The sequence below is a fragment of the Mesorhizobium sp. M0051 genome (assembly GCF_040323235.1).
Taxonomy (GTDB): Bacteria; Pseudomonadota; Alphaproteobacteria; order Rhizobiales; family Rhizobiaceae; genus Mesorhizobium.
Window position 1 is genome coordinate 1 of sequence record NZ_JAMYUT010000006.1, and the last position, 57,671, is coordinate 57,671.

The 57,671-nt window shown below is 60.5% G+C and carries 43 protein-coding genes and 3 pseudogenes; 14 read left to right on the forward strand and 32 right to left on the reverse strand.

From position 1 onward, the window contains the following. Both NKJ90_RS08055 and NKJ90_RS08060 read left to right on the forward strand, forming a co-directional pair. Window positions 1–887 (forward strand): hypothetical protein (locus NKJ90_RS08055; RefSeq protein WP_352485870.1); only part of this gene is annotated, 887 nt, incomplete at its 5' end. Further along, a complete protein-coding gene (locus NKJ90_RS08060; RefSeq protein WP_352485871.1) occupies window positions 868–1,920 on the forward strand; it encodes a hypothetical protein in 1,053 nt (350 codons plus the stop codon). The genes NKJ90_RS08055 and NKJ90_RS08060, both read left to right, overlap by 20 nt. A gap of 122 nt (window positions 1,921–2,042) precedes the next feature. On the opposite strand, the gene NKJ90_RS08065 is transcribed toward NKJ90_RS08060, so the two are convergent. The 3 genes and pseudogenes from NKJ90_RS08065 to NKJ90_RS08075 form a co-directional block, all read right to left on the reverse strand. Beyond that, entirely contained in the window at window positions 2,043–2,618 is a 576-nt protein-coding gene (locus tag NKJ90_RS08065; protein WP_352485872.1) for a type III PLP-dependent enzyme domain-containing protein, read from the reverse strand. 314 nt (window positions 2,619–2,932) lie between these two features. Beyond that, window positions 2,933–3,055, reverse strand: a pseudogene (locus NKJ90_RS08070) (CopG family transcriptional regulator); the annotation flags it as partial. Between the two features lie 54 nt (window positions 3,056–3,109). Then, window positions 3,110–5,110, reverse strand: a complete 2,001-nt coding sequence (locus NKJ90_RS08075) for a conjugal transfer protein TraG (protein ID WP_352485873.1) — start codon at window positions 5,108–5,110, stop codon at window positions 3,110–3,112. A gap of 223 nt (window positions 5,111–5,333) precedes the next feature. Between NKJ90_RS08075 and NKJ90_RS08080 the strand changes: the two genes are divergently transcribed. After that, complete coding sequence (locus NKJ90_RS08080) at window positions 5,334–6,410, forward strand: DUF8611 domain-containing protein (protein WP_352485874.1); 1,077 nt, start codon at window positions 5,334–5,336, stop codon at window positions 6,408–6,410. A gap of 67 nt (window positions 6,411–6,477) precedes the next feature. On the opposite strand, the pseudogene NKJ90_RS08085 reads toward NKJ90_RS08080, so the two are convergent. The 10 genes and pseudogenes from NKJ90_RS08085 to NKJ90_RS08130 all read right to left on the reverse strand — a co-directional run bounded on the left by NKJ90_RS08085 (window position 6,478) and on the right by NKJ90_RS08130 (window position 13,783). Then, a pseudogene (locus NKJ90_RS08085) lies at window positions 6,478–8,212 on the reverse strand (relaxase/mobilization nuclease domain-containing protein). Between the two features lie 147 nt (window positions 8,213–8,359). Continuing rightward, window positions 8,360–9,502 carry a lytic transglycosylase domain-containing protein gene (locus NKJ90_RS08090; RefSeq protein WP_352485875.1) on the reverse strand — a complete coding sequence of 381 codons (1,143 nt, stop codon included), beginning with the start codon at window positions 9,500–9,502 and terminating at the stop codon, window positions 8,360–8,362. A 46-nt stretch (window positions 9,503–9,548) separates the two neighbouring features. Continuing rightward, window positions 9,549–9,875: a DUF736 domain-containing protein gene (locus NKJ90_RS08095; protein WP_352485876.1), complete on the reverse strand. Its 327-nt coding sequence runs from the start codon at window positions 9,873–9,875 to the stop codon at window positions 9,549–9,551. A gap of 45 nt (window positions 9,876–9,920) precedes the next feature. Beyond that, on the reverse strand, window positions 9,921–10,481 hold the full coding sequence (locus NKJ90_RS08100; RefSeq protein WP_352485877.1) for a S26 family signal peptidase: 561 nt from the start codon (window positions 10,479–10,481) through the stop codon (window positions 9,921–9,923). Next, a complete protein-coding gene (locus NKJ90_RS08105) occupies window positions 10,478–10,942 on the reverse strand; it encodes a DUF2840 domain-containing protein (RefSeq protein WP_352485878.1) in 465 nt (154 codons plus the stop codon). Before NKJ90_RS08105 ends, NKJ90_RS08100 begins: the two co-directional genes overlap by 4 nt. A gap of 319 nt (window positions 10,943–11,261) precedes the next feature. Beyond that, complete coding sequence (locus NKJ90_RS08110) at window positions 11,262–12,128, reverse strand: replication initiator protein A (RefSeq protein ID WP_502904888.1); 867 nt, start codon at window positions 12,126–12,128, stop codon at window positions 11,262–11,264. Between the two features lie 14 nt (window positions 12,129–12,142). Next, on the reverse strand, window positions 12,143–12,433 hold the full coding sequence (locus tag NKJ90_RS08115; protein WP_352485879.1) for a helix-turn-helix transcriptional regulator: 291 nt from the start codon (window positions 12,431–12,433) through the stop codon (window positions 12,143–12,145). Window positions 12,434–12,566: 133 nt separating this feature from the next. Further along, window positions 12,567–12,992 carry a DUF2285 domain-containing protein gene (locus NKJ90_RS08120; RefSeq protein ID WP_352485880.1) on the reverse strand — a complete coding sequence of 142 codons (426 nt, stop codon included), beginning with the start codon at window positions 12,990–12,992 and terminating at the stop codon, window positions 12,567–12,569. 165 nt (window positions 12,993–13,157) lie between these two features. Continuing rightward, complete coding sequence (locus NKJ90_RS08125; protein WP_352485881.1) at window positions 13,158–13,364, reverse strand: transcriptional regulator domain-containing protein; 207 nt, start codon at window positions 13,362–13,364, stop codon at window positions 13,158–13,160. A 140-nt stretch (window positions 13,365–13,504) separates the two neighbouring features. Continuing rightward, the gene (locus tag NKJ90_RS08130) at window positions 13,505–13,783 is read right to left on the reverse strand and encodes a DNA -binding domain-containing protein (RefSeq protein ID WP_352485882.1); all 279 of its coding nucleotides are present in this window, start codon (window positions 13,781–13,783) and stop codon (window positions 13,505–13,507) included. Between the two features lie 124 nt (window positions 13,784–13,907). Between NKJ90_RS08130 and NKJ90_RS08135 the strand changes: the two genes are divergently transcribed. Then, window positions 13,908–14,123: a helix-turn-helix domain-containing protein gene (locus tag NKJ90_RS08135; RefSeq protein ID WP_352485883.1), complete on the forward strand. Its 216-nt coding sequence runs from the start codon at window positions 13,908–13,910 to the stop codon at window positions 14,121–14,123. Window positions 14,124–14,379: 256 nt separating this feature from the next. Here NKJ90_RS08135 and NKJ90_RS08140 read toward each other — a convergent pair. Then, window positions 14,380–15,584, reverse strand: a pseudogene (locus NKJ90_RS08140) (DUF932 domain-containing protein). A 417-nt stretch (window positions 15,585–16,001) separates the two neighbouring features. On the opposite strand from NKJ90_RS08140, the gene NKJ90_RS08145 reads away from it, so the two are divergent. Continuing rightward, complete coding sequence (locus NKJ90_RS08145) at window positions 16,002–16,532, forward strand: Ros/MucR family transcriptional regulator (protein WP_352485925.1); 531 nt, start codon at window positions 16,002–16,004, stop codon at window positions 16,530–16,532. 88 nt (window positions 16,533–16,620) lie between these two features. Here NKJ90_RS08145 and NKJ90_RS08150 read toward each other — a convergent pair whose 3' ends face one another. The 10 genes from NKJ90_RS08150 to NKJ90_RS08195 all read right to left on the reverse strand — a co-directional run bounded on the left by NKJ90_RS08150 (window position 16,621) and on the right by NKJ90_RS08195 (window position 33,363). Further along, window positions 16,621–16,932 carry a DUF736 domain-containing protein gene (locus NKJ90_RS08150; protein WP_352485884.1) on the reverse strand — a complete coding sequence of 104 codons (312 nt, stop codon included), beginning with the start codon at window positions 16,930–16,932 and terminating at the stop codon, window positions 16,621–16,623. 990 nt (window positions 16,933–17,922) lie between these two features. Continuing rightward, window positions 17,923–20,016, reverse strand: coding sequence for a ParB/RepB/Spo0J family partition protein (locus NKJ90_RS08155; protein WP_352485885.1), 2,094 nt, complete (start codon window positions 20,014–20,016; stop codon window positions 17,923–17,925). Between the two features lie 299 nt (window positions 20,017–20,315). Next, window positions 20,316–23,084, reverse strand: coding sequence for a hypothetical protein (locus NKJ90_RS08160; protein ID WP_352485886.1), 2,769 nt, complete (start codon window positions 23,082–23,084; stop codon window positions 20,316–20,318). After that, window positions 23,081–23,641: a hypothetical protein gene (locus NKJ90_RS08165; protein WP_352485887.1), complete on the reverse strand. Its 561-nt coding sequence runs from the start codon at window positions 23,639–23,641 to the stop codon at window positions 23,081–23,083. Before NKJ90_RS08165 ends, NKJ90_RS08160 begins: the two co-directional genes overlap by 4 nt. A gap of 315 nt (window positions 23,642–23,956) precedes the next feature. Next, on the reverse strand, window positions 23,957–26,038 hold the full coding sequence (locus NKJ90_RS08170; protein ID WP_352485888.1) for an AIPR family protein: 2,082 nt from the start codon (window positions 26,036–26,038) through the stop codon (window positions 23,957–23,959). Further along, on the reverse strand, window positions 26,038–27,021 hold the full coding sequence (locus tag NKJ90_RS08175) for a PD-(D/E)XK motif protein (protein ID WP_352485889.1): 984 nt from the start codon (window positions 27,019–27,021) through the stop codon (window positions 26,038–26,040). The genes NKJ90_RS08170 and NKJ90_RS08175 overlap by 1 nt, the downstream gene beginning before the upstream one ends. After that, on the reverse strand, window positions 27,018–29,780 hold the full coding sequence (locus NKJ90_RS08180) for a Z1 domain-containing protein (RefSeq protein WP_352485890.1): 2,763 nt from the start codon (window positions 29,778–29,780) through the stop codon (window positions 27,018–27,020). The genes NKJ90_RS08175 and NKJ90_RS08180 overlap by 4 nt, the downstream gene beginning before the upstream one ends. Further along, entirely contained in the window at window positions 29,777–31,261 is a 1,485-nt protein-coding gene (locus tag NKJ90_RS08185) for an ATP-binding protein (RefSeq protein WP_352485891.1), read from the reverse strand. The genes NKJ90_RS08180 and NKJ90_RS08185 overlap by 4 nt, the downstream gene beginning before the upstream one ends. 204 nt (window positions 31,262–31,465) lie before the next feature. Continuing rightward, window positions 31,466–32,947 carry a DNA cytosine methyltransferase gene (locus NKJ90_RS08190; RefSeq protein ID WP_352485892.1) on the reverse strand — a complete coding sequence of 494 codons (1,482 nt, stop codon included), beginning with the start codon at window positions 32,945–32,947 and terminating at the stop codon, window positions 31,466–31,468. Continuing rightward, the gene (locus NKJ90_RS08195) at window positions 32,944–33,363 is read right to left on the reverse strand and encodes a very short patch repair endonuclease (RefSeq protein ID WP_352485893.1); all 420 of its coding nucleotides are present in this window, start codon (window positions 33,361–33,363) and stop codon (window positions 32,944–32,946) included. The genes NKJ90_RS08190 and NKJ90_RS08195 overlap by 4 nt, the downstream gene beginning before the upstream one ends. A 536-nt stretch (window positions 33,364–33,899) precedes the next feature. On the opposite strand from NKJ90_RS08195, the gene NKJ90_RS08200 reads away from it, so the two are divergent. After that, window positions 33,900–34,364 (forward strand): hypothetical protein, encoded by a 465-nt coding sequence (locus tag NKJ90_RS08200; protein ID WP_352485894.1) that lies wholly within the window; start codon window positions 33,900–33,902, stop codon window positions 34,362–34,364. A gap of 35 nt (window positions 34,365–34,399) precedes the next feature. Here NKJ90_RS08200 and NKJ90_RS08205 read toward each other — a convergent pair whose 3' ends face one another. The 3 genes from NKJ90_RS08205 to NKJ90_RS08215 all read right to left on the reverse strand — a co-directional run bounded on the left by NKJ90_RS08205 (window position 34,400) and on the right by NKJ90_RS08215 (window position 39,869). After that, window positions 34,400–35,746 (reverse strand): hypothetical protein, encoded by a 1,347-nt coding sequence (locus NKJ90_RS08205; RefSeq protein ID WP_352485895.1) that lies wholly within the window; start codon window positions 35,744–35,746, stop codon window positions 34,400–34,402. Window positions 35,747–35,760: 14 nt separating this feature from the next. Then, the gene (locus NKJ90_RS08210) at window positions 35,761–37,884 is read right to left on the reverse strand and encodes an ATP-binding protein (protein WP_352485896.1); all 2,124 of its coding nucleotides are present in this window, start codon (window positions 37,882–37,884) and stop codon (window positions 35,761–35,763) included. A gap of 332 nt (window positions 37,885–38,216) precedes the next feature. After that, a complete protein-coding gene (locus tag NKJ90_RS08215; RefSeq protein ID WP_352485897.1) occupies window positions 38,217–39,869 on the reverse strand; it encodes a hypothetical protein in 1,653 nt (550 codons plus the stop codon). Window positions 39,870–40,429: 560 nt separating this feature from the next. Here NKJ90_RS08215 and NKJ90_RS08220 point away from each other — a divergent pair. Further along, complete coding sequence (locus tag NKJ90_RS08220; protein ID WP_352485898.1) at window positions 40,430–40,720, forward strand: hypothetical protein; 291 nt, start codon at window positions 40,430–40,432, stop codon at window positions 40,718–40,720. A gap of 422 nt (window positions 40,721–41,142) precedes the next feature. Here the strand turns inward: NKJ90_RS08220 and NKJ90_RS08225 are convergent, their stop codons facing one another. Beyond that, window positions 41,143–41,508, reverse strand: coding sequence for a hypothetical protein (locus NKJ90_RS08225; protein WP_352485899.1), 366 nt, complete (start codon window positions 41,506–41,508; stop codon window positions 41,143–41,145). 254 nt (window positions 41,509–41,762) lie between these two features. Here NKJ90_RS08225 and NKJ90_RS08230 point away from each other — a divergent pair, with 254 nt between their 5' ends. The 4 genes from NKJ90_RS08230 to NKJ90_RS08245 all read left to right on the forward strand — a co-directional run bounded on the left by NKJ90_RS08230 (window position 41,763) and on the right by NKJ90_RS08245 (window position 46,661). After that, window positions 41,763–42,518, forward strand: coding sequence for a hypothetical protein (locus tag NKJ90_RS08230; RefSeq protein ID WP_352485900.1), 756 nt, complete (start codon window positions 41,763–41,765; stop codon window positions 42,516–42,518). 104 nt (window positions 42,519–42,622) lie between these two features. After that, window positions 42,623–42,850, forward strand: a complete 228-nt coding sequence (locus NKJ90_RS08235) for a hypothetical protein (RefSeq protein ID WP_352485901.1) — start codon at window positions 42,623–42,625, stop codon at window positions 42,848–42,850. Between the two features lie 224 nt (window positions 42,851–43,074). Next, complete coding sequence (locus tag NKJ90_RS08240) at window positions 43,075–45,630, forward strand: hypothetical protein (protein ID WP_352485902.1); 2,556 nt, start codon at window positions 43,075–43,077, stop codon at window positions 45,628–45,630. Continuing rightward, entirely contained in the window at window positions 45,627–46,661 is a 1,035-nt protein-coding gene (locus tag NKJ90_RS08245) for a hypothetical protein (protein ID WP_352485903.1), read from the forward strand. The genes NKJ90_RS08240 and NKJ90_RS08245 overlap by 4 nt, the downstream gene beginning before the upstream one ends. Before the next feature lie 319 nt (window positions 46,662–46,980). Here NKJ90_RS08245 and NKJ90_RS08250 read toward each other — a convergent pair whose 3' ends face one another. Beyond that, window positions 46,981–51,258, reverse strand: coding sequence for a protein NO VEIN domain-containing protein (locus NKJ90_RS08250; protein ID WP_352485904.1), 4,278 nt, complete (start codon window positions 51,256–51,258; stop codon window positions 46,981–46,983). Between the two features lie 183 nt (window positions 51,259–51,441). Between NKJ90_RS08250 and NKJ90_RS08255 the strand changes: the two genes are divergently transcribed. From NKJ90_RS08255 to NKJ90_RS08265, 3 genes are all read left to right on the forward strand, one after another. Beyond that, window positions 51,442–52,692: a GTP pyrophosphokinase gene (locus NKJ90_RS08255; protein ID WP_352485905.1), complete on the forward strand. Its 1,251-nt coding sequence runs from the start codon at window positions 51,442–51,444 to the stop codon at window positions 52,690–52,692. A 287-nt stretch (window positions 52,693–52,979) separates the two neighbouring features. Then, on the forward strand, window positions 52,980–53,555 hold the full coding sequence (locus NKJ90_RS08260) for a hypothetical protein (protein WP_352485906.1): 576 nt from the start codon (window positions 52,980–52,982) through the stop codon (window positions 53,553–53,555). A 105-nt stretch (window positions 53,556–53,660) separates the two neighbouring features. Then, on the forward strand, window positions 53,661–54,254 hold the full coding sequence (locus tag NKJ90_RS08265) for a hypothetical protein (RefSeq protein WP_352485907.1): 594 nt from the start codon (window positions 53,661–53,663) through the stop codon (window positions 54,252–54,254). A 374-nt stretch (window positions 54,255–54,628) separates the two neighbouring features. Here NKJ90_RS08265 and NKJ90_RS08270 read toward each other — a convergent pair whose 3' ends face one another. The 3 genes from NKJ90_RS08270 to NKJ90_RS08280 all read right to left on the reverse strand — a co-directional run bounded on the left by NKJ90_RS08270 (window position 54,629) and on the right by NKJ90_RS08280 (window position 56,148). Further along, window positions 54,629–55,225, reverse strand: coding sequence for a zinc metalloprotease (locus tag NKJ90_RS08270; protein ID WP_352485908.1), 597 nt, complete (start codon window positions 55,223–55,225; stop codon window positions 54,629–54,631). 66 nt (window positions 55,226–55,291) lie between these two features. Next, window positions 55,292–56,002, reverse strand: coding sequence for a hypothetical protein (locus NKJ90_RS08275; protein WP_352485909.1), 711 nt, complete (start codon window positions 56,000–56,002; stop codon window positions 55,292–55,294). Continuing rightward, window positions 56,002–56,148, reverse strand: a complete 147-nt coding sequence (locus NKJ90_RS08280; RefSeq protein WP_015314521.1) for a hypothetical protein — start codon at window positions 56,146–56,148, stop codon at window positions 56,002–56,004. The genes NKJ90_RS08275 and NKJ90_RS08280 overlap by 1 nt, the downstream gene beginning before the upstream one ends. Between the last annotated feature and the right edge of the window lie 1,523 nt (window positions 56,149–57,671).

Below are 57,671 nucleotides of genomic sequence, written 5' to 3' on the forward strand. Positions count from 1 at the left end.
CGGTCCAAAAGTTCCTTCTCAATAGCCATGCGATGATTCTCCTTTCCATCATCATGGCCTCATGCACAAAATTCCTGACAGTCCCCGGAATCTACGGGTTTCACCAATTTTTTGCGGCCTTTAATACTTTCTTCGAAGAGAGAACTCGGACCAAGTTTGGCGCTCAACCGAAGGCACTGTTCAATCTCGAGTGGCGGACCAGCCTGCCGCTGCTCAAGCCTTGGGGTCGGCTAATGGATGAGGCGTATGACAACAACACGGCGCTGCCGGGCACCATCTACAACGCGCCACACCAGACGGTACGAATCGAGCCAAGCAATTCGCTGTTTCCGGGTGCGAACGATCCATTCCGCGCCGCTATTGCCAACGCGGCTCTTTCCGTCGTTTGCTACAGGGCGGAAGTATTCGAACAGCTCCTTCAGACTCCGACTGAGGAACTGCCTCAGGCTGATCTCGACTTGCGCCTTCCGCTCGGCACGTTTGCCAACACTGCCAACGATGACGGACTCTCGCTCAGCTACCGCTGGCAGGGTCCGGCCAGTGACGCCGTAGTGCTCTTTTCAAACACGCCGCTTATCTACCGCCCCGGTATCGGACGATACCACCGGCACCCTGCAATTGAATTCATCGAAGACCTCTACGGCGGAGCTTGCCGTGTCAAACTGGAGGCAACCGATCCGGCTCAAGAAAGCGGAGTAGCACAACTAGATCGTGCGCTGCGTTTCAACGGCGCGTGCCTGCATCTATTCCTGACCGCAGACACTCATACCCCTGTATCGTTTACTGCCTACCTGCCGCTCGGCAGAGATCTGTCTGCCGGCGAACTCTGGGGCATCTTGCCTGATCTCGAACCGGGAGGAACCGTTGATGATCTGGCGTGTCAGTAGCCTGTTGTTGGGCGGCGCGGCAATCTCGGCGGTGGCAACGACGGCGTCCGACTCTGCTCAATTGTCAGCTGCCGATTGCAGAATGGGCGCGTACATCGACTACAAGAGCCTGGGTTATGAGAACGAAACCGAGCTCTACTCGGACTGTGTTCGCCAAGGATTGCCGCTGACGGGACGCACCGACTCGGACGGCGTCGTGAAACTCGAACTGGAAGGGAGCCAGACACTCCGCCTCGAGCCAGACATGCCCGACGGCTGGCTGATGCCCTACAGGATCGGCACGCAATGTGTCAGCCGCATGATCTACGACGAGCTCTGCAGTCGCAACACGAAGCTGTTCCAATCGGTCTATGGCGAACTCAATCGATGCCCGTTGCCTTCGTTCTATAGCGCCTCGGAGGCTGACGAGATCAGCATCTGGCTTCACCAGATGGGAGTTGGCGAGGTGTGCTCCAGCTACGCGACATCCGCATTGCTGGGGCCGCTACAGATCGGGCCCGGAAACTTGGGCCGCCTCGATCTCATGGATTCGACCTCTCGGCAGACCCCCCAACAAATTGTTGGTGATTTTGATATCACGGGTATCAACGGCGATCTCTATGACATTTCGGATTTGGTAGTGGATGGCTACCTGACCGTAAACAATTCGACCATTAAGTCGCTTTCGCTTTCCAACGTTGTCATTCTTGGACCCCTCACAATCTCATCGGTAACTGTGAACGAGCTGAGCTTGGAAGATGTCTACGTTATGGGTGATATTATTGTGGACGGTATTAGTCTCTCGGATGCGAATCTTCAGAAGGTTCGCGCTGCTGGCAAGTTGCAGTGGACAAACAACAGCTACCGGCCGAGCGCAGAGAAAAGTTTCTTCATTGTCGACGATCTCGACATCGAGAAGCTGCCGGTATTCGACGGAAACAGGACCGTCAGTGGCTCGAACCCAGCAGACAGTGGTCGCTACACGGACTTCATGAGCGCCTTAAAGAACGAGGTTCTGCGCGCCGAGAAGTACAGAGCTGAGGGGCAACCATAAGGTCCCATGCAGTTCTGGGACGTAAGCCCAGGAATAGGAGTCTAGTCGACAGTTAAACGCGCGCAGGATTCTCGTTCAGAGATTCAAAGCAGACTATCCAGTACAATCCACTCTTCCTGCCGTTATGAGGCGAGCAGCCCATCCACTTCCTCGCGGACGACCGCGGACGAGACGGGCTCCAGCTGGTCGTCGAGCGGTGTGCACGCCCAGTCGAAGATAGTGTGAAGACGGTCCTTGCCCTTCGACAGACCCGACACGCACGCAAGATAGGAACGCGTCATCTGCATCTGTGTACGGTAGCCGAGCAGCACCGTATCGCCGGGCCTGCAATTGGATCCAGGCTCGAGCACAGCATGATAGTCGATCACCTGCTCTATTTCGTGGAGATATTCGACGCCATTGCCTCTCGCCTCTTCCCATGTCGAACCCACAAGGGCGCCCGGGGATCCGGCCATATGCATATCGTGATAGATGCCACCCCCATAAGCGTAAGCCCGATTGCCGACGTGATGCGAGACCTCACTCACGTAGACATAGGCTGGCCGTTCAGGGAGATCATCACGCCAGGCGTGATTTGGAGTGGTGCCGGAGACGCCATTGCCTGGCTCGACGTGGGTCGCGCCATGACCGGCAAGGACGGGCATTGTGTCGGAAGCTGTATTCCCTGTTGTGTTGATCTGCCGGACCTCGATGCCCATGCCGCGGAGCGTCTCGGCGGCGCGCAGAATTGTGTAAAGGTTTGGCGTGGGCTCGGCTTTCTCCCGCGGTTGGGATTGTACCGGATGCAGGGGAAGGCAGTGACGCCGGCCAGCCGAACGTTTCTGAGCTTGCCGATCGCACCGGCGACCTGCGCCACTTCATGCTCCTGGAACCCACCTTCCTGCCCGTCGAAGAAAATGTCGCCGGGCGCGCTGACGCGGATCAGCAGATCCTGGACTACGCCCTGGTCGGCCGCTGCCTCGTCGATCCACCTGGCATGCTCGATAGTGCCGTTGCCATCGCGCGACCGATCTCGTACGGTCGCCGCTTCCTTTCGCTCGTCGGCATCCGGCGAAAGGAAGGAGGCGACCGCAGCCTCGGCGATCAGCGACAGTGAAACGTCGCGGCGCGCAGCATAGTCGGCCAGCGCGTGCATCACGTCCGGATCGAGATAGGCTGACAGCCGTTTTTTCTTTGCGTTCTTCACGGCTCAAAGCTCAATGCCGTCATTAGGGTCGAGCGCGGCCAGTCGCGACACCTGCCGCATTGTGCGGTCGAGAGAACGCCTACGGACAGCTTCATCGTCGGGCTCGTCAAGATCGAGTTCGAACTCGTCGTCTCGCTGTGCTGATCGCTCAGACGCGATGTCCTCGTGTTCAGGAAGCTCCGGCTGGCGGCGGATGCCACTATTGGCCGGATCCACAGCCTCATTCGGATCCGCAGATGGCTTCGATTGCTGGGCGTAACCTTCCAATGCATCGAGGAGCGTTGTGCCGGTCCAGTCGTCGGGCCGCGACGTTGCTTCGATCACTTCACGCTTCGGTGGCGGCAAGACACGCTCGGAAAGCCTAGGATCAGCAAAATAGCGCGCCTTCTTGGCTCGGATCGGAAACAGCCCCGAGACCATGACGATGGCATCGGTCGGTGGAAGCTGCATGATCTCGCCGGGCGTCATCAGTGCACGTGCCGTTTCCTGCCGCGATACCATCAGGTGTCCAAGCCAGGGCGAAAGTCTGTGTCCGGCATAGTTCTTCATCGCGCGCATCTCGGTTCCTGTTCCCAGCGAGTCGGAGACACGCTTCGCTGTGCGCTCGTCGTTGGTGGCAAAGCTGACACGCACATGGCAGTTGTCGAGAATGGAATTGTTCGGCCCGTAGGCCTTTTCGATCTGGTTGAGCGACTGAGCGATCAGGAACGACTTGATGCCGTAGCCCGCCATGAAGGCCAGTGCGCTTTCGAAGAAATCGAGACGGCCGAGAGCCGGGAACTCGTCGAGCATCATCAAGAGACGCTGCCGTCGATCCTTCGCATGGAGATCCTCAGTCAATCTGCGACCGATCTGGTTGAGCACGAGGCGGATGAGCGGCTTGGTGCGGCTGATGTCCGATGGTGGGACAACGAAGTAGAGTGTCGTCGGTCGCTCGCCCTCGACAAGGTCAGCGATGCGCCAATCGCAGCGAGACGTCACTTTGGCCACGACCGGATCGCGGTACAGCCCTAGAAAACTCATGGCGGTCGAGAGCACCCCGGAGCGTTCGTTCTCCGACTTGTTGAGCAGTTCGCGTGCGGCCGATGCTACGACCGGATGCGGACCGCCCACTCCCAGATGCCGCGTCAGCATCATGGTGCGCAGTGTCGTCTCGATCGGTCGTTGCGGATCAGAGAGGAAGTTGGCAACGCCGGCGAGCGTTTTTTCCCGTTCGGCATATAGGACATGCAGGATCGCGCCGACCAGCAGCGCATGGCTGGTCTTCTCCCAATGGTTCCTGCGTTCCAATGAGCCCTCTGGATCGACCAGCACGTCGGCCACGTTCTGCACGTCACGGACTTCCCACTCGCCGCGTCGCACTTCCAGCAGAGGATTGTAGGCGGCCGACGCTGCATTGGTCGGATCGAACAGCAGCACACAACCAAAACGCGACCGCCACCCGGCCGTCAGTTCCCAGTTCTCACCCTTGATGTCGTGGACGATCGCCGAGCCCGGCCAGGTGAGCAGTGACGGGACAACCAACCCGACACCCTTGCCACTCCGTGTCGGCGCGAAACACAGCACATGTTCCGGACCGTCGTGGCGCAGATAGTCGCGGTCGAGCTTACCGAGCACGACGCCATCAGGGCCGGTCATACCTTCGGCCGCAACTTCATCGCGCGTCGCCCAGCGTGCTGAGCCGTAGGTGGCCGCATTCTTCGCCTCCCGCGCCCGCCATACCGACATCGTGATCGCCACTGCCATCGCGATGAAACTGCCGCTTGCCGCGATCAGTGCGCCCTCGAGAAAGACCACGGGCGCATAAGCATCGTAGAAAAACCACCACCAGTAAAACGCAGGAGGCGGATAGATGGGTTGGCCGACAAACTCGAACCAGGGCGAACCGAGTTGCGGTTGAAAGCCGAGCCGCCATGCCGTCCACTGCGTCGCGCACCAGGTGGTGACGAGCACGATCAGAAGGACGGTTAGGACCTGGCCCCACAATATCCTGGTTGCCGGCACTTCTTGTCTCCTTTGGCTTCACGATCGGGAGCGAACAGAAAGTGTCGAGGTTCCAGATGTGCAAGGACAAAGGACCGGTCAAATCAGTACAGCGTAGCCGGACGTGGAGAGACTTGCTGGATGCGATTCAGGGTTTCCGCCGCCGCTAAAAAGAGCGTGGCCACAGACAATAGAGCAAAGCTGAAATCTGGGAGTAGAATGCGGTCCTCCGGGGGAATCGCTTATGCCACTTGTTCGTGACGCAAAAACGCTAAGCCTCAAGGCGATCAGTTCGCTGCGGATCGGGATGACTTCCTTCAACTCTTATGACGATGACGGGCGCGTGACATCCGTCCTCCTTCACCTCCAGCATGCCGGTGAGATGCTCATGAAGGGGATCCTTTGCCAGATGAAGGCCAAGGTGTTCGACAAGGACACCGGGAAATCGATCGGCTTCGAGAAGTGCCTCAGGCTATGCCAGTCGAACCACGGCATGAGCGATTCGGAGGCCGGCGTCTTTCGAGCTATCGACAAGCTACGGGATGCAGCACAGCATTGGTTCGTCTACGTCTCCGAGGACCTCCTTTACATGCACACCAGGGCGATGGTGACGGCATTCGATGCATACATGAAACGAACGCTGAACATGGATCTCCATTCTCACGTCCCGCCCCGGGTGCTGCCCGTGTCAACCAAACCGCCGGGGGATTTCGATTTCCTGGTCGATCGGGAATACAAGCTGATTGCCGAGCTTCTTCAGCCGGGCAAGCGTCGCCGCGACGAGGCTCGCGCCAGGATACGTTCTCTGCTCGCCATGGAGGCCATCGTTCATGACGGGGTAGAGATCTCGGAGAAAGACATCAATCGCATAGAGAAGGCCGTAAGAGACGGGAAGGCGTTCGAGGATGTTTTTCCACGACTCAACACCATCAGTACCGCGACGGCGGGCGAAGGCCCTACCTTTACCGTGCATTTCTCAAAGAAGCAGGGGGCTCCAGTTAAGTTTGTAGGTGGCGACGATCCTGAGGGCGCGGCGGCGGTGCGCGAGGTTGACCTCAGTAAGAAGTTTCATATGCGGCCGAGCGACTTGGCCAAAGCTCTAAAACTCAAGGAACCCCGATCGCTTGCTCTGCGCAGACATCTGGAGATCGACGACGACAAAACATGCTGTCACGTGTTCGAATTTGGGAAAACGAAAATCCCCTGCTTCTCTGATAACGCCAAGAACAAAATGAAGGGTGCGATAGACGGCGGCATCGACATGGATGACGTCTGGAAAAAACACCGTCCCGCGAACAAGAAGAAGGCTGCATCAGGATAGGAAGGCAGGTAGGCTTGTGTAGCGATCGGCCCGGTAGGTGTGAAATGACGCGGTGGTTGTGGACATTTCACAACCCGATTCCTCGCCTCCTTCCGAAACTCCAGTCCACTCTGTTATCGATGCGGGCAACTCCAGAAATGTGACTACCGAGTTGCTTGTCAATCGATGGCGACCAGGGAACGAGCTTGAAGCCGAGCCCGTCATCAATCATCGCGAAGCGGCCGGAGGCGAGCGAAAACCTCTGTCGATAGATGCCAGCTACTTGGTCGCCTTGCTTTCGCGAACGGCAGTCCGGTCTCGGCAGCGAGCCGAGCGCCAAGCGCGTTCACCTCGCGATCGCGTAGCGTGTCGATCAGGTTGCGAGCGAAGATGACGCGTTGACCGCCGAGCCGTGCCAGACCCTGCTCGACAAGATGATCGGTGCGATCCTGTAACGCCTGCTTCACTTCCCTGCCGAAGCCGCTCTCCCCAACTTCGACGGGTACACGCGCAACAAGCTGGCGGTCGAGCCAGGTCGCGCCATGAGCATGGATTTGTTCTTCGATCGAGGGGTCGGAGCGGAGGGCGAGTGCAACGCGGCTGTGGCCCTTCGCATCCTCGTAGCGACGGAGCTCGACGATCGAGCCCGGGGCGGAACCGCCGGTGGCGTCGATATCTTGAAACCGAATGTGATGGGCACGACCGTCGATGCCGTCGACGATGGCATAGGCCGAGCCGCGCAGTTCGTCATCGAGCCCACGCTCCAACAGCCGTCCAATAATAGGCTTGTCGATCTGCTCAGCCGCAAGGACATATTCGGCTGCGCCTTTGTCGATGCCATGGCCGGCGAGACTGCGGTGCATACGCTTGATGATGTCGCCGCGCTCGCCGAGCGCGCGCAAGGTCGTCTCAGCCTCCTCCGTGATGGTCCACTGGCCGGGACGGATTTCGTTGGCAAGGCCTAGGCTTTCAAGCCTGCGGAGCCGCCCGACCTTGAGCGTGAGAAACTCGTCCGGCTGGCTACCAGGATGCGGCGCGAGATCGATGATGCCATGGCGATCTGCTTCGCGAACAAGCTGGCGGTCGAGTTGCGTCCAACGCTCGGTGTCGATCTGCTGCTCGATGGTCCGACGGATGTCGTGGTCGGTGCGTAGCCCAAGTGTCTGGGTGAGGATGTCACTTGCGCGGTCGCGCATCCCTTGGCGGATGTAGTCGCGTGAGATGACGAGGTTCTCGCCATCGTTGGCGACACCGCGAACGAGGATATGGACATGCGGATGTTCGGTGTTCCAATGGTCGACGCCCACCCAATCGAGTTTTGTACCGAGATCGCGCTGCATGTCGACCATCAGGTCGCGGGCGAACCCTTTGAGGTCGCCCAACTCGTGAGCATCGTCCGGTGAGACGATGAAACGGAAATGATGCCGGTCGTCCTTGCATCGTTCGGCAAAGGCGTCGTGGTCGGCCTCGTCCGTGTCCGGACCAAACATCTTCGCCTGCTCGCCGTCACGCGTCACGCCCTCACGACGGAGGTATTTGAGATGAGCGGCGAGTTGCTTCGTTCCCGTGAACTGGCGCACCACGCGCGCCTTGACGACAGCGCTGCGAGAGCGGCCTGTGATGAGGCGGTTGGCCTGGATGCTGGCCGCCCGGCCGCGGCCAAAGGTCGAACTGCGTGCAGAGATGATCCGGCCTGTTCGCGAGATGTGGCCGCCAGAGCGCTGTGCGGCCGCGAGCGCCTGGAAGATGAAGGGTCGTGCGCGCTGGCCGGCGCGAGAGCGGATACGACCAGGCTGGACACGAAAGTCATCGTCACGGTTCATGGCTGCCGATCCTGCGATGTGCGTCTTCCTTTGAATGAATTGAGAAATTTGCGATGGCGCACATCGTGGATTTGCGGCCCACATCGCGAAAACGTTGTGCAAACCCTTGAAATCCAGCACCCCGACCGAGCTGCACATCGCCGCCCTTTATCCTGCCATCCCTTCTCGCACTCCCTGGAAACCAACGTTCTGGCCGCAATTCCCGCGACGCAACAGGCCAAAATGCGATTGACTAGGAATGGGCCGATCATTGTGATGTCTTGGACGAACCCTGCCCAAACGGGCTCTGGACAGCAGAGGGCGGAGACAAGCCACCTTCACTGCGCGACCCATCCGGTGGCGGTACCAGCGCGGTAAGATCGGTAACAGCTTTAACCACTGGCGATCGCAGGCTGGGTGAGCGGATCGCTGTGAACACAGTCTGGACGGGAACATTGGTCCCGCGATCGACCTGCGAAGCCGAGCTATTCCGTACGCGACGTGCGTGAAGATCGCCGCTTCGAGTGCGCTCGCCCTGCCCGCTCCTTGACGTGCGCGCAACGGAATGGGAACCGAACCATTGATCAGCGGGGCGAGTTTCCTGACATAGTCGACGGTCTCTCGCGGCAGCGGCCGGCCCGTCGCAAGATGATCTTGGTAGCGCCCGGGACCGGCATTGTAGGCAGCGAGAAAGCCGCTCCGACCGAAGCGGTCGAGCATCTCGCGGAGGTAAGCAGCACCGGCAAGAATGTTGTCGTGCGGTTGATAAGGATCGTCGCCAAGATGATGCTTGATCCGCAATTCTTCCCATGTCGCCGGCATGATCTGCATCAGGCCCATCGCGCCCTTGCTCGACAACGCATGAACATCGCCAACGCTCTCGACATGCATGACGGCGCGCAGCAGCCGCTCAGGAATAGCAAAGCGTTTCGCGGCTTCCCGGATATGAGCTGACCAGGGATCGGCGGACGAAGTCTTGGCGTTGGAGAGAGCCGGCCCCTCGCCATGAGAAAGAGGTTGTGCGTAAACCGCCGATGCAGAAGGAAGGAGCATGACGCATGCACACAGCATCGTCACGCCTCGCCGGATGACAGCGCATGCACCGCCGTCCAGACGCGCGAAAACCCTGCCACCGTGCTCGCTCCCGTCAAGGGCAAGGCTTCGCCGGCCGGACTTGCCTGCCGCAAATTGCTGGGCGATGAGCGTCCGCAGCGATTGGCGAGCGTCCGGCCGCCCTTGACCTTCGCTGCGCGCGGCAGCCGCCTGACAGGCGATCGGGTCGAAGGGTTTGAGCAGCGCCCGATCGATCAAGGGGTTTGACGCTTTAGGTTCGCTGAGGCGCGATCGGAGCATCCGATCAGCCTCGCTCGTCGCGCTTCGATGGGCGGCTCCAGTGCAGGCTCCAGACACTTCTCTCAGCATCAGACTGGAACAGATTGGCGCGGATCGGCTGCGTGAAGGATGGGTCGTCGATGGCGACGGAGAGATAGTTGCCAGCCTTCTCGCCGGTACGTTCCCACGCCGCGCCGATCTCCATGCCTTCGCAGAAGATGCGATGGTCCGGCGCATTCTCGGCATCCGATTTCTCTGCAGGCAGGATGGCGAGCTTCGCGTCGAGTGTCAGCGTTGAGACGTTGCCGAAGAAGCCGTCATCGTTGCGGGTGAAGGTGCCGATTTGGGCCATAGCGGTGCTCCTTTCATGAGCGTTTGGGGATGATTGGCGCGAGCCTCACGGCGCGCCGAGAACGGAATCTTTGGGAACATTCGGGGTTGGCGCGGTGCGGCCCGTCACCCAGACGGGAACCGCGCGACCGATGATCGAAGTGAGCGGCAGTGGCCCGAAATAGCGGCCATCAAAACTGTCGGCCGCATCCCGATTCATGAGAAAGACTTCACCGTCGGCGATCACGCGGCAGCCCTGCCATGCGGGCAACGGTCGGCCGCGACTATCGCGCTCGCGCGCAAGCCCTACGGTCACGCCATGGATGATGATAGCGGTGCCCTGGCGGCAGACTATGGTGCCTTTGAGTGCCCACACGCGCTTCAGAAGCGGCACGCCGTTCGGCAGATATTGGCGCTTAGCCAGGAAGCCGGCGAGCGGTTCGGGCGGCATGACGACGACGATTTCGGCAACAGCGATCCTGTCGACCGGCTCGACCCGATACAACCCGACGGGGACGCTCGCGGATACGTTCCAGATGAAGTGCGGTCGATGGTCCATCCACGCCGGAGCGACCGCGAGAACCGCGCAACCCAGCATCGTGACGATGATCGTTGCTCGCATGCTCATGGCTCAATCCTGCGGCGCAGGAGCCAAGCCTCATGGCGCTGGCGTGTGTAGGGCCTGGGCGTCTCGCGCGCGGCAAACCGGCTGTGGGCATGGCGCCAGTAGTCCGGCGGCACATCGACAAGGTCGATGCCAATCGCCTCGATGGCGTCGATGATCTTCAGCACTTTTTCGACGTTCCGCCATCCGATCGCTGTGAGCAGGATCTCGGCGCCGGGGCGCACATAGGCGACGGTCGAGCAGCGCCGACCGGCGGCGACTGCACGCAGTATGTCGATGCGGGACGCGACGGTGCCGAAGTCATTGCCCATCCACCGGACGAAAGCGAAGATGCTGCCAGGCGTGAAGGTGACGGCACGACGAGTGCGGTCGATGTTCCTGTTCGAAGCAACCTTGCCGAAGCGGATGTAGTTCTCGATCCGCTTCTTCAGCCACACCAGTTCGACGGCGGTGAGATCGCTCATGCCGACCTCCGTGACAGGAGGCCACGAGCAAGCGTGGCGAAGCGAGGAGCGGAAAAAGTGGCGTTGTTCCGGTAAGAGCAGTGGACGTCGATCGCTCCCGGCATGGCCGAAAGATCAGGGCTCGGCCTTCGTCCACAGCCTCGCCGATCTGCGCTTTGCGTTAGAAAGAATCCGAAGGATTCTCGGTTAGAAATGTTAGAGGCGCCGGTTTGGCAATCGCCGCAATGGCTTAGGGCCGATTCCGGTTCCTGATAGCACGAGGATCCGGTTCCCGATGGCACGGGAGTTGCGGTTCCTGATAGCACGGGCCTGTCCACAGTCATTTCACAGCCTTGGTCGTTCGAACGCGGGGCACCCGTTGTTTCGCGTGCGGTTCGGGCAGGTTGGGTTGGAAGGTCAAGCGAGATCTGCCATCAGGATCGATGGTGAGCGCCAGCCAATAGCCAGGCAGCGGTTGGCGACGGACGATCTCGCGCAGATCGAAGGTGAAGCGCTTGAACGGCGACAGGCCGCCTGACTTCAGGTGGAGATGGTGGAGATCAAAGCTCCAGCCATAGGTCTGGCGGCCACCATGCCTGCGTACCAGGCGATAAAGCCATCTCTCGAGGCCGCCCGTCAGGCCAAAATACTCTCGGTCAATGGTGAGGATCAGGGCATCGTCGAGGACGCCGGCATAGAACCAGTCGGGCAAGATGAGCTCGATGCCGAGCGGCCGCCCACTGGCGTCCATTCGCTCCTTCCACTCATTGATCCAGGAGAAGCGATGCCGCCGCCGTTCGGCCGGCTGTCGGATCGACGTGGCAACCGTGGTTGACTGCAGCCGATCCAGTGCAGCCTTCAGCCTGTCGTAACTGCGGGCGGAATCGCCGCGGCCGATGAAGGCGAGAATCTCGTAGGGCGTGGCCGCCATGAGACGCGACGTGCGAAGGCCGTTGTCTCGTGCGTCGACGATCTGGCTGGCGGCCCAGATCAGAATGTCGGCGTCCCAGATGGTCGCCATGCCGTGTTCGACCGTAGCCTCGACGCGGATCGACACCTCGCCCATACGAAAATCGATCGGTGTCAGGCGGCGGGATTTGGCGAGCGAGAAGAACGGCCACGACATGAGATCCTGTGCGTCGCGTGGCGTGATGACACTGGCGCGAGCGTGAAACAGATCAAGCTGGCCTTCGGAGCGGTACCGCACTGACGCCACGAGCGCTACGAGGCGCTACGGCGTCTGCCGGCATAGGCAGGTGCACGGGCGGCATGTGGCTTGGCCGGCGGAACAAAGGTCGCGTCCGCATCACTGGTGGACGTGCGCGCGCCGAGTTCGATCCAGGCGTGCAGGTCATCGATATCGTAGAGCACGCGCCCACCAACTTTCCGGTACTTTGGACCGGTGCCGTAGGTTCGGTGTTTTTCCAAGGTACGAGCACAGAGGCCAACGATCGGTGCTGCCTCCTTGGTTCGCAGGTATTTTTGCGGCGCGTCCGCGGGACCCTTCGACATCGCTCGATCTCCATTCGGTTTTGCTGTCATCCTGGCCTGCCGGGACGCGCGAAACGGACGATGGCCGAAATGAGAAGATGTGAGGGAGGGCAAAGATCGGGGAATGCGTTTTTGCTACCCGCGAAGAAGGGCTTCAGCGCTGGGATTTCTGGCTGCGGCTGTGGGGATAGAAGAGAAGATCGCGATAACCGCCGGCGACCAAGCGATCCGCTCTTCGCAGGATCGCGCGCACCTTGTGCCTGAGGTGATGGTCACGCCAATCCCGTGGCACGATCAGATCTCGTGACAGCAGCGCCTCCGCGATTATGCGGTAGGAGGCCGCTGCGCGGCGGGCGTCGTGAGCGCGCAGATTGAGGATATGCCTGGTCTTCGTCTGCTGGGGCAGCGCGCCATAGACTGGGCCGCCGGGCGATCGACCGTTCAGCGCCCGCCAGAACTGGCGTGCGGCGTCCAGTCTTGTTTCAAAGGCTTCGTCGAGCGGAGAATGATGGCATTGATGCCAAGTGAACCGTCGCAACTCTCGGCAATCAGGCGATGCGTTGCGGTCGATGCCGACCAAAGAGTCTCAAGGTCTTCGCCCTGCTCCCAAACGCCAGCGTTGCGGAGCTCGCGAGGAAGCACGCTCTTATGCCAAGAGTCGATAGAGGCAGGCATCCGCGTGGCCCGGAGAACGCGCGGCGAGGCCTGTTCCGTCCAGACGATGTTCTCGGCAGATGAAAGTCCGTCACCGGTGACAGTGAAATCGCGCGCCCCACCGTGCGGCGAAGTCAGTTTGTCCGAGCAGGTCTCCGGTATTTGCGCCCAGCGACGCAAGCTGACTGCACTCGGCGATGAAGGCGTCGTTCCGGATCAGGTATTCGGCAGCGAACTCCGGCGCTTCGTAGTCGCGCATATGCACATAGGCCGCTGGATTGGTCCAATCGCCTTGCAATTTGCCAGGTCCTCTCCCGATGCCAGCACCAGGCTGCGAGCTTCGGAATCAGCATCGGCGTCGATGCGCGTGCTGGGTAGTTGGAGAGTCAGCAAACCGCTGTGCTGATTCAGCAAAGCGTGGCGCATGGCAGGCTGCACCTAATGGGGCGCACCGCCCGCCAGAAGATACCGATAACCACTCGTCGTCATCCACCGCGCGCGGGCAAGATGGGTCTCCCAGGACTTGAACGCTCTCTCCGGTTCCTGCTCAGGATCGATGTGCAGGACGATCCTGGCCACCTCGCGCCAGTCCGCATCTTCTGCCGCCGCATCAAGAAGGCGGATGTAGGTGAGCAGTCGCTCCTCGTCATAGCCGGTCAGGATCGGCGCATCCGGCGCAACGTCGGCGACATCGGGATCGAGCAGAGGCTTAAGCACAGTAGTGATCGCTCATGTTTCGACTGCGGTCAGAAGGAACCTTCCTTTGGATTGAGTTCTCATCATAGCGAATAGGAACGATCATTCCTAGAACGATAGTTCCCTTTCTGGTCCCTAATCCGTCATGGATCTCAAGGAGATCATGGCGGTCAACATGCGTCGTCTGCGCCATGACCAGAACGTGACGCAGGAGGAATTGGCCGCTCGCTCAGGACTGAGCATGCGTTACGTCGGATCGATCGAACGCGCCCGGGTCTCGGCCAGCGTCAGTGTTCTTGGTCGGATCGCAAGTGCGCTAAATGTGGACCCGTGTGAGTTGATCAGAAAGTCGGGACGGTGAGTTGGCGCGGGAATCACAATCGAACTTTCGATGAGTGGCGAGATCACACGCGGGATTAGGTTGCTCCAGTCGCGACTATGACAGAAGTTGCATTGCGAGCCGGGCGGAGCCCGGCGAGCCGCGCCGTGCCTCATAGAGGCGCGCATGTCGATCCGGTTACTGGTCGACGGATGTTCTTATGATATGACAATCCGGTTGATGTGGCGGACCTGAAAGGCCGCGCGGCGAGACGTTCGCCGTGCGGCCTTTCATTCGTTCACGCCGCCTTTTCCAACAATGCCTTCGCCTTTCCTTCAAGCTCCAGCCGGCTATCCTGATGCGACTTGGCGCGGGCATGCGCTGTCATGCCTTGCACAAAATCGAAGATGCTTTCGGGTGGGTGACCTTCTTCCTGCAACACAGCCTCGATGATCTTGCCCGTTTCGCCCTTAGAAAAGCCGCGCTTGCGCAGGAAGCTTTCGCGGTCCTCGGCGGTGCGGGCTACAATCTTCTCACGCGCGGCCTTGATGCCGGCGATGAACGGCGCGGGGCTTGAGTTCGCAAAGCTCGTCAAAGCGGGCGCTGCCTCATGGGCAAAACGAAGTGCTGCAAACTTCGAATGCCGGATGCTGATTTCCTCAAACCCTTCCACGCCCCACAGATTGCGGTTCATGCAAACGGCGCGGAGATAGAAACTCGCAATGCCCAGCGTCTTGCTGCCGACCTCCGAATTCCAGCAATAGAAGCCTCGGAAATACAAATCCGGCTCGCCATTCGGTAGCCTTCCGGCTTCGATCGGGTGCGTGTCATCCACCAGAAACAGAAACACGTCGCGGTCGCTGGCGTAAAGCGTGGTGTTGTCCTTGGTGATGTCCACGAATGGGTTGTGAGTCATCGTCGCCCAATCCAGAACGCCCGGCACCTTCCACATGGTGTCACCGGTGCCATTGCCCGCGATCTTCATAACGGCGGCGACAAGCTCGTGATCCCAAATGCGGCCATAGTCCGGGCCGGTCACCGCGCGAAGTTCAGTGCGTCCGTCCTCAGTCTCAAGGGTCTTCATCAATTCTGCCCGAGGCTCAAAAGGCCGTGCTGCAAATTGATGCCTGCCAGCGGTGCGGGCAGCTGGCGCATGTAGGTGGCCGGTGCGCTGACAAGACTGCAAAGCTGGCCAAAACTCCAATGCGTCGGCGCGATTGGCTGCTCCTGTCCAGGGACGATAAGCGAAAGCCGCTCTGCATTGTCGCGGGTGGCTTCCACGCGCACCGCGCGACTCTCGACGGTGCGGGCGGTAGCGCGGTCCGCTCTTTGCTTCACGGCATCATAGAGCTCGGTAAGGCTCAGATAGCGCTCGTCATCGGGACGCGAAAACCATTCGGAGGAAACTCGTCCGATCCTCTCGCCGCGCGAGATATCCACGCGAAAGCCGCTGGAAATCGCCTGCTGCCGGGTGTTGCTCTCGCTGTTGATAATGGTGGTCATGTTCATTGTGCTCACTCCTTTTTCCGTCAATGCCGAAGGCATGCCCCTCGGCATGCCTTCCGGGGGCGCGAGAGCGCGCGGGAGTGATGGGGGCCAATGCCGGCGCGCGGAGCCGGGTTGCACGGTCGAGCGGAGCGGATGGAAATTGATGGCCACCGTTGCTGCTGTCGGCCGCTTTGCGAGCCTGCGGCCCTGCTCTGCACAGGTGGCGTTGGCGGGGAAGCGAGGGGAAGTTCCTCGCTTCCCATCGGGTCGACAAGGGTATCCGCAGTCGATCGGAACGATCAAAGCGAAGCTTACTCTTATAATGTTGTGCAAGAGATTTGGATTTTACAGAGAAACGTACTATTTGCCTCGGTGGCGGGACGGGGAAATCAAACGTCGCTCAATTCGTCTGACACAATAAGAGGAAGTTATATGACCACTGCTCTCGAACAAGACGGCCAACTGGATACCGTGTCGATAGCGGCCGACATCGTCGCCGCCTATGTGTCGAACAATCCATTGCCGGTCGGCGAGTTGCCGAAGTTGATCGGCGATATCCATGCCGCTCTGAAAGGCATCGGCACTGCGGCGATAGAACCTGTGATCAAGCAGGAACCGGCAGTATCGATCAGGAAGTCGGTGACGCCGGATTTCATCATCTGTCTGGAAGACGGGAAAAAATTCAAATCGCTCAAGCGGCATCTTCAGCATTTTAATCTGACCCCCGACGAATACCGGCAGAAATGGAATCTGCCCTCCGACTATCCGATGGTGGCGCCGAATTACACGGCCACCCGCTCGGCCCTGGCAAAATCAATAGGGCTCGGGCGCAAGGTGGTTGTGCCCACACCTGCCGTGGCAGAAAAACCGAAACGGCCTGCTCGTGCGGCAGCAGCGACGACGACTGCGGCTGCCATCAAGTCGCCGGTGAAGAAGACGCGCAAGGCATCAGCAAAAGCCTAGCGCGCTGCACCTGACAGACGTGCCAGGCTGTGTTGGACCTGAACATGGCAATGCCCCGCCTTGCGGCGGGGCTTCGTGTGAAGTCGGATCACTCTGCGGTGCGGCGGGACCAAATAAGCGAGAAGTCGCCCTCCGTGTCGGTCTCGACCAGGCTCGCATAGATCGGAGCGGGGAAGCTGGGATCGTCGAGCTTGACGGAGTGGTAGTCGCGTCCCTCGCGCGAGGTCTTCTTCCATGCCGCCCCGAACTCGGTGGCGCCGGCGAAGATGCGGAAGTCGGGACCCTTTTCATTTTCGCCATCCGCCGGAGCGAACGTCACTGTCTTGACATTGAGGTTGAGGGTCTTGACCGAGCCGGAGAAGCCGTTCGCGGTGCGGGAGAAAGTGCCGATCGTAGCCATTGTGGTGGTTCCTTCTGTTTTTCTCGGGCCGCGCCCATCGCGGCCTCGATGGTGGTCGTGAGACCGGGGACGATCGGTCCGCACCCCGAAGGGGCTGAAACGAAGTGGAAGACGATGGCGCGCGGCTTTCTTGAATCGCGAGGAATGGACGCGCAGCGGACAGGGGAAGAAAACGCAGCGCCGTCGTTGCGGGAAGACGATCGAGTCTGAGTGCAGCGAAGGCGGTCTTCGGTCAGACCCAATCCAGTCGAGGACGCCGTGGGCGTGGCTTGGAAAGAATACGCCGAAGGAACGCCACAGTGGCTAAGATCAGTCACGGCCATTGTCGCTTGCGCCGCTGCGCTTCTCTATTTCGGTCAAAGACGCTTCCTCACGCGCCAGCGCGGTGTTGGTCCTACTCCAACCAGTGAAGAAGGGACGTCCGATTTCCCTAATCTTTGGGCTGAATCGTCATCGCGTTCGGGGCAGCTCCGAAGCGGCCAATTGATTGCTGAGGGCAGCGGCTTCCAAGCCGCCAAATGCCGTGACGATTTCCTGTCTCAAGTCGACTGGATGCGAGCCCGGTTGAGATCGAAGTCGAGGAGATTTTCATCACACCCAGTCCGCCGCAGCAACGCCGAATGATCCCGCTACGCTAAGCTACTCGGCGCACGGCGAGGCATTGCCGGGAAAGGGATGCCTCCGCCCAAGACACTTGATGCAGAGGCATGGGCCACACGGCAGGGCGTCGTCGCGCCGGGACGATATTTGCCTCAGAGGACATCATCAGGATTTCAACGCTTCTAAAACGTCGTGCCGTCGAGGTGTCCGGGCGCCCCCCAAGGGGGGGGCCCAAAATAAAGAATATGACGCCCGCGCCCCCCGGGGGGGGCCGGCCCGGGGGGGGGGAGACGGGGGGGCCGGGGGGGGCGCCGGCCCCCCCCTTGGGCGGGCCCCTAAAATTCTCCAATCCCCGCCGGGCCCCGCAGGGGGGCCCCGGCCCGTTGCGGTTCACTCGGCGGCGACGTTGAAGGCCTCGGCTTCCTCGGCCGTATCCGTCTGAGCGGGTTTCGGCTCCAGTTCGGCAGGGTCCACCGATCTGGCATCTACTGTCTCGTCCTGCTGTTCAGCGGACATCGCAGGTTGCTCTGTCCGCAAGACCACAGGCAGCCATCCGGTTCCCGCGAGCAACTGCTCGGCAGCTTCCGCCATCGGCTGCTTTTTCAGGTCCGACAGCCTTTCGGCCGCCTCTTCGCTGGCAGCTTCGCGCACGGCATCGAGGATATGCGCCTTGGTGACGCGCCCGAGATAGGTCCGGACGGTCGGCCTCCAATGTGCGGTCATGTCGAGATTGACCGCTGTCGCCAGCCTGTTCGCAGTCTCGTGGGCGCGAGGCTTGCGCTCCCAAGGCTGCTTTACGGCATTGACGGTGAGCGAGGCGCAATGGGCGAACAACGCCATGACGCTGGCGTGGTCGAGTGAGGCGATGAAGCCCAACAGATCAGCCACATCGCGAGGCATGTCCGCAGCCCATTCCGCATGTCGATCTGCCAGTGCCTTGCCCGCCGCCGTATCCTCGATGCCGTCAGCGTGACCGGCGAGATAGACACTGGTTGGGCGGATTTCGAGACAGTGGGCTTCCGCACCCTGATAGAAGGTCTGCGCGGCAAGCGTATGGGTCACCGCGACAAGGGCGATGTCCGGCTGTTCGCCAAGCGCAAGGCGAAGCCCAAGCGTCCGATAAGCGGTCAAGTCGCGAATGAGAAGGTCCGACAACGGCTTGCCGTCGTCCTCCGCTTCTTCGTCGCTGCCCCCATCGGAATCCGAACCGCTGCCGTCTTCGATGATCTCGCCATCATCGTTGACGGCGTAGTCCTCGCCGTCTGACCGCGTTTCCGCTTCCGGTCCCGCCTGCTCATCCTCGGCGCGGATGAAGCCACGTTCGATGCGGGCCGTTCCGTCATGGGCAAGGACAACGAACACGCCACCACGCGCAACAACATCGGGATCGAAGGCGTGACGCAGGGCGTCGATGCGCTCGATCTCCGCTTCAAGCCTGCCAAAACGCTGATGGACATCGTCCGGCAGTTCCTCAGCGCTATCCCATTCTTCCGTGAGTCGGTTGAACTCGTCGGATGCCATTGCGAAGGCAGCTTTGTCTTCCTCTGACAAATCCACCGGTTGCGGGTAGGTGCGTCGCAAGCCGTTTGCGTGCGGGAAGTCGATATGGACATCTGCCCATTTCCAGCCTTCGGCCTGCCTGGCGGTTTCCGAGATGCCCTGCAGCTTCTCGATCACCAGGCGGTCGAGCAGTGCGGCATCCTCGTAGAACCCACCACGATCCTCGCTGAACAGATCGCGCAGGATGGCACCGCCCGCCTCCATGTAGGCTTCCGCGCCTATGAAGAGGGCGCGGCGATCGTTCGCCGCGACATGCGCCCGCGTCAGTTCGCGGCGAATGATGTAGGGCTCGCGATTGTAGGAGAGGTTTTCGAAAACCTGTTCCTGCCGGGCGTGATCGTCAGTGATGGCAAACGCCATCAACTGGTCGAGGCTCAGGTCGCCATCGCGGTAGACCTGTATCAGCCTGGGGCTGACCGCGCCGAGCCGCAGGCGCTGCCGCACGACATGCGCGGTAATGCCGAAGCGGGCGGCGATTTCCTCCGCACCCCATCCGCGTTCCTCGTGAAGCTCACGGAACGCCTCGAACTGATCTGCGGGGTGCATATCCTCGCGGGTGATGTTCTCGTCAAGGCTGATCTCGTGCGCATCGTTTACGGTGTCGATGACGCAGCGGATCGGTTCGGTCTTCTTGATCTGCTTGCGCTTCACGCGCAAAAGCTGCGCCAGCCTGCGGCCTTCGCCGATGCTGACGAGATAGAAGCCGGTTTCCGTCCCCTCTCCGTCAAGCTCCGGTTCCACCACAAGGTTTTGAAAGATGCCCTTGGCCGCGATGCTGGCCGCGTAGGCTTCGATGATCGCCTCGCTGTGCGGGGTTTTGCGCGCATTGCGGGGCGACTTCTTCAACTTGTTCAGTGGAATGAAAACCTCTGTGCCGCTTTCGCTGGCAGTTGCGGTCTTCGCACTCGTTTCAATGGTCGTCATGGTTATGCCGAAGGCATGCCCCTCGGCATGCCTTCCGGGGGCGCGTGAGCGCGCGGCAGAGAGGGGGGCGAATGCCGGCGAGCGGAGCTGGGCTGCGCGTCGAGCGGGGCGGATCGGATCAGTTCAGTTCAGAAGGCGATATTTATATACCGCCTTGCGAGCGGGCGGCCTCGCTCTGCGCAGGCGGCACTCGCGGGGGAGAGATGGCCAAGACCATCTCTTCCCTCTTCAGGCTCACTGAATCTGGGGCCAGTCAATGCGACAGGATCGGTATCGTTCTCGATGGTCTGAGCACGGGGTCACCCCTTCAGGTTCATCTCAAGCAGCCGTTCCAGAATGTCCAGATCAGACGCGTCACCTGAGAGGCCGACTGTCGACAGGAGAGCCGCATCCAGTTCGGCAATCAGTGGGTGTCCGACCCAGGACCCATCGTATTCCTGGTTTCGCAGTGACCGCACGCGATCGCCGAGGATCCGCGGGTCTCGGTCAAGCATTTCAACCATATCGTCGATCGGTCCGGCATTGGGCGCCAGCCGGAGCTGTGACGGGCTGTCGGCCTCCTGATGCAGTATCATGAACACTGGCGGCACTGGGACAGTCTCGAATGTCCTGGTGATCGAGAAGCGGGACGACCAGCTTGTCGACCTTGAGAGCGTCGCCCGCGCCCAGACGCTGAAAAGTCGGGACGTGAAAAATGCAGGTACCGACCCGTCACCGTCGATTATGAACAGACGTTGGGCGGGTACTTCGTCGACCGCAAGTTCAGCCAAAGATACTGGCAGCAGGCCGTCCTCCATCACGAAGCGTCTGGCTCCGTCCCGCGGTGTTGACCAGGCTGTGCGAAGGTCACTGATCCGTTTTGCCGCCTGATGTGCTGATGAGCGACGTTGGGTAACAAGGCCAGCAAGAGCCATGGCCGCCCTGTCGCCCTTGCGCGTTGCAGCGCTCAACGCCGCAGCTGGAACAACCATTTCGGCGACCAGACCGTTTTCCACGATGGAGGCACGATATCGGCGTGCCTCGGCAAGGAGCGGCGAATCGCCGGCAGAGGACCTCCAGGTCGCGAATCGATCCAGCGGAATCCGGACGACGTCCCGTGGGTCGATACCACGCGTAGCCAGGCCACGATTGCGTGCTCGACGCTGCAGGGTTGGAAGCCCGATTTCCTGGGGCAGAAAAGGCCACAGCACCCAGTCCTGCATGCCAAACAGGCCACGCAGCGACTCTCGTTCGGTATAACGCACGGCGGCCCAGCCAGATTGTGCGGCCGCCCGCAGCAACCGGACCGTTGGAGCCTCGGCGGTAACCACGACGCCAAACGGAGCCGACGATTTCCCAAATTGGAAGGCTGCAGCCAGGTCGGGGTGCCGAAGAGTCTGCGCCATCGAGGCAGGCACGACAGAGTGCCGGAGTCGGTCGTCAAGTTCGGGTATTGGCGCGTTCTCGATGTCCGCGACAACCGCACCTGCGAATCGGTCAAAGTTAAGCCTGTGGCGGCGGATCTCCCCGACGCCTTCTCCCAGCTGCAGACTTGGTCTGGCTTCTGAACGAACTCCGAAGTGGAACCTGAAGAGCGTCTCATCATCGTCATCCAGGCCACCCAGGCCTGCTGCTGTGACTTCGGAGGCCATTCCCAGCGGCAACTGCCGTCCTTCATGCGTTTTCAACGTGAAGGACAGGACAACTGGCTCGTAGCGAGGGGTTTCGCTGTTCAGATAGGGTAGAAGCAGATCGTTTCCTGCACAGAGCACTGCTGCGCCCGTAACAATGTCGGCGATCCGCCGGTCAATCGACCGTCGCGGATTGCCGGACCAGAACGGCGAGCGTGCGGCGGCGGTATCAATCAGACATCGGAAAGGTATGTCAGACAGCGGTTCGCGGCCGCCGCCAACAAGTGTGCGAGACGGTTCCAGGGAAGGCAGCGCTGGAGCGATCAGAAAGATGCCAGCCCAGTTCTGGCTGAACTGCGCCAAAATCACGTCTTGCGGTTTTGAGAAACGGCCCTTCGAAAGAGCTTTGTCGTCCACAAGCCAGATCACCACCCCATAGTGTCGAAAATCAGGGATTGAAGATTGTTCTTCAATGACGTCGATCACCGGCTGCTCGCTGGAGACGGACTGTGGACCACCACGGGATTCGCTCAGCCGACGTACAAGGTAGTGGGGAAACTCGACATCGTCGAGCTTCCATACCGGCGCCCAGTCTGGTGATGAAAGGTGTCTGGCAATGCTCCGGGCTCGTGGTCCAGAAACGATGATCAGGATGTTCACCGAGCCGGCGAAATGCTGTTCGGGCTTGCGGCCATCGCCGGCTGTCTGTGGTTGCACGGCTGCCGGTTCAACGTCGGCTTCCTCAAAACTAAAGTCATCGAGGCTTACGCCTATTTGGTCAGCCAACTGCCTGTAGTTCTCAGCCAGCGCATGGAGGCGCCCCGCTCGCGCCAGAGCCGTCGAGATCGCCTCAGGCAGCACGATGCGAAAATTGCCGTCGTGCGACTCTTCGACATCGATTTCGCGCACGCTCGTCGGAGGCTCCTTCGACAGATTGGCTGCAAGGATCTGGCGACGTGTCTCCAGCACTATCTGCTGTCGTATGAGGGTGTCTCGAAGCCAGGTTGAGGCTTTGTCTCGCCCATACCGCTCATCAACGTATGAGAAGGCCGAGCGGACAATCGCGCGCGTATCGAAGCCTTCTGCCGACAGAGCAAGGTCGAGCAGGGATATGGGCGCCTGATCAACAAGATCCGGGATGTCCGGTTTGAGTGCGACGAGGATTTCACCTGGTGTTCCAGCATGCGCGCCGCCTGACCAGAGAAAGACGTCTTTCCAGGAATCTCCCCGCCGCACCGTTCGCTGCAGCCCTGCCGGTAACAACTCGACGACATCCGTTTCGAAGATCTCGAAGCCGGTGATCTTTCCAGCATGATCACCGTTGACAGAGCAGACGGCAGTATACCACGCGTTCGGCAGCGGCCCGGTCGCGTAACAGGGAAGCGCGAAACCGTGCTCGGTGAGCGGCACATAGCCCGCGAGCAGAAGCTCCTCCGGGCCCTGATCCTCTTCGGTCATAGATAACCCATGTCCTTCAGCCACGATCGCGTGATTGCCGCGATCTCGTCCTGAAACTCGTCCGGCATTGTGTTGGGCTGCCAGTCATAGACACGCGTATCGATACCATGGTCCTCCAGGAGCTTGATGAAGCCCGCATTCGGACCCGAAGGTGTTTCAAGGTACTGCTTGGGGAGAATGGCAAGCAGCACATTGCCTTTCACGTCGACGTCATGGTTCGCAGCGATCTCGATCGCCGACGCACGCTTGTCATGCTGATTGCTGCCTGCCCGGCCCATCCGTGCAATGTCATTGTAGCCCCGAGTGATCGTTTCAAACTCGGGTACACCGTCGAGCAGATCGGCGCGGAGCTGGCCGTCGAAGTAGGCCTGTGCCGTCCCGAACGCCCATCCGACATGTCCTGCGCCAGCGGCATGGGTTGGTTCCAGCTCGTAGTCTTCGAGGGGAATGAAGGGATCCGCCTGTCGAGCAAAAGCGCCATTGACGGCGCCACCTGTGTCAAACGGATAGACATGATGGGGATTGGGGACGGCTTCCGGCGAAACGACGAAGACCACGGGAAAGCGATTGATCTGGTGTGATTTCGTACCGCCGTCCTTTGCCCGATATGCCGGCCTGAGAACGAAGAAATACAAAAGGTCACGTTTGAAGACACCGCAGGCACTTGTCTGAAACTTGCCGCTCTTGACGATCTCATTTGCCGTCCAGACAGCCGTTACATGGACAAGTGGAAGCTTCTCAGGAAGCGTCCCCCGGCTCGCACGCTTCCGCAGCGAACGATCCGACGGCACCCCTCTTCGCCGGTTCATGCCTTTGCCACGCATCCCTGTCATCGGCGTTTGCCGTTCTGCCTGGCTGACTTCAACTTGAGCTCAGTTCGCCTCAACCGTCGCCTCCTCGGCGCTGGCAGACGGAAGCACACCAGCCTGCCGGACGGTCGAAAGGGCTTCGAGAGCGAAACGCGCCTGCTTGACCGAGGGCTTCTTCTCCCACCCACCTGCTGCATAGCCTGCCATCGTTCTGCAGATGCCCGCCAGTTTCCAGTGCAGAACCTTGGTCCGCTGGCCAATTTCAGCGGCCTCCAGCCACGCGGAACTGTCGACCTCCGTGCACTGCCGAATTCGCTCGAAATCCTCGACTGAGAGCGTCAAGGGTCTGGCATCGCCGTCGACCGAGGCGGCTGCATTGGCCAGTTCGGGGGGCAGAGGGTCGGCAAGTTCGGGCAGACTGTTTCGCATTGCCGTCCAGCAGTCCTCCTTCTTGAACCATTCGCCTGGATTGCGTTGCCCCGCGGTCGTTCGCAGCAACACATCGACCTCGGGCGCCCAGTTGCGAATGAGATCCTCCATCTCGGTCGAAATAGCCTGGTTCCGCCAGATCGATTCGAAATCGACCCGCCCACCTGCCCGCTGAGATATGCTGGCAACGATGTAGGCGACGATCTGCGCGCGGTAGGCCGGAAACTTCATCATCCGCAGCACCCGTTCGGCTGCGCGGTAGAGGATCGCGATTGCGACCAGACGCCGGAACCAGGCCGCATCTGGAGGTGGAGGTGGCTGATCTTTCATCCGCTGCATGAAATACTGAAAATTCTTCTGCCCTCCGAGACAGACCCTGTAGGGCAGACCACCCCAGGCGTTCAGGTATCTGGCAAGATCGAGCTTGCTCAGGCGCCGGGACTTGGGAGTCTGTGCGCGGAAGTTCTGCTGATCCGTCTTCCGATAGGATGCCTTCTGTTCTGCCGCCAGGTATGAGCCGCGCGCGCGTTCGTAGAACCAGCGGCCATTGCCGCTCTCCAGCCAAGCATTGTTCGCGAGCGTTTCGACTTCCTGATGGAAAGGGTCGTTCGCCGAGAAGTCGGCGGGCTGGATCGTGTTCTGACGGTTCGCGGCGCGGGAAACGGATCCGACCATCGAACTCAGATCGCCATCGGTTACGTGGATGATCTTCACGGGCACTTCGACGTCGGTAAGTTTTATGCTCTCCTTGACGCGTGCGCGGTGAAGGGAAGCAGTCGTCTGCCCTCCGTTGACGATCTGCAGCCCGCGAAGCTCGCTGATGAGTTCACGACCGGCAGCATCCTTTTCCAGCACGATGTCATCGACAGTCGCGACGATGCCATTGTTGAAAGCGAGGAACATGGACGGTTGATCAGCGATCGTCTTTCGCAGTTCGGCATTTACACTCCTGCGCCCCTGGATTCCGAGAAATGCGCGAACGTTCAGCTCGAGCAGCTTGACGCCATAGCGATGATAGATGCGCGACAGAACTTCGCCTGGAATGACCGTGAGATAGGCTTCGTAGCCACCACCCTCGGCGTGGACGTGCAGACAGGGCAGAGCTCTGCCCGCAAGCTGGCGCAGATCCACGGATATGTCGGATCGTGTTTCGCCCTCACCAAGAATGCGATGCAGTCGAACGATGTCGAAGGCGTCGTGCTCAATGGGCCTTCCCGCCCATTCGCCGTCCTTCGGCAGCGCCGACGCCAGGATACCATCCGTCAGGAGAATCAGGCGTATCGAGGTAATCCTGGTAGCGGCGCGTTCGATTTGCCGCGCGAGATCGCTGGCATCGGTGTTGGACGGCTCGAGTTTGTCCGCCAGACCGTCCATTGCCGCCCTCGCGAAGCGCAGGGCACGCTCGAAGGCACGTGTCGCATCGGCGGCTGAAATTCGGGCGGGGGGTATGTCGCCGCTGTACAGTGTGGTGAACAGTTCGAGCACGCCGCGTTCCTCATCCAGTGTGTAGCCATCGATTCGATAGCTCGCGCGCCCAAAATGGCCTTCCTGATTGAGGTCGAACGCAGCTTCCAGCTGGCCCACCTCTTCGAGCCGTTCGAGGACCATCCGGGTGAACATTTCCGAAGAAAACAGTGTCGGCGCGTCCGGGCTGGACACCGCATCTTCAACGTCTGATGCGAGCGCCTGTGCGAAATTCTGAAGAGTATCGTCCATCAGCTGTTCCTGTTGCAGTAGGTGGCACACCCATCCGACCAGGGCGAGGCGAATGACTGCAATGGCCCGAGTTCAATTGCGTAGGACGCCTCGATGATCCCCGCTGGCACGTCCGAGCGGTTCAGGCGCGGAAAGGCTTCGGTCACGGCATAGGCGGTGATCTGCTGGAGAGCCGTGCGCAGACCGGATCTCGCAGCGGTGTCATCCGGCCGAAGACCCCGCCGCAGCAGTGCGTTGGAGAAGTCACGCCTGGAAGCCTCAGTTTCCAGGCGTGAAGAAATGGCGTCGATCAGATCGTCCACACGTTCTCCAAGCGGCGTCTCGAACAGGCGCACGTGGAGCAGACAGAGTTGATCCAGGCCTGCTTGATCCAGCTGGTCAAGGGTCGAAATTCGTACTCTCGATCCGGCTCCCAGGGTTGTCTTTACTTCAAGCGCCTGCCCGGCATTCTCGAAATCATGGACTGCGTCATCCGGCGCGCGCCACGTCGCGACAAGGGATGGCCGCCGCTCCACGATCGTCTTCATGACACAGAGTTCGCCTATCAGCCCAATGACCTCAGAGCGGCTCATGCCACCTGCCAGTGAGCGTAGAAAGAGACGCCAGGCATCGAGCCTGGCAAGCACCAGCTTCAACCCGTCAGCAGCGGTGTCGGCGCCGGCAAAGCTGAGCACGTCGGCGCACACTGCTGCGAAGAGCTCGCGGTGAGCTGGCTCTTCCAGTGAGAGAACCATGCATTGACCACCGGCAGCGGCCGCCCGAAAGAAGCGCATTCCTCCGACTTCGAATTCAGCGTCGCCGACACTGGATGGGTCCGGCAGATCGAAGAGCAGGCATGGTGCAGTATCCAGCGCGCGCAGGGCGACATGAACATCGAGATGACTGGCTGGATCGATGCGAACGCTGACAAACTGGCGCTTTGGGGTGCCCCCGGCAGCCAGCCTCGCCCAGACCAGTTCCAGATCGGCGGCCATCACGCTCATCGCCGCGCCAGCTCCTTTTGAAGGACGGTGTTTTCCAGATAGATCCGCCGACTGGCCGTTGCACTTTCGGGAAAGCTGACCACCAGGCCAATGACGGGACCGTCGGTGTCCACGACACCGTCCTCGTCCGGATCGAGTGGATATATGATGAGCATTCCTGACTCAGGCCGGCGGCCACGGATGTAGCGGATGTCCGGCCCGGCTGGTCGGCTGGACGGGGCCATTCCCACTGCAGCGCGAGCAGCGTTCGTCCGGTCGAGTGCTGCTGCGAATTCAGTATCAGAGAGATCGAGTGCTTCATCGGGCGGGTTCAGGATCGACTTGACGATGTAGCGGTCAGCTGTGCGCCGCTCTGCCAGCGGGCGTCTGATGACACTCTTGATCCTGTTCCCCGCCACATCGACAAGGCGCCCGTCGCCTGCGGGGACGAATACCATCCAGCGGGTGAGCTCTGGCTGCGGCTGTCGCAGCTGGTCCTCGACGTAGGCCGCCAGCTGGACCGCCTCGATTTCCTTGTTCTCAGGCGGAAAGCTCATGGTACGGAGGTAGGCAGCAACCATCTCGCCCGTCACCTGTCTCCAGACGAGTCCGGCGGCAGTGCCGTCGCCGCCGGGTCGGTTGACCGAGCGTTCGGCGACGCCGAGCGTCTCGAGGAAGGTATCGGTTGCTCCGGCATTCTGCTCGAGCCGGCTCTTCTCTGTGTACATGACGGTCTGAATTTTGCCCTCGCCAGCGAAGCCAGTTCGACGTTCGATGGCATGACGTTGCTTGTTCGATGCCGTCACACTCATCACGCTGTGCGTCTGAACGCGCAGGCCATAGTCCTTCGGTGTCTGAAGCATCAATCTCATGTGCACGAGTTCAGCCCGCAATTCCTGACTGGCTGTCGCGACGTGGCGGAACCAGTCCTCCATGTCCGGCGTGGTGTAGAGCCGGCAGATATCGGCGAACCCGCGCCTGTAGCCAAACCAGCGCCCCATCTGCAGAAGGCTGTCATACTGCTTTGTGATGCGAAGAAAGTAGCTCACCGTGAGCCCTTCGAGAGTCAGGCCACGCGACAGCTTGTCGCCGCCAATTGCGATGACGGACAAGCCACTGTCCTTGTAGCGGTCGTAGTCCAGGTTCGCCTTTGACCGGCCATTCGCGACGATGACCTGGATCTTGTCATTCGAATCGGCAAGCCTGTCTCGCACCTGCGACCAGGTGAGGTGAATGGTCCCCCTGTCGAAGACGGTACCGGCAAGCGCTGCCGTGGTCGGCACAAAATCGGACAACCAGAGTGCTTCAAGCTCGGTCAGGGTTTCAGCATCGCCGCCCGATACACGGGCACGGATATCGTCCAGATAGCGCAGGACGTGGGCATGGACCTGGTCATGAACGTCAACGAATCGCGACACGTGGATCAGCATCGAATTGTGAGAGGCTTCCCTGCCTCGCGCCGCTCTGACCGCGCATGCGAGCATGAACGACCGGATCGCTTCCTTCAGCGATGGCGGAAGCTCATCCCGGCCATCGAAGCGTGGCCGAAGATACCTGTCGTGGGCTTCGGGAATCCAGTTCTCTGCCGTCTGGTTCACATGCCGGATCAGCGGCAGACCAACATTGTTGCCGTCGCTGTTGGATCCGAAGACCGCCACAGGACCGAAATAGTCGTCAGGTGGGGTGAGAGAGAAGATGAAGGTCGATGGAAACAGGTCTGCACCGTATTCGTCAGCCGTTCTCTCGTCGTGGATCAGAATGTTGGCGAAAGGGGTGGCGGTATAGGCGACGTAGGCAGAACGCGCAAACGAACGCAGCAGCTTGCGGATCTCGCCATTGATTCGTGTCGGGTCGTAGTCTTCGTCAAAGCTGCCGTCTGGCAGCGTTGGCTGGTCCTTGGTATCGATCGATGCCTGGTCGGCTTCGTCGTCGATCAGCAGCAGTGGCGCAGCTCGGAAATCTTCGTGCAGCTTGCGGATCCAGCCGTTGAGATTGCGCAGAATGGTCGCATTCTTCTTGACGACGAACAGGCAGGGTTGATCGAGGGGAGCAAAGTTGGCCTGACGTGCAAAGGCTACATTGAAGTCGCCGGTAGGCGAAGCGAGCGTAAGGCTGCCGACATTCAGCGCTGGCGGGATGAGACCTACGCCGACTGCCTTCATCTGGCCAGCGCCCAGCTGCTCCGGCTTTGTATCATAGCCGAGGAAATCGAGTTCCAGACGTTGCTGGGTCTGGAGGCGCAGCAGATTGTGCATCCCCGCGAGAACGATGACCACGCGATAGCCCGCATCCACCGCGCGGTTGATCACGCCAGCATAGTGCGCCGTCTTGCCGGACTGGACGTCGCCGACGACAAGACCCCGCCAGCTCCAGGGGCCCTCCCGTTTCGGGTCGTCCAGCAGTTCAACCACACGGGCAGTGCTGTCGCGCAGTTCATCGACCGAACGGATAGGCCAGTCATCCTCTGAAAGCTTCTGCAGGTAGCGGGTCATGAACGGACCAGGTTTGCGGCGCTCGCCGACGTACCAGTCCGCTGGCACGTTGTCCTTGTCGATGACCGCGACTGCGGGACCCTGCTGGACCACATACGCTGTCTCAAGAACCTTTACAGCTTCCTCCAGCTCGATCTCACTGAAGGTGTGGGCGGTCCGTTTGGCGACCATGGGACTGACGAGGTCGATGGTCTCCCGGATTGCCGTCCTTTCGATAGGCTGTTCGTTCGTGGACGTCAGGAGTTGCCGAGCCATGTTGATCAGCGTTTGCCTGGGGTCGCCGCTCATGAGGGCTCTCCGAATCTCGAAAGCACGGTCGCGCGGAGTGCGGGGGCGTCCAGGCGGAGTGTCCGCAGCAGCGAGTCCAGCACCTCCTCGGGCTCGCGGTCGGATGCTGATGCTCGCAACGCCGTTACGAGGTCATCGACCAGGGCGGCATCAACGTCGGCTGCCGTCGCTGGAGTCTCCGCGCTCTCGGAGACGTCCAGCCAGATGCGCTCGACGGGTACGGATCTCTCGATGAGACTGAACGCTGATCGAGCCAGGCGGGCAGCCCCCGTGTCACTCTGGAGAAGACTGGCAATCACAGGGTTGTCACGGTTGATCCGGTAGCGCCGCTTTCCAGAAAGATATTCTTCCATCCAGACAGGTGAGACGGCCATTGCGGTCTTTCCGGTGCGAACCTGACCGCCTCGCCAGGCAAATACCTCCCTGGCGGTCTCGCGGCACGCTGAACCAATGTTGATCAGTCGCGCACGGAGATTCGCTGGCGGTCGCGCAGTCGCCTTTCTGATGTCGATCCGCCACGCGGAATCGACCCTCTGAGGGAGGTCGACGGCAATGCGCGCAAGACGGCTGCTCTCTTCCTTTGTCCATTCCCGAAGAGATCCCAGACCGAGCCAGTTGCCCGCAACGATCAGGCGCTTGGCCCGATAGATGTAGAAGCCCTGCCGTTCCGCCCAGCCGCCGGGACCTCCTGCGGCGACGTATTCGCCGTCGTTGGCGAAACGGTCCCGGTGGGGGAGTACAAATGGTGCCACATGTACGGCCTGCGCACCGGCGCCGACCCGCCCCGCTCCCAGCCGCTGTGTCGCGGGATGGGTGCGAAGCATTGGATCCCACCCTTCCACATCACGCCCGTTCACCACGATACGGATGCGTCTGGCGTCGAGGCTGAGAAAACGGTGAAAGACCATCGCGAAGTGACTTCGAATATCCTGGAGTTTCGCGAAAAAATGCCCCTTGTCGAGCCCGAACAGCCCGCCGATCTCATCCATTCGTTCCAGTACGACAAGCGTGCCGGAAGGACGCTTGTCAAGGGCCGGCAGATGGTCGAATTTCTGTGGCAGCAACCCGACGCCAACAGTCCAGCGCCTGGTGCGAAGCACGTCATCGACATCCCAGGTCCTGCTGTTCGTTTCGCCGTCGCAACGGCTGAGCACCGTCAGGCACCGGCATTGCGAAAGCGATGCCGTCTTCATGCCCAGTCCAAACCGGCCAAGGTCGTCAGGCTTCCTCTCGACGTCGGGACCATTACCGCCAAAACGCATGGCGGATTCCAGGTCGGCTGACGTCATTCCTCGGCCGTCATCGAGCACGCCGATGCGCATCTCACCGTCGTTCCAGTCGATGCTGAGCTCGATCGTCTGCGCCTGGGCTGCGATGCTGTTGTCGATCAGGTCGGCAAGGGCGGTTTCAGGCGAATAGCCAAGTCCGCGCAGCGACTGCAGCAGTGCCGCGGGAGTCGGTGCGATCTCTACAGGTTCCAACTCACTATACCCCCTCCATCCCTCCCCGGAGAACCCGTCTCCCGCCAATCAGGATCATCTGCCACCCCGACCGGCGCTGCGGATGCTTTCCCATTGTTTCAGGCGACCGCCACTGATCGGCATGTACTGTGGGAATTTCATTCCGGGAGACGCGGCTTCTGGCTTGAACAGCTTATCGGCTTTGGCAGGCGCAGGGATTTGTCCTCACGCCGCGTGCCTGTTCGCTGCCTCCAGTTTTTTCCACGACCCAGCCGCCATCCTCAGTTCTGTCTTGATGTGCTCCGACACCGCGTACGCCAGCAACGGTGGCACTGCGTTCCCGATCTGACGAAAGGATGCATTCATGGCCCCAGCGAACCGAAACCCGTCGGGAAAGGATTGCAATCTCGCTGCTTCACGGACCGAGATCATGCGTTGCTGCTTGCTGTCCCAGTGAATGTGCGAATAGGAGTCCTTGCCCAGGTGCGCGGTAAGGGTGCGAGATGGCAATGTGGGCTCAAGCTTCCACCACTTGTTCGGGAACTTGCCCGGATCGTAGGGCGGAACGCAGTTGCCGCGGATTTCATCATATCGAGCGCTGCCCTTGCGTGGCCGCCTGCTTTCAGATGCCAGCATTTCGCCAAAAATCTCTTCGGCAATCTGAAGGGCCCTGGGATAGTCCGCGCCCGCTCGCATCCTGCGGAAGATGGGAAAATCGCGTGGTGTCAGACGCACCACATGGCCATCTACTGTTCCGCCGGTCTTGAAGCCCTTCCATTCCCGCATCAGATGGGCATATGAGGACAGTCCGGTGAAAGACCGATAGGGCAACGAATCCTGCACCTTTCGGCGCTTCATCGCTTTCGGATCCCGGTAGTGTTCTGAAATGTATGGAAGATCCGAGAGAGCGGCCTTCACCGTCACCGCACCTGGAAGATCCGACGAAGCGACCGGGATTGGATGGAAGTGTGAATTGATCTCCGGGATGTACTTCAAGGCTACCGTTCGCGCGCCCTCATATCCCGAGGGCAGTTCGACTGAATGCGTGGGGCTGGGGAATGTGGGCACATATCCGAGCGACTTGTCGACCGCGACGAGAAACAGCCGCTCCCGCAACTGAGGGACCCCGTAGAATGCCGCATTCAGGAGCGTGTAGCTTGTTGAATACCCAAGCGCGTCAAGCGTCTCGCTGATTTCCTCGGGTATGTTGTGGCCACCGAAATTCAGGATGTCAGGAACATTCTCGATCAGGATTATGACAGGCTGAGCCACTTCGACGTACTGCAGGAATCGCTGATAGAGCTTCGCCCTTGCGTCATTTCGAAAGGCCGCGTCGTCGCCAGTCACCGAACGGAGCTTGGATCGCCCGATCCTCGCAAACGCCTGGCAGGGGAGACCTGCTGCCAGGACGTCAAATGCATGTTCTGCGCCCCCAAGGCCGAGATCTCCGGCGAGGGTTTCGGGACCGCATTCGACCATGTCGCGTGGAGCCGCCCAACCTTTGGCGCTGGTGCCTTCGGGAGGCGAAAAGTTGACCGCATAGCTCTGCGCAGCGTCTGAATCGTTTTCAACATGTGCAACAAGTTCGAAGCCGGCGGCCTGCAGCCCGAGCGACATGCCGCCGCAACCTGAGCAGAGCTCGAGAACGCGTGGCTTCGAACCTCCGGCGATCCGCTTTATCTTTTCCGAACGGATGGCGCTGCTCATTGAGCGGCTTCCATTATGAGGAGATCATTGAGTCGGGAAACAACCTCCCCGGGCCGCCGGGTTTCGCATTCCCAGATGATGAGGGGATCCCACCCGGCAGCGCGCAGTTCGTCCATGACTCGAGCATCACGGACGATGTTGCTGCCGAACTTCGCCTCCCAGAAACTGGCATTCGACTTAGGCGTATACGCAAGGCGACAGCCCTTGTGGCGGTGCCAGAAGCATCCATGCACGAAAAGGGCCTTCCGTCGGCCGGGGAACACGAGGTCAGGGCTACCTGGGAGATCCTTGCGATGAAGCCGGAACCGCAGCCCAAGTGAGTGCGCAGCGCGCCGAACAACCATTTCCGGCACAGTATTCTTCCCCCGGATCCTGGACATGACATTGGAACGTTGTTCCCTGGTCAGAATATCCACGTTCCGTTCCCCTACTGTTCCTGCAACCTGATACCGAATATGCGGGCAATGCGCTAGCCCTGTTGAAGCCTGTTCCCAATGATTACGAGCGGTCAATCGAGGCTAGGCTTCGTCCCGATGCCTGAAACTGGGAAAATGAGGCGTGATCGTTTTTCTGGCTGACGTTAAACTGCGACGGTGCGTCAGCGGCCGTGTTGGCATCCCCGGTTGCGCCAGGGTCGCTTGCGTATCAGCGGTAGCTGACGGCATAGGTTTCGCGACCAGGTGTATCGGCCCAGTCGTGATCACAAAACTGGAACGCCAACGCTCTGCGATGCACACTATCCGTCGTTGCCGAAGAGCCGTATCATTGGAAAGTGTTCAAGCATGTTCTGTTCGACGTCCAACCAGAGCGGAAGGTTTCCGCTGAAGGTCTCAGATGGCCTGTCGGCGCTGAGGTCGAGACCGACAGCGGTCTGGGCTGCAACCGCGAGTATTGTGATCTTCGCGGACTGTCGTGGACCGATGCGCGGCAGATACATGCCCTCGAACTCGCGATGATCCGCAAGATCGAGTCCGGTGAAGAACCGGGCGAAGATTATGCGTCTATTGAGGACGAGCTGGAGTCAACCGATGAGACCGGACTGCTCATGGGCCTCGACATCGGTGTCGCTTCTACTGTCGCGGCACTCTCAGCAGCACGGTGTATTCCCGTCACAAGCTGCAACGGCGGGGCGTTCGGGATACCGCACCACGAGGCCCATCCGCTCGTCGTATTCTGCGCAAGACCACAGCAGCTCGAACTGCTTGTTCAGGGAGCGGAAAAGGCAGGCGTCGGGCTGGTCAGCAATGCGTCGGGCCATCTCGTAGTCTACGCAGACGACATCAGAAAAATGCCCGCCTTCGCTCTCGCGCTGATCGAAACGCGCGCTGCGTTCCGGCAGCAGCGCTTCCGAACATCCGGCAAACCGGGAGCCGACAAGGATTTCACACACGCCAGCCAGCTGAAGCTGTTTGACTAGCTGCTGTGGAATGGCCGAGCCTCATGCGATTGGCGTCAATCGAACGTTATGATGCCGGGTCTCGCCGAATAGCCGCTCATCTGTGACGCGATCTGGCTCATGAGCGGCTCCCGTACACGGTACAGAACCGTTGCTCCCACCATTTCTGCATCAGAAAGCGACGTCGTCCAGTGCCAGTCGATGATAAGGCGGCGATCTGCTGGCACGCCACCTCCCAGCGGAGGTATCGCGAAGCAGGGTGTCGTCGAGATCGCGCCATGATTGTTGAAGCGAAGACCCAGGCCCTTGTCCTTCAATGTCCCGGGCACCTCGAGTGCGAGCACGACCGGTCGCATGACACCCTTGGATTGAGCCTGATCGCAGATGGCTCGCATGCCGACGAATACCCAGCGGCATTCCCGCGCGACCTCAGCCATATCGGGGAGCGAAGGTCTGTTCTGCCCTTTCGACTGGCTGGAGAGGAAATCCGCCGCGATATCCTGCAGCGTCCGCTGTGTTCTCGCCGCCATCTTTTCGGCCGCACCGTCAGGCAACATGAAGACCACACCGCGATCGCCCGCATCCATCGGCCCTGAGCCGGCACGGGCGATGTGACTTAGCGCATTGAGGTGCGAGCCATGTGCCGGCTCAGCTGTCGGTATGTCTGGTGCGAGCGTGATCGCATCAGTCCACAGCTGGATCTCCCCATCGGCCGGCAGCTGGTGCATCAGGCGATCAAACAGAATCGGCACCAGCGCCTCGTTCACCGCGGCGCGGCGATCCATTGCAACGTTGCCGCTCCCCACGGCGCTGCGCGCTATATGCGTCAGCATGGCGTGGAGGGATGGCCCGTATCGTGCAGCGAATCTGTCCTCGCGCGAGAAAAGGTCCAGCAGCGAGCTGATCACGTCTCCCGCGGCACGGTGCGCCGACATTTCCCATTGCATGAGCGCCCGGATCTGCGGCTGGTCCGCTATTACCGACATGATTTGCTCGCGAAGGCTTGCACCCCCGTCCTTCGCGGCGCCGTCAGGTGTGAAATTCTCCTTCTGCAGAAAGCCGGTTACAGCAGGCGGTGGGATCTCCGCTACATGGGCAGCGAAATGCGCCATAAGCCCATCATGCTTGTCGGCCTTGCTGCTCCAGGTGATCAGTACATAGGGCCCATTGTCAGGCGCCAGGACCTTGCACAGGATGGTGGCCGCAGCTTCGTACATCGCAACATCGTTGGTCACGGCCTTGAGGTAGTTGATGTCGAAGAATACCAAGCGCACACCGCTGAGCGGCGTGCGAATGTCGACCTTTGTTCCTTCGACCAGGACCGGCAGGCAGGCGACATCAAGTTGGCGCAGCGCCTTCACGATCGTGGTGAGCTCCCGCAGGTCGTCGTCGACGGCGATCACCGAGGGAGGATGGATCATTTGATCACCTGCCCGAACTGCATCGCGACCACCGCACCATCTACCCAGTCGGGCAGCTCAAGATCCTCGCGTTCGGGGAAGAGCAGCGAGCCACTGGCCAGCGACATAGCAAGCGACGAATAGTAAAGGCCGAGGCCCATGCCGTCCGGGCGTCGAGTGAAGAAAGGCTTGGTGACAATCTCCGGCAGATCCTGAAATCCGGGGCCGTTGTCCGCGACGATCAGGGCCGGACCGCCGGGAAGATCGTCCGTCAAGGCGATGTGGATCCGCCTTACCTGCGGCTCGTCCGGCCCCTGATCCGGCCAACGGACACGGAGCCAGTAGATGGCATTGTCGACGAGATTGACGAGCACATTCTGGAGCAGCGCCGATGACCCCGGAATTCTGATCTTGGGCATCCCTTCCGGCAGATCATAGGTGACCTTCACCTGGTGCCGTCTGTAGCGCCGGACATTGATCTCAGCATTGCTTTGAACGAGTTCACGGATGTCGACGCCATCTCGCGTCTTCTCCTTGAGCAGGCCACCGACGCTTTCGATAAGGCCCATCAGGCCACGGGACTGCTGCTCTAGGAGTTCGGGCGAGGCCTTGCTGCGGACGGCCTCGTGGATCGAGCGGACGCCCTTCTCAACCTCGTGAATGACAATCGCCAGGTTGAGACCCGACATGCCCGCGCGCAGAAGCATATCACGCATCTCAACGTACTCTTTTTCGACGCGGTCGACCAAGGGAAGTATCGTTCTGGCGTCGGCAGACGCCGCTACCGCCTCTCTGAGACGTCTCAGCGGCGTCTCGACCAGAATTTCATCTTTGTCAGCAGCGTCTTCAAGCAGACGTTTGAGGCGATCCTTGTCGAGTGCGCGTTCCACTTCGAAACGGTGGATGACTGCAGTCACGATCCCCCGGAATCGTTTGAACGTCTCGGTTTCGTCAAAGCCCTCACGGTTGGTCTTTTCCCGGAGCCTGGTGCTTGTCTCAAGGTTCAGGTTGATAGCGCCAATGACGATGTTGCGGCTCAGGCGCTGAGAGGGTCGATTGACGCGTCGCAGGTCCAGATGCAGCCAGTCGTCACCGGGTTCACCATAGTTGTAGACGCGCACACCATCGCGATAGACCCGAACACCGCCCTGCTGATCGAGGAACTGCTTTACCAGCAGGTTCTGCGGAAGCAGGGTCAGAATCTTGCGATCGCGGTCATAGGCCACAAGCTGGCCGCTGATCGGGCCTATTCCATCCAGCGTCTGAACATCCGCTACTGGAGACGACCTGTCGCCGGATTCCTTTTCGAGAAGCAGCGGATCGCTTTCGCCAGAAAGACGCCGCCCCTCAAGTCTGCGCCCGATCGGTGATCTGAATTCATACGACCAGTTCAAAGTACCGTCGAACGTGAACTCAAAATGCCATGGTGCCAGCTCGACGAGAGCCTGCACATCGGGCATTCCCTCAAGCCACTCAGGGTGCTCCGGAATGCTCAGTTCGGCCGAGAAGCCGTCTGAAGAATCGAAGGGGGAACTGATCGCCGTGATCGATCGGTACAGCTGGCGGGCCTCGCCGCGCCGCCACACTCGATTTCGCAGCTTGCGGATCGAGATGAGAGTGCCATGCGGCTTCCGACCGTTTTTCTCCGTGAAGAATTCGGGCTCGCGCGTGTGGACCGTGACACTCGTCTGATCGAGATAGCGGACGTTGGTCAGTTCATCCCAGTCGAGCAACACTTGGTGTTCGACATTCTCTCCTCTTGGCCGGGTCAGCAATTCTATCCGGTGCCCGAGCTTGTGGACCGCGAACCGGCCAACCCCCTTCTCACCGAGTGGCAGACGGTTAAACAGCTTGGTGCGCCGCTTCTCCAGCCGCTGAATCTCACGGTGATCGCTGGCGGGTTCAAGCCAGATCGACGTGATCGTCTCCATATCCATTCCGTCACCGGTATCGATGACGTCGATCGTCGGGTCGTCACCGTCTACACCTGCAAGTGTCACAGTGACCGATCCGGCATCAGCGTCGTAGGCGTTCTTGACGAGCTCGAAGATCGCCAGCTGATCGGTGCCGATCAGCTGATCTCCGAGGAGAGCAAGAATACGCGCCCTGGCGCGGAATGGGGCGACGATTGGGTCAGTCAAGCGCACCAGCCACGATATGGCCACTCTCCGGCACGGACACAGGGTAGAAATTGAGCCGTCAGATCGCCGACAGCGATACCACCAGCCCGGCTTTGATTGCGGTGAGCCGCCAGCCGAGGTGTCAGCCCGGGCGCATACCCGGGATGCCGGCTGCTTGAGCCACACAGAGACGATACAGTCGGTGTGCAGGGAGGTGGACTGAACGTGGAAAGCCGAGCGAAATCCATGAGTAAGCCCTCTCTCAAAAGGTGCTCAATCCGGTTTGGCAGTCCTCTGTTTTGCCGACCCATGGGACGTTCCCTAGCATACTTGTCAAACGTTTCGCCAGGACTCTAGGACGATCGCACTTCAACTGTCAGCCCTGGTATTTCATGGATATCGATGGAAGGCGTTCGGCGCCTTGACCTGGCGGCTCCGCGACTTCGGGCCAGCACCCGGAGAATGTCCGGGTCCCGGCCGGTCAGGCACCTCTGAACCAGTCGTGGCCAGCTCTCCCAGTGCGCACGCTCATCATAGCCGATTTCTCCGCTGAAGCGCGCAGCGTGCCGCGCGAGCACAAGCAGAACTGGAGGTGCCGCCGAACCCGACGGACCGAGGCCAAGGGCGGTGGAAACGGCTCCTGAAGATCGACTGCCAATCCATTCGGAAACGCGGCTCACCCATTCGTTGGCCTTGAGCAGATTCATTCGCCGGCTGTTGCGCTCCGCGAGAGACCGCCCGTAGATGTCGGGCCATTTCAGCTGTACCAACCCGAGCCGGCCGGTCGTGTTGTCGATCAACACTGCGTCAATGTCGGTTAATTCTGTCCCGTCTGTTCGTCTGATACGGAAGCCTCGGTCGGGAATTGCGTATCGTGGTGGTGTAAAAAGCTCTCTGAGGTTCTCTCTGAATACCTGCTCGCGTCCGTCCACGGCCCTGTCCCAATCCCGACGGTAGGTTCGACGGAGATGCCAGGTCAGACCTGCACTTGCATTCATCACGCCACCGAACATTGGCAGCAGAACGAAGTGCCGACCGAAGTCGACATAGTAGGGCAAGGGCAGCTCGTGATCACGCTCACAGCCAGCCGCCGTGTCCGCATTCAGCGACAGGCCGGCAATGATCTGCTGCGCCCCTTCGGCGGTCTCTCCGGACTGCTGCCAGACCGCCGCCACGTCATCTTTTCGGGCGAACACCGTGAGCAGGTTGCGAAGTTCGAGGCCCGTCGTCCTGGCCTTCAATCGCGTAGCGCAGGCGATGTGATGGAGCACACGCCCATACGCTGATATCGAGGCCCTGTTCCAGTCCGCGAATGGGCGTCCTCCGAGGAGCGCACTGCTCGGGAGTGCGTCTGCCTCCGCTGTTCCGGCATTATGAATTTCCGCAAAATCGCGATGATAGACCATTGTTTCCTCATCGGGATCGTAGCGCAGAAACCACCCATCCTGGACGCTTGCGTAGCGGTCTATCCTGCCGGCCACTTCAGCCTTCTGGGCCGCCATGCGAGCCGCGATCATCAACAGTCGCTGACGTGCCAAGGCACCTAGCCACGCGCCAGCTTTGCGTTCCGCGATATCGTCATCATCGGACGCCATCTCCAGTACCAGATGATTGTCCGAGAGGAATGTTGCTTCAGCCAGTCCGTATCGCTCCATGGCTGCCAGTCTCTGGACGACGGCAAGCCGGCCACAGTTGATGAGATGTTGATCAGCAACGGAGCTGAAGTGTGGGGTCGTCGGCTCCCATGGCACTCCACCAGGATCGTCCTGCAGGCATTCCATAAATGGCCGCAGCGCCGAAGCGGCCCCCAGGAGAATGAGGTGTCTGGCAGCATCCGTTCGCACCAGCTGGGCACTATTGGGAGCCATCGTGAACGCAAACGATGCTTCATCCAGGCCGCGTACGAGCTCTATGAGGAATTGTCGTTCGTATCCTGTCCAAGCTGCTGCTGTCCGCGCCAGGTATGCCGTCCGGATCGCGGAAATCACCTGCTCGGCACGGTGCATGATCTCAGGTCCCAGCGGTCGTTCATTACCGGTTCGCGCCCTTCTACCAGAATTTGCTTGAACCATCCTTCAGGATCGACCGTCCGGTGGAAAGAACTTACCATCTGCCACGTGGCGCGCCAGGCGCTCCTTCGCCATCAAAATGAACACGGGATTCCCGATGAGCTCAGATTTTCAGACGCACACGGACGGCTTGCAGCGTCGGCCTCCTTCTACTTTGAAGCCGACCTCCTGCTATTATGAAAGCAGAACCCCGAGGCACCGAGGCTTCCCCTAACCTGCGGTTTCAGCAATCCTGCTACGATGCGATATTCACCTCTTGCATTTGTGCTGGCGCTGGCAAAAGGGCGGTTGGCTCAAAACCCTTCCGCCACAGTGGAGGATTGGAAACCGCTGTCGGCTGCTACAGGCTGTACAACTGTCCCCCAAGTATACTACTCGCCAGAGGAGTTGGAACGGCAGCGTGAGAACACGAGGTGAGCAACCGAGCACGCCACCGCCTACATCTCTGCTGAACTGGAAAAAGCAAAAGGGCGCAGTGAACGGCGCGACAAAAGACCATGACCCGCCTGTCCTTTGCCGAGGAGCTTGAAAGCGCCGCGGATCGCATAGGGGACATGTCGCGGCCGGATCTGCAGATCATCCTTCGTCGCGCTGCTTTGATGCTCAGGAATGTTACCGGCGTTTCCCTTGAACCGGCGACTGAGAATGCACTCAACGACCTGGCTGCCGAGATGAAAGTGGGCCGGTCCGACCTCATACAGATTGTATTGCGCGAGTGGCTGGAGACGAACGCCTATCTCCCCGTGCGCACCATCGACGAGGAGAGCGAAACCGACGGGAGTGCGTAGTGGTGGTGGCGCCATCCTCATTCGTCTTTCCAGACGACACGTGCTCACTGGCCAGTTTCCGCGCCGGCAACTGTCGGCGCTCTGAGGAAGAACGGCGTATAAACCGCAGTCCTGCGTGCGTCCGCAACAGGGGACGTTGTCGCGCGCAGGACGGAGGAAATTCGCCCCCGCCGCGGGCGGTGAACGGGACAGCCGTAGGAGCGTCAGCATAGCGCCGGCCGCAGGACGGGACGCGGGACCGACTGTCCCCGTCCGCAGCGGTCCGCATAACTTTGCGTCACGATGGAAGCCGACCAGCCGTGATCGCGCGCAGTTCCGGTCCTCGGCAGTCAAGCCGCTGATCGCATCGATGCTGCTGGCTTGCCAGCACCAGCGCCGAGTTGGCCTGGAAATCGATGAGGTCCTGCGCCGTTCGGCTCCTCTCAATTGCGTGGCAGCTTGTGAATTTCAAGCCGGACAGGCCCGCCCCTGTCACAACTGGTGCAAAAAAGCGCGCGTTCGACTGAACTGAACAGAGCGCCTTTGCCATAGCGTTTGATGAGGCCGGCAGGCTTTACCGTTGCATGGTGCGAACAAGATCTGCACCAGGCCCGCAGCACATGCCATTCGCGAAGGTCTCCGAGGGCGACATCGAGGCCGGCGTGAACACTACCGTCGATGATGGTCTGTGGCGGGATCTTCACCTCGCCTGGCGTCAGGATCTTCTCCATCACATGCCGACTGTTGTAATGGATCAGCAGCATGCCCGGCCGGCGCCGGATGGCGGCCTGCCAGGCAGCCTGGCTCACCGTCGAATCGGGGGAGCGCGAAATGGTTTCTGACAGAGCCTGCTCCTCGCGATCCCAGACCTCGATCCGAAAATTGTCTTCCGCTGTTTTCGCCATAGCTTCGCCGGCCAGCGCGATTGACGCCGAGCCATGGTCCTCTGCTGCTCAAGATCACGCTGAAATAAGGAACATATTCCTGTCTCGTCAAGGGGAGCACTTGACTCTTTGTTCTCTTTTTGTTCACATTAACAGAGAGAGGCCATAGGAGGCGAACCATGGAACTTCGCTTGAACATTGAGAACGCAATACCCGAAGAGCTCGCACGCGGCATCGCCGCAGCCGAAGCCGTGTTTGCACGCGCCGGCATTACGGCTTTGCAGGGCGCGGAAGGACTGTTTGCGTTGGAAGGGTGGGATATCAAAGGCTTTCCGGAAGACGACAAGCCTACCGAAGACGAGGACCAGGCCGCCACAGTCTGGCTGGAGGCCGACGAGGCTGCGACGGCTGCTTGTTGTGCGGGCTGGCCGGAGGACAAAATTCCGCGCCATCAGGTCATGGAACTGATCAACGTTCCCCGCACGAAGTTGCAGGCCGAGGCGCTTCCGGACACGTGGCCGGCGCGCAAACAGCTCTATCCTGACGTCGTCAAACGGCTGGAGGTTACAGCTGGCCCAGACCGCCAGATCGATTTCGACATTGCCTTCGTTCTGGGTTGGGTGCCCGAGCGGCCGACGCTGGATCGGGTTGAGCCGCTATCGGAAGAGGGAGACCGTATCCCCTTCTTCACCAGCGACCTTGCCCAGGTCGAAGAGATGGCTCGCAAGGCGCTCAAGGACTGGACAATCGAGATCGACCGGGATCCCTGCGATGCCCACGTTTTCGACCCGGCGGCCAGTGATGACGATGATGAATTGCGCATGGCGGCGTGGCGTGATTTCGACGGCTCCCTGCACATGGAGAAGCCACCGGCAAATCCTGCAATCGCGCTGACGCTGGCCATGATGCGTGGCCAATCGATGCATTTCGAATAGTGGTCAAACGCAGTCGGGGTTCACCAACGCCATCGGTCATCGACCGCGACTGGCCACACCAGGTTGCGCTGCCCGATGACCTCTGCACCGACCGGAACTTCACCATGATCGCGACGTTCTGCCAGGAACGAGGGCTTAAGCACCAGACGCGGCATGTGCAGGCGATATGGCCGAATGGCAAATATGAAACCTATCGGCTCCATTGCTTCAGCGACGCCGCATCTGCAGAGGTGTTCCTTGATCACTTCGAGGGGCTGATGTTCGATCCGAGGCGGGATCGAGAGAATGGGAAGGTGCGTGGCGTCTGGCGCCGCATACCCGTATTGGCCTAGATGGCTACACACTTGTCGTGCAGGCGAAGCTGCGCGGCGGCGACGCCTGGACCGTCGACGGCATCAACCGTCTGCTGAAGCATGGAAGCGCGACCCGGCTGTCGGCCGCGCGGCGGCTAGCCACCTCGACTATCCGATACCTTCTCGTCACAAGTGCAGCGCTGAACGGAGGTACAAGAGGCCTGAGAGTCAAAAGCGCCGGAAGCTGGCCGAAGAAGAGCGGAATGCCTGCCACGACAGCGAAAGCGCTCCCGGCCGGTGCCCCGGGACGCATCGCTATCATCGGCAATCTGGACGAAGACCGGCTGGTCGAAGAAATCAAACGGCTTCTGATAGAACGATTTGGCATTCCGAACGCGCGCTGGGTCGATTGTCTTCGCGCGCTCCGCGAGGAGGCGCGTCTGCGCGTCCGTCGCGTCGGAGAAGGGCGATGGCGTCGGGAAGAGCTCTCGCATACGCTCCTCGACGTGCTGACGGATCCCGATGGACCGGGAGAAGATTGGGGCGCAGGGGTCGCTGCGCGCATCGTCGCAGCCGCCAAACGCATTCCGGAGCTGACGCTCGTTCCGAGGCCGATGACGGCGGCCAGGGTCGACGGATGGCTGTCCGATCGCCTGGCCGACCCTTCCAGCAAATTGACCGAACATCTGAGCCTTGCGGCTGCGGCCGGATCGCCTGCGTCCAGCGCCGCCGAGTTCGCTCGCTACCTCCTGCACCGACCCGACGAAAGCTTTGGTGGGTTAAATGTGTGGGGACGTCCGGGCCATCCCGACGCCTGGTATGACCGCCTGCGCTCAGATCCGGCGATACCCACGATCGCCGGGCGTTTCGTCAGGGAGATCCTGCCCGATGATCGTGATCATTACAGCGAGTCTCTCGTCGGCGATCTCGATCGTCTGGCGCCAGACCTGACCCCGGCCTATCTCGAAGCGGCAGCGGTGATTGTCCGCCATGGGTTCACGCATTCGTTCGACGTCGTCGCTGCCGGCGCCTTGCGCGATCTGGACAGCTTCGAGCCTATCGTCGACGCTGCGGTCAAGGAACGCACGCCGACGAGCGACGAGCAGGCGAAGGCGAAGTCGAACGAGACCCACCTCGCCATCATCAATGAAGTCTACAACGGCGATTATGCCGAACATCTCGCAGACAATGACGATGGCTTTACGGCAGGGGAATTCCTACGAGCCTATGCGGATCGCGTCCGTGAGGCGAAGGGCTGGAGAAGCCTAGCGCAGCACCGGCACGCCACGTCGCTTCTCTCCTACTGGATGCGGTCTCTCCTGAGCGGGGCGAAGACCAAGCGGCCGTCGGACGACGAATTAGCCGGCGCGTTCGCCGCGGGCTTCGACGGTGAAGAGGAAGACGCCCTATGGTTTGTCCTTATGCAGCATTGGGACGAGCAGTACCGGGAGCGACTCCTTTTCCGCATCCGTCAGGGATCGCCGCTGAGCGCTGTACGGCACGCCGCGCTGGCGTGCCTCGTCGAACAAGCGCCTGATGCGCTGGCGCCGATTGCAGATGAGCTTCGCCGGGTTGGCAAGGACGAAAGGCTTGTCGAACTCATTGTCGACCTCGCTCATCTTCAGGACCAGCGGATTGGCGACGGCGACAAGCATGAAGCCGCCGCCATCGCCGCACTAAATCATCTCGACCCCGCCCTTCAGGAGCTTTGCGAAGCCGCGCGCAATGGCGGGGAGGACAAACTGCAGCCTCTCTCTTCGGCGGCCGTTGCGCTGCTGGCTAGGCCAGCACGATCGAGCCCGAGCGTTCGTGGCTTGCGCATTCGTCGGCACCTCGACCTTTCAGCCTCCGCGCGCGCTGACATCGAGTGGACGCTTGCCCACAGCAATGACGACGATGCTTGCGTCGAAGCCGTTGCCGCGGCCATCGCACTGGGCATGGAGGATGTCGTCTCCGCGGCGCTCTACCACAGGTTCTCCCATGTCGTTGCGAAGGCGCTGGCAGCAGTCGGAGAGAGCGTTTCGGTGCCCCTGTCGGCGGACTTGCTCGCCTTGGCCGCCGCTGAGGGGAGCCCGGTGCGGAAAGCCTTGGTTCGCCTGCTCGTCGCCAAGCCTCATCGGGCCCATCTTCCAGTCTTGCTGCGCCTCGCACGGGATCAATGGTCTTCGTCGTCGCGCTACTATGGCGAGGACGACAATTTCCCGATCGCGCGGGCGGCAGTCGATGCGATCACCGGTCTAACGCCTCTTGATCCGGCAATCCTTGAACAACTGCGGGAGATCGCGATTGAGACCTCGGACTGGGTGGTCTGTGGTGGCCTGTTCAGAATCATCGCCGCCCAAGGCGGGCGCACCTTCCAAGAGCGGCTTTTAGAGCTTGCCGTTACGCCGGGTCGAATTCGTGTCAGGCGCGCGGCAGCCCACGCGATGTTGGCGGAAGCGGACACGCTGGACCCAGCGATGGTCAGCCAGATCACGACGGACCTCCTAGTAACCCGTGCGCCAGCAATCGCCGCCATGCTGACCCTCATCGTAGCGCGTCGAATGGCTCTTGAAGAGCGTCTGGAGCTTGCGCGCGGAATATCGGCGAACTCCAAGCGACGAGCTCTTATTCTCCTGATGCTCTGGCCTGCGGTGAAACCAAGCGAGTCCTCTAGGTCGGCGATCGAGCGGCTTCTTCCCGACAATCACCCGTCGCTTGCATGGGTAAATTCCGGCCCGATTGAACGCGGTGAGGACGCCTTGATCGCCGACCTGGGCGATCCTGGCGTATGCCGGGAGGTCCTCAGTCTGCTGAACCCCAAGGAGGCGAAGTCGTGAGTAAGCCTTTCGACCTCCTGCGCGAGCTCTCTCGTTTCGGGGAAGGTACCGACATCAACCTGAATGACGCGGCGATACGACCTGCCTTCGGGCTTCATGTCGAGCAAGCGATCGATCGCGCCCTGAAAGACCCCATCCTTCTTCAGGGGCAGCGCGCCGAAGCAATGTTCGAGGCGCTAGTCGTGAGCTTGGGTGAGGTCCAGCTCATCAAGCCCGAGGACGGCGGGCGGGTGTTCTCGTCCGAAAAGATGCAGCCCCCCGACTTCAGGGTCGTCTTGAAGGACGGGAGAAATTGGCTGGTGGAAGTGAAAAACGTCTATGAACGCAACGCCTTTCGTCAGCGTCGCCGTCTCCTGACACGCGACTACCGCAAGACTCTCGACCGCTACGCCATCGCGACGGGAGGAAGTCTCAAGCTCGCAGTGTTCTGGGCGCGCTGGTCTATCTGGACGTTGGTCGATCCCGAAAAGCTCGCCCCAGGCGGCGGCGATCTGACCGTCGATATGATGGAAGCCCTCAAGGTGAGTGAGATGGCGTCGCTCGGCGACGAATCGCTCGGCATGCGAGCGCCACTTCTTCTCCGCCTGGCGACGGATCCCAAGCGGACAAGCCCGATCGCACCGGATGGCACCGTGCACCTTACCATCGGTAAGGCGCAGATCTTCAGCGGCGGATTCGAGCTGTCGGACCGTTCGGACCAGCAGATCGCATGGACCGTCATGCAATATAGCGACTGGGAGACCAAGGAGCCGAGAGCCGTGGTCGACGGCGATCGACTGATCGCGCTTGAGTTCGACTGCGCTCCCCTCGAGATGAGCTATCAAGGTTTCGAAACCGCAGGTCCCCTCAGCCGCATTTTCGCCCGTTACTATGCAGATCAAACGATGAAAAATGGGGAAGTTGTCCGGATCTCCGCGCCGGCGCAGCCGGAATGGTTCGGGGCGCTGCGTCTGAAAGGCGGAGACGGACGGATGCCGATGTGGCGGTTCATTTTGGAGCCTAATTACGAGGGCCAGTTGATCCGAGAATAGGCGAAGTCCGTTTTTGAAAGTCGGCGCCCCAGGCTTTGAAGACCGACATTCTGAGCATCGCCGCCAGGCAGCATTCGGGCCAAAGGCGGACTGGCAGCTTGCAGAGAGCTATTGCGGACATCCGGCACAAACTGCCCAGACTCAAAATGACTAATCAGAGAACGACGTTGCAGAATTGAACTGAGATAAGTTGCGACGCAACTCCGACTCCTCCACGTGGGCGTTCGCGGACAGGCGGCGTTCAGGCGCTTACGCCTGGCGGTTCACAACCATTGGCATCGGCGTTCGGTCCATTCCGCCCCCCTTTGGCCGACCGGGTTCAGCCCATATCCTCGATGTTGGCGCGAAGCCCAGCGAGCTCAAGCGCGATCTGGCGCGTCCCCAGCATCTTGGCCGGGTTCGAGAAGCATTTGGCAGTCGGGGCGCGGTCGGCGACCCGGTAGACTCTCCAGAGCTCGTAGCGCTCACGCTCGCGCAGCGCCTTCTCGAACTCCTGCCGGGGCCAGTCGAAGCGCCCGTCGCTACCAGTCGTCGACTTGACCTCGAGCCAGCGCGGACGCCCTCCGGCGTCGATCGAACGAATGTCATGATCGGCGCCGGGCTGATTACGCGACGTCCACACGACGTAGCGCTCGGGCTCGTCAAAGCCCATGGCACGGACCTTTTCGATTTCCATGCGGTAGACGAGCGCCTCGCCGCGCTCGCCGACACGCCCCGCCCGTGCGATCTCGTCGGGCGGGGGCGGCAGCCAGCCGCCCGACGACCCGCCACCACCGCGGTTTGACGGCTCGCGCGGCTCGATCTGCGCCCCCCGGGTATCGGCGACCGTTAGCGAGACCTCGTCGAGATCCGGTAGCTCGAAAGCTGGGGCCGGCTGAGGCGGTGTCGGCGACGGAGGGTTGGCCGCCGGGGAGGGGTGCGGATCGACGGGCGCGACCGGCCCGGTGTCGCTCGGGGCGTCTGTGGCAAGATTGTCGAAGACTTGTCGTTTTGCCAGCTCCTCGGCATCGTCCGCGACATCTTCATCCTCATCGAAACCGAGATCGAGGCCATCATCATTCTCGTCCGACCGCCGGTGCGGGATACCCATCATATCGAGATAGTCGGTGAGTTCCTCATGTGTCCCACACAGCAGCAGGGGTAGGAACGCGTTGGCGATCCCGCGCATCGTCGCGACGCTGGTCGCTCCGGCGATTTCGGCGAGCGCTTCCGCGAGCATCAGCTGGACGGCAGACTTGTTCTTGGGCGGGACGAGCGCCAGCTGGTCACCGCTGAGGGCAAGCTGGACGGGGACCAGCACAGTCGCGGCCCCCACTCCGTAGCGGCGATGAAGCGTCTGGTAGAAGGCGATCGAACGGACGCCGGAGAGGCGAGCTTGGATCGTCATCAGGTCCGACGGGACAAAGCCCTGATGCCCGTGCCGATTGCGATGGGCGACCTCGCTCAGCGCGCGCGCGAAGAGCGGCCGGTGGAGCATGGCCAAGATGCGATCGCCCTGCTTGGGTTTGAACCAGAAGGGTGGGCGGCCGGGAGGCCCGAGCACCGGCTCGCTGGCGCCCGCGATCGCCGACAGCGGACGGATGCCCAGCACGGTAAAGAATATGCGCGAACGGTCGGTCGTTTCGATGACGCCGATCTTACTGTCGGCGACGCGCAACGCTTGCTGAAGCGCCGGGAAATCTGGTTCGACAAGCTGACCGGCGCGCAGTTCGGCCAGCGTAAACAAGCGCGAGCGATCGTCGATAAGGCAGCGGACATCGTCGAGCCCGGCCGGCATCCCCAAAGGGCCGCGCAACCGATAGGCCTCGAGCAGAACGCGTCGGCGGTTTTGATCGAGCGGTGCCTCTTGCGCCCAGGTCGTTCCGACGTGCCGGAAGAAGCGTTGCCAATGGCTTTCGTTCGGGATCGATGGCGCCCCGAGGTCCTGATAGGCACGGCCTGTCTCGTCGCTATGACGGTAGACCGGAATCGCTTCTGCGAGTGGGGCTGGGATGCGAGCGCTAACGAGGATGTTCGAAGGTGCCTCATATCCATTGCGCACCCAGCAAATCGGCAGATCGGCGACTTCGGCCCTGACACGCCGCTCGCGGCTGATGGCGTCGACGAGCGCGGGGTAAAGGAGATCGGGGCGGACCGGAGCGCTGCCTTGCTCCCGGAAAAGCTCGATCATATCAAGCAGCGTCTTCGAATCCGGCGCCTGCTTGAGCTTGAGCTTGCGATAGAGGAGCTCGTTAGCGCCAGCGACGATGAGGCTGTCGTTGCCGACGCAGAGGCGGTTGGTCGCGGTGTCGAGGTGCAACGTCGCTGGCGCGACGAGTGCGCCCGATCGCGCCTTTAGGCAGGGGATCGCGCGCAACGCTTCAATCGTGGTGCCGGCCAACAGACTTAGGTTTTCGCTGAGCAGCTTCTCAAATCTGTCCGCCATACCCGGCCTATCGGCCAGCCCTCTAGCATAGCGCAGGAGGTCCGCGCCATTGAGCGTCTCGCGGAGGCGTAGCCGCGCAATCAGCGCGGGCGCGTTCAGCAACTCCTTAGACGGCGCATCGATCGCCGGATCGAGCAGACGAGCGAGCGGCGGCTTCAGCTTGGCCATCGCGTTTGGCGAAACCCACTCGCCCCGCTGGTTCTTGACCACCGGGTTGGCGCGCAGCGCACTCAGCGCCGCCCGACTGATGGGTGTCTCGCGCGTCAGCAGTTTGCGATAGAGCGTTTCGCGCTCGCGATCGTCGGGAGCGGCGGTCGCCGCGCGTCGCGCCGCGTCAATCAGCCAGCGCTCCTCGTCGAAAAGCTTGCAATGTCCCGAAATCGCCCTAAACGGCGCGAGCTCCGGATGAAGACGGTTGGCCATGGGCTCGGGACAGTCGTCCCAAAGCTCGGGATCGACAATCATCAGCTCGGTGGCCGGCCGCGGCGAGCCGGTATAGCTGAGGGTCGACGGCGTGCTGGCGAGGTCGGTCTTGAGCGGTTTGGTCAGTCGTCGGGGAAAGGCGGAAAGCGCGGCCGCCTGACGCTTCTGCACGTCGATGCTAGAGATCCCTGCCGGATAGTCACTGTAGTAGAACTGGGCATCCTTGCCGAGAGGGGTGGCGAGGCCTTTACCCTCCTTGCCGGCGCATCTGAGCCGGACGAGGGACGCGATGGTGAATCGCTTCGCGCCGTAGGTCTCGACGAGATCGCACAGCCCCTGGTCGGCGGCGAGCGCCGGATCGAGATAACGATTGGCGGCGAGAAACCCGCCAAACTCCTCATCGGTAGGCAGGACGATCGTCGCGGCCGACGCGAACCGGTCGTCGCCCTTCCCCTGGGTCGGCCAGCAGGCGTCCTTCGCAAGCCGCTCGGCAATCTTGGTAGCGAAGCGGTTTGGACTCGCGAGCCCATCCGCCGCGAGTCCCTTGAACGCGTCCGCGCCATAGCGGGCGAACCAATCGGTCTTGAGCAAGTCGATGGTCATCTCGACCGCCTGGTCGATGAGCCAGTCGTTCCATACATGGTCTATGATACCGCTGCGGTCGGTATTGAGTTCGAAAGGAGCGCTGACACTGATGGCGCAGCCGGTCCGCGAGGAGGGCGCCTTCAACGGATAGTAGAAATGGCCATCTCCGCCAAGATCGACCCGCCGCCTGGCGATCGGAACCGACACGGCGATCTTTAGGCGGCCTTTGGGAAGTCGGTAATACGCCGGGAATGAGCGGCCGGCGTATTCAGGTGGGATCGCGACCGACCGCGAGAATTCTTCCTCTTGAAACGCCGTGGTCTTATCGATGCCATCGGCGAGCCGGCCTTTGCGAGCGACCATCGTCGTGCCGGGTGCGCGGCAGCGGCCAGTGGTTGCATCTTGTTTCCAGCGCAGCGACCGTCCAGTGCGGATCGAGTGGACTTGGACCTCGCGGAGGCCCCGCTTCTGGCCCGTAAGCGCCAACTTGACCAGCGTGTCGGACATACCGGCCGCCATCAAGCTAAGGGAATGCTCCTCGCGCTCGACGGTGAAAGCCTCGAGCCTGTCAGTGGAAGTCTGCCGATACGGCACGTGGATTCGTACACCCTTCTCGCCACGCCAGGCGGGGTCCGCCGCTTGCGCGGTTTCCTGCGTCTGGACATCCAGCAATGCGACCTTGCCGCCGGATCGCACATGGATGGCTTCGCCGAAGCGGAAGAGCGAACGCAGCCCAAAATTCTTCGAACCAATCCCATTCTCCTTGGGAGCCACGACCTCGCCGTGCCCACCGCCCATGACATTGCCTGTGCCGACGATGACTGAGAGCCGCTCCCAACCCTTGGTATCTATGGTCCTGCCGGTTCCGACGACCTCGAGCGAACGGCTGCCAAAGGTGAGCGTCAATGCGCGACCGCCGCCGTCGAACTCGTTCTGTACCAGTTCGCGCAAGACGTCGCCGGCGTCGTGGCCGGCTACGAATTGCTCGATAAAGCTCGAGCCGATCCGGATTTGACGATTGGCGCTAAAATCCGGTGGCACATATTCGGGTTCGTCGATCGGCGGAAGCGCGCTACGCTGCGACACCCCTACGGCGGCTGGCCGCGCTGGGGGCGCGGTGGCAGTAGCCGGCGCGACACCGGCGATTTCCTCCAAATCCGTCACTTGAAGCCCCTCCCGCGGACCGTACGCCACACGGTCCGCTATGATCTAGGAAACGTGGGGGAGTCTTGCAACGGCATGGAACGGGTCGAGCCTAGTGTTGGCGACGATCCCGCGTTGATTTAGTGTCAGCCGCGGGGGCCATCGCGACTCTCTATGGTCGTTCTGGGAAGGTTGGGGGATCCAATGGCGTCGCTGGACTACGAGATTGAGAAGACGGCTTTTCATGAGTTCTATGACTCCTCGTGGGACGCGATGGAGGCGGCCGCCAGCGCCTTTCATACCTTGATACGATCCCTGCTCGCCACCGACGCAGTGATCGCCGGCGCCAAGGTCGAAGGCCGGATCAAGGACCGTGACGAATGCCTGAGCAAGTTCCGCTTGAAATATCTAACGGCGCTTGAGAGTTCCGAGACGCCCTATGCCATCCGCGACCACATCTCAGACCTTATCGGCCTGCGCGTGATCTGCTTCTACGAGGACGACGTCGAGCGCGTGAAGGCGCTTGTTGAGGAAGAGTTTGAGGTGCTCGGCGTTACCGACAAGACAGCCCAGATGGAGGAGACGGCCGACGCCTTCGGCTACAAGGGCCTGCATCTCGACTTGCGCCTTAGCGAGGGGCGAAGAACCCTTAAGGAGTATGCGGGATACGCGCAGTATCCGTTCGAGCTACAGATCCGGACCGTGGTGCAGGACTCTTGGAGCGTTCTGGACCACAAGATCAAGTACAAGAAGTCGATTCCGAATGGACTGAAGCGGCGTATCAACACGCTCGCGGCCCTGTTCGAGCTCGCGGACCGCGAGTTCCGTGCCATTCGCGACGAAACGGCCAAGGAGATCGAACGCGCCGATTCGCCCTATGCGGAAATCGAGGAGGAATCAGCGAGTCCGCGAATCGAGATCGAAACTGCGGCGGCGCCGCCACGCAACTATGCCCCGTTGAACGCCTTCAGCCTGCTGCGCATCGCGAGGCACTTCTTTCCCGGGGTCGATTTCGAGGCGCACAAGGTCGACGGCTTCACACAGCAGGTCATCAAGCTAAAGCCCGATATCAGTCGCGGCGAATTCAACTTCTTTTTGCGCGAGACCATTGGCGAGGTCCGCCGCTACAAAGCCGACTTCGAGGAACGGGCGGATGGCGAGACGCTCAATGCGTTTACTGTCATGCGGCACTGCCTCTACGCGGGCGATAGCGACTTTTTCGGATTGCTCCTTACCGATAGAGCGAAGGAAAACTTCGATCGGTGGCGTGCCAACAGAGCTGATGGGGAAAACACGTTACGTGGACGCGAAATCGCGGCGTCCGGGGACCGAACGGACGGCGACCGAAAGGCGGCGGGAGGGCCACGTAAGCGTGCTCATGGAGGTGATCGTGTATCTGCTCAAATTCGCCGCGAGCAAACCAGGCCCGTCATTCCCTTCGAAGACGAGAAATAGAACCGCGTCTAAGGACGACCGAGGCCGGGCCGTAAGATGACCGTCGGCTTTCGTGATGAAGGGTTAAGTTGCCGTTGATAGGGCATCTCCGCACGGCGGCATTTGCGCGACTTTTTGATGCAAAGAGAGGGAACACTAAGCCGGCGACCCTGAAGGATATTGCCGGCGCCGCTTGTGTTAAAAATTATCCAAACCGCTGACAAATCAGGGACAACCGGAGAGGCACATTGCCTGGCGTATCCCGACAGTGCGATATCGGCCGGAATGGAATTGAGACCTTTTCGCTAATGCAACTGACACGTTTTGATCTCTATCAACGGGTGTGCGCCAGGCCGCTCAGTAAAGTCGCCCCGGAGCTCGGAATTTCCGGCACGGCGCTGGCCGGCATCTGCAAACACTATCAGGTACCCTACCCCGGATCGGGATACTGGACTCGCACCTCTCTCGGGCTCCCGGCGGAGCTGCCAGCGCTGCCAGAGGCATCTGATGAGACCATTGAGATCACGCCGTCGACCCAGAAACCAAGACCAAAAAGAGCACCGGAAGAAGGCTCCGCGCGGAAGACCAGGCGCGCAGCGAAACCCCATCGTCCGGCACGTCATGCGCTGCTGTTTGGTGTCGAAGAACATTTGCGAAAAACGCGGGAGGTAAAAGAAGGCGAGTTCCTCAGGCCCTACAAGAGGATCCTGCCAGATCTAATTTCATCGGAAACTGCACTGCATCGCGCACTGACGATCGCCAATGACCTCTACCTTGCGCTGGACGAACAAGGGTACCGCGTTCACATCGCTCAGGCTGCCGGTGACCTTCATCGCATCCATGTCAAGGAACAGGAAGTGGAGCGAAAGGATCGCAAATACTGACGCTATCACTCCGGAAGCATCTGGGCTCCGGACCGACCGACCGTCTTCTACATTGATACGGTGCCAATAGGGCTCGCTCTCACCGAGATGACCGAGAGAGTGACGATGCGATACCTCAATGGTGACTACCATCGCGAGGATAGCAGGTTGATACGATCAGCCAAGCCTTGGCAACTGACGCACTCCTGGACAACAGAGCAGGATATGCCCTGCGGACGTTTTCGGGTAATTGCCTATTCCCCGAAAAAGGGCGTCGACTGGTGTGTCAGTTGGCAGGAGACCGAGCAGGAGGCGCTTGGCACACTGATCCCAAAAATCGTCGAGACCTTGAAAGCGGCTAAGGACAATGTGCAACGCCTTATGGACGCCGAGGATGTGGCGGCGGCGAAGAGGAAAAAAGAGCGAGAGGAGGAGTGGGAGCGCTACCTAAGGCAAGAGGATGCCCGCAAGACAGATCAAGCTCTTGCCGATAGCCAGCAGCAGCTTGCGGAAATTATCGAAAGGTGGGGAAAGGCTATGACGGTAGAGCGCTTTTTCGCGGATGCTGAAGAGCGTCTGAAGCGTACGAACGACGGGCGGCGGCAGCGCCTGGAGGAGCGTCTGGCGCTCGCGAAGGCAATGATGGGAAACGCGGATCCGCTGGATTTCATAGAAAGCTGGGTAGCCCCGGAGGAGAGGCATCGTTCAAAGTTCAGCTAGTCAGTTTGGGTAGCCGGCACGGAAACGGGACCCGGAGAACTAAAGTTGAGCGCCGGAGAAATCAGCGGTGCGTCTGCATGATGGCTCAGGTGGTCAAGAAGATTTTGTCTTACGCACTACCGGCATTGGTGAGAACTCGTTTCGATCCAATCTCTAACATAATCCGGCTTACTGGTCGCCTGCCCATTTGAGAGTCAAGTGATGCCAGGTAGAGGCCTCCGCCACCGCCTCATGGACGGGCATAATGTCTGTCCACACTGTTCATTATACGAGCCTAAGATGATGGCCAAGTCCTGCGTCCGCAGCAGCGCGTACCACTACCACGAAAGACCTCCTGCATCGGCGGTTCACTCTTTCGAGATCGTCCACCACTGCTACCCGAAGCGCCTCTTGAGAAGGGGAAGCTCAGCCATTTCCTCGGCCGTCAGGATGAGCGCCTTCTTGGGCGTCCTCATCGTCCGTGCAACGAGCTCCGCGGCTAGCTGCTCGATCATCAACCCCTCGGCGATGATAATCTGAATGGTCTCTATCCAGAGCTCGTTGATCAGCACGTGCACCTCTTTGGCGGCCTGGTCGATGCCGCTGTCCGGGTACAGGATGTTGCGGAGCAACTGAATGTTTTCGACGACTTTGGTGTAGTCGTCTCGCCCTCCGCCGTGTGTCAACTGGTTCTCGGACTGCGCCTCCACCACGACGGCGTCTTCCATCTCTCCGGCTAACACGCCAGCAAAGGCTACCTTGCATCGATCGCGGGAGTAGGTGACGATTTCATCCTTGGTGCGCAACGGTCGCATCATGTTCGTCGAAGAGGAACCGCCGGGGCCGTAGATCTGCAGCGTGCCTTGGCCGATCTTGAAGTCGCCAACCTCAAAGCCGACCATCCGCGCCATAACGTGGTGGCCGAGCTCGTGTCGCGCCAGATGCATCAGGCGATCAGTCTCCTGCTCGCGGTGTTCGTCCTCAAAGCTCATCGGTCGCCCCTCAGTTCTCGCCAGTACCTAGCTCTCCAAGGATGGCAGATGGCGCTCGCGATAGCGCTAAAAAACGTCGGGCCTAATCCGCGCCATGACGGGCTCGAAGTCGGCGATGTCGAGGTTCCGGCCGACCGTGCCCATGTGCTGATATGTGTGTAGGTGCACCAGGCGATACGCGCTTGAGTAGCCGTACTGGCTGATCTGCCTAGGAAGGTGCTCGACGTGGATCATTCCGTTGCCAGCGAGGAAGCTCACGGCGCCCTTGATGTCGTCGTGGTGGATGCCGCTATACTCCTCGATCTTGTCGTACGTAACGTGCGCCAGATTGTTGTTTCGGTCGCGCCTTGAGACGATCAGAAGGTAGAGCTTGATGGCGTTCAGTTCGACCTGCCTCCGCAGCTTGAGCTCGTGGAAGAAGTCGATCTGATACTTGGCGTTATAGAGCGGCTTTGCCGGCAGCAGCGCATAGCCACGAAACGGGTCGAAGTCGCGGAGCCGGAACTCGCTCTGCCGGTCACCACGCTCGATGAAACGCGTCTCGAGGAGGCCGAGCCCAGCCGCGATCGTCGTCCGGCTGAGGCCGGTGGCGCGATGCAGCTTGTCGTAGGTGATCTTCACCTCACCCGTCTCCTGGTCGGCGTGCTGAGCGATCACCATGAGCGTCATGAGAGCAGCCAAGCCCTCGACGCGGTTCTCCTTGCCCCAGGTGAAGCCCTTGAGGCCACGGTCCTCGATCCAGGCATTCGGCAGGCGGACGAAGTTCTGCAGGGCCATCAGCGCTTCCCCTTCGGCTTGGTGTGCTCGTGAACGACCCAGATCGTGAAGGCAGCCAAGCCGAAGGCTGCGAGCGCGATCATGAGGGCGAGAATGACGGCCGGAGTGTTGGCCAGAGTAGTGATGAGTTCAGGCGCCTTTTCCATTGGCGAGGATCCTTTTGGTTCGCGTCGATGATGCGAAAAAAGCCGATCCAAACCACTCTATCTAGAACCAGTCCCCCCTGGGAATCGGCCAACCACGCTGCACAAGCGTTCCAAAACAACGCTTTAAGAGCAGATAGGCCATTCCATGAATACCTCTAAAGTAGTCCATGAACGCCTCGCTGTGAACTAAGAATCTGGTCCCGGGACATGTTGTCCGGGGTGCAGCATATACGCGCCTTGCCTGCGCGGGGGCACGATATCTCCAGCCAGCTGGAGGGCTTCCGCAGCCGGCTCATCGATGGAGATGTGGCCCTGCGGCACGGCGTCTTCGTCGCGGATGGGTACGCCGGAGGGCTTCCGCAGCCGGCTCATCGATGGAGATGTGGCCCTGCGGCACGGCGTCTTCGTCGCGAATGGGTACGCCCTAAGCCTCACATCTCTAGGTCAACACAGCGCCAGAAGCGCTCTCCCCAGAACGAAATGGGCAGCCTTCGGTTACCGCGTCATCGTCGAGTAGAGTTTCCGTCGCATTTTTCCACAGGAGGGTACGTCGAAATTGGTGCGGTCTCTTGTGCTTCCGTGATGCTTCCGCGCAAAAAACGCGAGGACACTTGCGAGAATCGTGATCGGATAACTATTTGATACCAATGTTGAAATTGGCGCACCCGACAGGATTCGAACCTGTGACCTCTGCCTTCGGAGGGCATCGGCTAACCTCTGCCCCAAATTGGAAAGCTTTGGACTAAGCCGCGCGCCTCCGATAGCAGAAGAGCGCCTCTTCGATAGTGGGTGTTGCGATGTAGCGGTCTACCGACTCGAACCCACATCACGGCGGGTCATCGAGGGCACTAACGTGGCCACCCGAGTAGCAACGGCTATCGGCTTATAAGATAAGGTGCGGGTATGCCGGCGTCGAGCAAACAGAGAATTTGGGAACGGAACTAATCCACAGAAATATTTTGTTGGTACTTCTGTTGGTTGGCACGGTTGCTATGTGAGTCCTAACCATAAGAGAACGCAGCCGGATTTCCTTCACTTGGATTCCGCCTCTGGGCACCATCTATTCTTCTCAAGCCGTCTCAGACAGTCTCACACAGCGCGAATTTCGCTGTGTTTTCTGCCGCTCGACGTGCTGGGCTTCTCAAGTCGTCCCACGTAGTCTCATTTCATGCGTAGGTTTTGAGGGGTACTTTTGAGGGTGTTGGGCCAGGTCGACAAGGAGATACCCTCAGAATGCCGCTGTCCGAAGTCCAAATTCGCAAGGTTTTGGCAGGCCGGCGGCGGCGCCAAAATCGCACCGTGGGCTCAGTGCTTTGTTTGGAGCGGCACAGTCTCCAATGTGGAGATCAAGGCCGCGACGCCTCTGGACAGGGATCATGGCTGTTTGGCGGTTGGCTTTGGATAGGCTTTGGTCAATTTGAGGTGCGCCTGTTCGGTTGAGCGAGCGCAATGAAAACGGCCTGGCAGGTTCACTGGGCGTGCCGGTCGGCCGAGGACAATGACCGATCCCAGGGATCGTCGGC

What these genes read in the sequence shown, in the direction of transcription:
- NKJ90_RS08060 (WP_352485871.1), top strand. Translation starts at nt 868, where the DNA reads ATGATCTGGCGTGTCAGTAGCCTGTTGTTGGGCGGCGCGGCAATCTCG.
- NKJ90_RS08065 (WP_352485872.1), bottom strand. Translation starts at nt 2,618, where the DNA reads ATGGGCATCGAGGTCCGGCAGATCAACACAACAGGGAATACAGCTTCC.
- NKJ90_RS08080 (WP_352485874.1), top strand. Translation starts at nt 5,334, where the DNA reads ATGCCACTTGTTCGTGACGCAAAAACGCTAAGCCTCAAGGCGATCAGT.
- NKJ90_RS08095 (WP_352485876.1), bottom strand. Translation starts at nt 9,875, where the DNA reads ATGGCCCAAATCGGCACCTTCACCCGCAACGATGACGGCTTCTTCGGC.
- NKJ90_RS08100 (WP_352485877.1), bottom strand. Translation starts at nt 10,481, where the DNA reads ATGAGCATGCGAGCAACGATCATCGTCACGATGCTGGGTTGCGCGGTT.
- NKJ90_RS08105 (WP_352485878.1), bottom strand. Translation starts at nt 10,942, where the DNA reads ATGAGCGATCTCACCGCCGTCGAACTGGTGTGGCTGAAGAAGCGGATC.
- NKJ90_RS08115 (WP_352485879.1), bottom strand. Translation starts at nt 12,433, where the DNA reads ATGTCGAAGGGTCCCGCGGACGCGCCGCAAAAATACCTGCGAACCAAG.
- NKJ90_RS08135 (WP_352485883.1), top strand. Translation starts at nt 13,908, where the DNA reads ATGGATCTCAAGGAGATCATGGCGGTCAACATGCGTCGTCTGCGCCAT.
- NKJ90_RS08145 (WP_352485925.1), top strand. Translation starts at nt 16,002, where the DNA reads ATGACCACTGCTCTCGAACAAGACGGCCAACTGGATACCGTGTCGATA.
- NKJ90_RS08150 (WP_352485884.1), bottom strand. Translation starts at nt 16,932, where the DNA reads ATGGCTACGATCGGCACTTTCTCCCGCACCGCGAACGGCTTCTCCGGC.
- NKJ90_RS08155 (WP_352485885.1), bottom strand. Translation starts at nt 20,016, where the DNA reads ATGACGACCATTGAAACGAGTGCGAAGACCGCAACTGCCAGCGAAAGC.
- NKJ90_RS08160 (WP_352485886.1), bottom strand. Translation starts at nt 23,084, where the DNA reads ATGACCGAAGAGGATCAGGGCCCGGAGGAGCTTCTGCTCGCGGGCTAT.
- NKJ90_RS08170 (WP_352485888.1), bottom strand. Translation starts at nt 26,038, where the DNA reads ATGGACGATACTCTTCAGAATTTCGCACAGGCGCTCGCATCAGACGTT.
- NKJ90_RS08175 (WP_352485889.1), bottom strand. Translation starts at nt 27,021, where the DNA reads ATGAGCGTGATGGCCGCCGATCTGGAACTGGTCTGGGCGAGGCTGGCT.
- NKJ90_RS08180 (WP_352485890.1), bottom strand. Translation starts at nt 29,780, where the DNA reads ATGAGCGGCGACCCCAGGCAAACGCTGATCAACATGGCTCGGCAACTC.
- NKJ90_RS08190 (WP_352485892.1), bottom strand. Translation starts at nt 32,947, where the DNA reads ATGAGCAGCGCCATCCGTTCGGAAAAGATAAAGCGGATCGCCGGAGGT.
- NKJ90_RS08200 (WP_352485894.1), top strand. Translation starts at nt 33,900, where the DNA reads ATGATCCGCAAGATCGAGTCCGGTGAAGAACCGGGCGAAGATTATGCG.
- NKJ90_RS08215 (WP_352485897.1), bottom strand. Translation starts at nt 39,869, where the DNA reads ATGCACCGTGCCGAGCAGGTGATTTCCGCGATCCGGACGGCATACCTG.
- NKJ90_RS08220 (WP_352485898.1), top strand. Translation starts at nt 40,430, where the DNA reads ATGACCCGCCTGTCCTTTGCCGAGGAGCTTGAAAGCGCCGCGGATCGC.
- NKJ90_RS08230 (WP_352485900.1), top strand. Translation starts at nt 41,763, where the DNA reads ATGGAACTTCGCTTGAACATTGAGAACGCAATACCCGAAGAGCTCGCA.
- NKJ90_RS08235 (WP_352485901.1), top strand. Translation starts at nt 42,623, where the DNA reads ATGATCGCGACGTTCTGCCAGGAACGAGGGCTTAAGCACCAGACGCGG.
- NKJ90_RS08240 (WP_352485902.1), top strand. Translation starts at nt 43,075, where the DNA reads ATGCCTGCCACGACAGCGAAAGCGCTCCCGGCCGGTGCCCCGGGACGC.
- NKJ90_RS08255 (WP_352485905.1), top strand. Translation starts at nt 51,442, where the DNA reads ATGGCGTCGCTGGACTACGAGATTGAGAAGACGGCTTTTCATGAGTTC.
- NKJ90_RS08260 (WP_352485906.1), top strand. Translation starts at nt 52,980, where the DNA reads ATGCAACTGACACGTTTTGATCTCTATCAACGGGTGTGCGCCAGGCCG.
- NKJ90_RS08265 (WP_352485907.1), top strand. Translation starts at nt 53,661, where the DNA reads ATGCGATACCTCAATGGTGACTACCATCGCGAGGATAGCAGGTTGATA.
- NKJ90_RS08270 (WP_352485908.1), bottom strand. Translation starts at nt 55,225, where the DNA reads ATGAGCTTTGAGGACGAACACCGCGAGCAGGAGACTGATCGCCTGATG.
- NKJ90_RS08275 (WP_352485909.1), bottom strand. Translation starts at nt 56,002, where the DNA reads ATGGCCCTGCAGAACTTCGTCCGCCTGCCGAATGCCTGGATCGAGGAC.
- NKJ90_RS08280 (WP_015314521.1), bottom strand. Translation starts at nt 56,148, where the DNA reads ATGGAAAAGGCGCCTGAACTCATCACTACTCTGGCCAACACTCCGGCC.